The following is a 57,671-nucleotide window of genomic DNA, read 5'->3' on the forward strand; positions in this document are numbered from 1 at the left end:
GGATCCGCGCAGCCGACGCGAAACCCGAGGCGACCGTATGCTTTCCATCCGGTTCCCAGCAGACGGTTCGACGCGACAACCTGTCGAACCGATCCCGACCACCCGAACCAGCGGATCCGCGCAGCCGACGCGAAACCCGAGGCGACCGTATGCTTTCCATCCGGTTCCCAGCAGACGGTTCGACGCGACAACCTGTCGAACCGATCCCCACTACCCGAGCCAGTAGATCCGCGCAGCCAGCGCGAAACCCGAGGCGACCGTACGCTTTCCATCCGGTTCACAGCAGACGGTTCGACGCGACAACCTGTCGAACCGATCCCCACTACCCGAACCAGCGGATCCGCGCAGCCAGCGCGAAACCTGCTGCGACCGTGAGCTTTCCGTTCGTTTCGCGGCGGCAGGATGCGATGGCGATATGACATGGTCGCGGGATATCGGGCGGGATCCGGACACCACCGTCGATTTCGTAGCGCATATTGGTGACCTTCCAGGACCGGGCCTCGGGGTCGTCCGGGGTGCTCGGCGGTTGGTCGGGCCGCACGACGGCCATGACTTCGGTGACGCCGATGGGCCAGGTGAAAACCAGTAGCCCCGCCTGTTCGGCCAGTCCGGTCACGGTCGGAATGCCACTCGGCGACGGATCGTCCTGCGGTTGTTCCCGTCTGCCTTGCGGCTGCACGGCCGGGCCGGTATCAGATCGGGTGATCTCGGAGTATCTGCCCGCGACAGCGGCGGCCACCGCGTACACCGGCTGCCCGACGGCGGGGGCGCCACCGTCCTCGAGTTCGGTCGCCTGTGTGCGGCCGACCACGCGCCACGACCCGTCCGGCTGCAACCTGGTCACCCGGTAGGCGACGTTATCGGTCGGCGTCGGCGACCACACCACGAGAACCGACCCGTTCGCCAATCGGGTGGCCTCGACGCGCTGCGGAGCCTCGATCGGCGACTCCGCGAGCGCAGCGGCCGCACCCGCGTGATCGGCGCATACCTCGACCGCGGCGAGCAGCCCGCGCATCCTTGCATCGGCCGGTCCCGCTTGTGCCTCGGCGACGAGCCGGTCCGCCTCGGCAATGGCCTCTCGGGCCTCGGCGAGCAACTGGTCGATACTCGGCACCTGATTCGGTGGCAGCAGATCGGATGCGGTGCGGCGGACCTGTTCCAGATGCGGCAGCGCCTCGACATACCGCTTTGCCGCACACGCGACCGTGGCAGCACGCCAGTGGCCCTGTGCCTCGTTCAGCACCCGGTCGACCTCATCGGATACCGAACGGATCGGAGTGAGCCCTTCCCCGTCGGGCCCGACCAGCCGGTTCGCCTCCTCGACATGCCGCGCGGCTTCTTGTGGGCGACCCCCGCGTAGCGCTGCCCGGGCGGCCTTGAGCGGTGCTTCCCATAGTCTGGGCGCAGGCGGTTTCGACATGGGTTGCGGCGGCGCGGGAAGCGGCGAATTCGCTACTCGTGCACCGAGTTCCGCAGCGATCTCGGTGAGCACCCGGGTGGCGTCGGCCCGCTCGAGACCCAACCGCATCGCCTCGTCGAGCAGATACTGGAAGTCGTCGCCGACGAGTTCGTCCTCGACCAGGACCGCTGCCCTGACCTTCGGCCGCAATTCCTTGGCGACATCCTCGGCCACCGCCCGCAGATACTCCCGCAGCGCCGCCTCGCCCGATTCGAGCAGGTCGTGGATGTGAATCAGCAACTCGTCCAACACCACTCGGATGCGACCGGGCGGCAACTCCCGGGACCGCGCACGCAATGCCTCGGCGCGCAGTCGAATCTCCTGGGCCTGACCGGCCTTCGCCGGATCCACCCGGAGCAGCGCGAACAACGTCGGCGTCGGTTCACCGTCGATGAGCCGATCCCATTCGCTGAGCAACTGCCGAATCTGTTGTCTGCGTTGGTCGGTGAGCACACCGGCGGGCGCGGGGGCGTTGTCGATGACGCGATGCCTGCGCAGTCGAGTCGCGACCTCGGCGGCACTGAGCCCGCCCATCGCACCGATCTCCTCCAGCCCGGGGACCTTCCCGGCCGGAACTCCACCGTGACGCTGCACCAATCGCGAGATCGCCGCGTCGAGCATCTCGTAGCGGTCCGCATCCCGGCGCTCGCGCATCTCCCGGATCCGCGCCGCTTCCGCGCGGCGGATCGCCGAATCCAGCAGTACGCGGGACAGCTTCGGATGCGCGTCGACCAACAGCCCCACCAGCACCCGGTATTTCGGATGGTCGCGCTGGCGCTGCCAGAAACCCCAGACCTCCTCCACCCGGGCGGCGATCTCGGCATCGCTCAGCGACTCCGCTTCGTCCAGCGGAATGTCGTAGAGCTCGAACGGATCCGACTCCTCGAGCCCGCCGCGGCGCTCGACATCGGCGAGCACCCGCTTGCGGTAGTCGTTCGGATCGAACGCCTGCATGGTCACGGCTCAGCTGTCGCGGCGGCGGGTGCGCTGGACCTGATCGAGTTCGCGCGCCACATCCGCTTGCGACAGGGTCGCGCCGGTCTGCGCGGTCAGGACCAATGGAATATCGGCGTCGACGTGATGGCAGGTGACGCGCAGGACGCCGTCGAAGCCCATCTCGAATGTCACCCGCACTTCGCTGCCCTCGGGATAGCCCGCGGGGATGCCGCGAATACGCCCTTCCACCAGCACCTTCGTATCCTCGGGGCGCGCCGATGCCGCCTGGCCCTGCTGTTCCACGATGGTCAGCGCGATTTCGTCCTGATCCGCCCGCACGGTGCCGAAGGAACGACGTACCTTCACCGGCAGCGTCGAATTGCGATGCACCAACCAGGTCGCCGCCAGCCCGTACTGGTAGTCGAGCGCGAGCACACCGAAACCGCGCGAAACAACAGTATCGACCTGAATTTCGAGCATCCGGCGCACCAGCCCGACCGGTTGCCCGAAGGAGGCGGCGACGCGGGCGATCGATTGGTCCAGATCGGCCGGTGCGGCGTCCTCGATATTCGCGCCGTCGCGCAGTCGGCCACGTGTGGTGAGGTCGGCGAGGACGAGACGTTCCATCTCCAGCTTTTCGCCGTAGAGCGCCGCGCCGCGCGCCACCGAGAGGTCAGGATCGCGCAGTTCGCCGGCGAGGCCGAGTTCCTTGCGCAGTTCGCGCTCGACCATCGGCATGCGCGAGGAGCCGCCGACGAGCAGCAGGCGGTCGACGGATGTGACACCGCGCTTGCCTGCCGCAGTCAGGCAAGCGCGGGTCAGGTCGATGGTGCGGCGCATGAGCGAGGCGGTCATCGCGTCGACTTCGGCGCGCGTCAGCGGAACAACCGCGCGGGCGCCGTCGTGCGCGATCACCACATCGGTGCGCTCGGCATCGGTCAGCTCGCACTTGGCGCGTTCGGCGGCCAGCACGAGCATCTGCGAACCCGCCGAATCGTCCAGCGGGTCTTCGGCATCCGGATTCGCCTCGCAGAACTTCTGCGAAAGGTACAGCGCGATGCGCTCATCCCAGTCGGCGCCGCCGAGTTGGTGATCGCCCTCGACCGCGAGCACCGAAATACGGCGGTCGGCGAGTTCGATGACGGTGGCGTCGAAGGTGCCGCCGCCCAGGTCGTAGACGAGAACCGTCTCGCGCGGGCCCGGCTTGCCGACGTCGGTGCTGGATTCCCGGTGGCCTCCGTCACGCTGCGCTATCGCCTCCGGGTCCATCGCTCGCACCGCAGGGCTGCCGTCGAGTCTGCCGAAACCGTAGGACAATGCCGCGGCGATCGGCTCGGAGAGAACGCCCGCCACATCGAAGCCCGCATACGTGCCCGCCTGGATGGTCGCACGACGCTCCTCGTCACCGAAGTAGGCGGGCACGGTGATGACCGCACGCTTCACCGGTTCGCCACCGCTGAACTCGGCGTCTGCGGCAAGGCTTTTCAGGATCAGCGCCGAAACCGCGGGCGCGGACCAGGTTTGCCCATGCGCGGCGAAACGCCAGTCCGTATCGCCCATCCGCCGCTTCACCAGCGCGCACACATGCTCGGGATCGAGCCGAGCCTGCCGCCGCGCGCCTTCGCCCACCAGATGATCGAACGCCGAAGCGAACAAAACGACCGATGGCACCGTCGCCTCGCCGTTCATACCGATCATGACTTCGGGCCGACCATCGGCGTCTATCCGCGCGATCGCCGAATTCGTCGTACCAAGGTCGATGCCGTAGACCCCCATGAGACGCGATGGTAGCAGCCGCATCCGACACCAGCCCAGTTCCCGACAGTGGATCCCGATGCCGCCCAAAACAATCGATGCACCCCCGCGAACTCGCGTTAAAGTGCGAACATGACCGACCCCGCCGCGCCGCAGGTAGAGGCCCTCACCAACCCAACTGCGCCACACACCGGTCGCCCCATCGGCCCACACACACCACCGCTCGAAAACCTCACCAGCTCCACTACACCGCAGGCGGGTACCCCCGCCAAACCCCTTACGCCGTGGGCCGAGGCGACGACCGGCCAAGCAGCGTCACGGCCCGGTCACCTCACCGACCCAGCCGCACCACAGGGTGCTCACCCCACCAACCCCGTTACGCCACCGGCCGAGACCCGCACCGACCCCGCAGCATCGGCCAATCACACCGCCGATCCCCTTACGCCGCAGGTCAAGTCCCCGACCGCGCCGCAGACCCACTACCCCGCCGACTGCCCCACGCCACAGCTCGAACCCACCGACTCGCTTGCCCACCTAGCGGAAAGCATCGAAGACCTCACCCGAGTCATCGCTCGCCAAGCCACCACCATCGACCGCTTGGCCGACGAGGCCAAGGCCCGCGACCGACGCGACCGCAGCGGCGCCGATCTCCCCCTCGTCCTGGAACTCTTCGCCCTCCACACCGACACCACCGCCTGCGCCGTCACCGCCGAATCCGCACGCGAGCGAGCAGCATTCGAAGCCGTCGCCAGCCGAATCGAACGCCTCATCGTCGGCCGCGGCGGCACACTCGTCACCCCGCGTCCCGATGACGCCTTCGACTCGCTCACCATGGAAGCGGCGGATGTCGCGCAGACACACGATCCCGCATTGGACCGCACCGTGGAATCGGTCGTCCAAGTCGGCTTGACGGTCTCCGGCCGCTCGGTGCGTCCGGCAGGAGTGGTCGTCCGCCGACACCACTGACGACCCGCCGCACGCCGCACACGAACTCACCCAGCAGGTGTGGTTGTCCGCCGACACCACCGACGACCCGTTACCCGCCGCAAATAAGTTCGCCAGGCAGGAGTGGTCGGTGCGCCGACACCACTGACACCTGCCGCCCGGCGAGCACGGGTTCGCTCGGCGAAACATGCGCGGGATGCGAAACCGTGCGCGGCGCACCGGTTAAGCACTGACGCGGGGTACCTCGGTACCGATTTGCGCCCAGCGGCCGGATTCTGCGCGCCAGACTACGGCGATGAGACGTAGGAGCATGAAGGCTACGAGGCCGGTCCAGATGCCTGCTATGCCCCAGTTGAAGATGAGGGAGAGCCAGATGGCGGGGAGGAAGCCGAGGAGGGCGGCGCCGAGGGTGGTGTTTCGGAGGTAGGCGGCGTCGCCCGCACCGAGGAGGACGCCGTCGAGGGCGAAGACGATGCCTGCGATCGGGATGATGGCGACGAAGAACCACCAGGCGACGTGGGTGCGGTCGAGGACGGCCGGGTCGTCGGTGAAGAGTTCGGGGATGACGGTCGCGCCGGCCGCGAAGGCCGCCGCAAGGACCAGCGCGAATCCACCCGACCAGCGGGTGATGCGGCGCGCCAGGCCGCGCGCTCCGGTGGCGTCGCTCGCGCCGAGTGCCGCACCGACCAGGGTTTGGGCGGCGATGGCGAGCGAATCCAGGGTCAGGGCAAGGAAATTCCAGAGCTGCAGGACCAGTTGGTGTGCGGCCACCGATGCCGCACCGAATCGGGAGGCGACGGCCGCCGCCGACACGAAACTGGCTTGGAAGGCGAGGCTGCGGGCGATCAGATCACGACCGAGTACCAGCTGTGCCCGCATCACCGACCAGTGCGGCGCCAGCGGAACACGTGCGCGCACCAGCGCGGTCAGGAACAGCACGGCAGTCACGGACTGGCCCGCCGCATTCGCGACCGCCGAACCCGCCAACTCCAACCGCGGCGCACCGAGCAACCCGTGCACCAGCGTGGGGCACAGCACCCCCGAAACCAGTAGTCCCGCAACAACGAACAGCAGTGGCCTGCGCGTCTCCTGCACCCCGCGCAACCACCCGTTACCAGCCATGGCGATCAGAATCAGCGGCACCCCGAACAACGCGATCCGCACCCAGACCAATGCCTCCCCCGCGATATCCCCACCACCCGCGATCACATTCGTCAGCGGAACCGCAATCGCCTGCCCCACAACAAGAACCAGCGTCCCGACGATCACGGCGACCCAGGTCGCCTGCACCCCTTCCCCGATCGCACCGCGCTGATCCCCAGCCCCATGCCGCCGCGCCGCCCGCGCCGTCGTCCCATACGACAGGAACGTCAGCTGCGAACTGACCTGCGCCAGAATCATTCCGCCGACCGCAAGCCCGGCCAATGCCAACGCCCCCAGCCGCCCCACCACAGCCAGGTCGAAGAGCAGATAGATGGGCTCGGCCACCAGCACACCCAAGGTCGGCAAGGCGAGTCCGAGAATCCGTCGCGGCCCCACCGCGCCGATCGGATTCGACGCAACCCCGCCGACTTCCGAACTCACCCGAGTTCGGCCAACAGCGCCGCGACGACCGATTCGGACGTGCCGTAAGTGGTGTATCCGGCCGCGAACCGATGCCCCCCACCGCCCAAAGACGTTGCGACAGTGGCCACATCGACACCGTCCTGCGCCCCCGGCGCACTGTCACGCGACCGCAGCGACACCGTCCACCGATCCGGAATCGTGCGCGATTCCTTGAACACCGCGGCAACCCCGGCCTCGGAGGTGGTGCGGACGATATCGACCACACTCTCCACCTCTTCCGAGCGCACACCATCGACATCTTCGCGGCGCACGATGGCATACACCAGTCCGGTCCCACCACCGGCCTGCGGCTCCAACCGAGCCGAGCCGAGCACCCGCGACAGCATCGGCAACCAGCCGAACGGATGCGTATCCATCAGCGAGCGCGTGATTTCGGCACCGTCGATACCGGTGGCCAGTAGCCGCTCGGCCAGGTGATGGGTGCCGGGCCGCACCCAGCGGAACGATCCGGTATCGGTGACCAGTCCGGCGTAAAGACAATGTGCCACTTCGGCATCGATCGGCACCTGCCAGGTATCGAGCAGCCGCGCGATCAGACTCGTCGTCGATTCCGCACTCGCATCGATCACATTGATCGACCCGAACCGGGTATTGGAGCGGTGATGATCGAACACCAAAGTCGTTCGGGCCCCGGCCAATCGATCGGCGAGCGCACCCAGCCGACCGGCACTGCCGCAATCTACGGAAACCAGCAGATCCACCTCGGCCGGTACATCGGCGGGCGGCACCAGATGCTGTACACCGGGCAGCGTCCGCATCGTCGCGGGCAGTTCGGCGGGCTCGGCGAACGATACCCACACCGGGACACCGCGCCGGTGCAACACCACTGCCAAAGCGAGCCCGCTGCCGATGGTGTCGGCATCGGGCTGCACATGACACAGGATGGTGACCGAACGCGCCGCGTTCAATGCGGCAAGGGCCGGTCCGAAATCGACCGCATCGACAGCGACCCCGCTACCCGGGTCGACGGGCATCGTCGTCATGGTCTACCGCACGTCACTCGTCGGATTCGCGTTCGACCTTGTACGGGTCGGCATCGCCGGCATGGGTGGCGTTGGCCGCCACCTTCGCGACCGCGTCATCGGCGGCCCGCGCCCTGGCCAGTAGCTCTTCCATATCCCGTGCCGCGTCGGGCACCTTGTCGAGCACGAACGCCAGCGTCGGGGTGAATTTCACGCCGGTGCCCGCGCCCACCTTCGAGCGCAGCACACCCTTCGCCTTCTCCAGACCCGCGGCCGCGGCCGCGTAATCCGGTTCCACGTCGAGGGTTTCGCCCATCACCGTGTAGTACACCGTCGCCTCGCGCAGATCGCCGGTGACCTTCGCATCGGTCACGGTCACGAAATTCAGACGCGGATCCTTCACCTCGTATTCGATCGCGGTCGCCACGATCGCGGAAATCCGCTTGGCGAGTCGGCGTGCCCTGGCTTGATCCACCATGGCTGAACCCTCCTCACTACTGCTGTGTTCATTTTGCGGCGGGACCGGGACCTTGCGTGGTTGCGCAAGCTACCGCCTCCGGGCCCGTCGTTCCCGCCGCGGGTCAGTCTTCGGGTCCGAAGATCCTGCGGCGCACTGCCAGCAACTCTAACTCCGGACGAGCCGCGACGTGACGCTCACATTTGTCGAGTACCTCGGTCAGGTGATCCATACCGGAACTGACCATGGCGACTCCGAGCAGTGAGCGACGGTGGCGGTCTTGTTCCCCACCCTCGGCGGCACTCACACCGAAGCGCTGCAATTCGGCCAGCACAGGCCGGATCACCGAACGCTTCTGCTTCAGCGAATGCACATCTCCGAGCAGGATGTCGAACTCCAGTGCACCCAGGTACACCCAAGCCTCCTGTATCGGCACCTACGAAAAGATTGTCTCGGTGGTCCGGTCCAGCGTTGACGGCCGGACCGGACCACCGACGAACAAATCAGTCGCGCGGCTTCTCGCGCAGCTCGTAGGCCTCGATCACATCGCCTTCCTTGATGTCGTTGTAGGTCAACGTCATACCGCATTCGAAGCCCTCGCGGACCTCGGTGACGTCGTCCTTCTCCCGCTTCAAGGTGGAGATCGTGACCGTCTCGGCGACCACCACGTTGTCGCGGAGCAGGCGCGCCTTGGCGTTGCGCTTGACCGAACCCGAGGTGACCATGCAACCGGCGATATTGCCGACCTTCGACGAACGGAAGATCGCGCGGATCTCCGCCCGGCCCAGCTCGACCTCTTCGTAGATCGGCTTGAGCATGCCCTTGAGGGCCTTCTCGATTTCGTCGATGGCCTGGTAGATCACCGAGTAGTACCGGATGTCCACACCCTCGCGGTTGGCCAGCTCGGTCGCCTTGCCCTCGGCCCGGACGTTGAACCCGATGATGATCGCGTTCGACGCCGACGCCAGGTTGACGTTGGTCTCGGTGACGCCACCGACACCGCGGTCGATGACTCGCAGGCGCACCTCGTCGTCGATCTCGATACCGAGCAGCGCCTCCTCGAGGGCCTCGACGGTACCGGAGTTGTCGCCCTTGAGGATCAGGTTGAGCTCCGAAGTCTCCTTCAGCGCGGCATCCAGATCTTCCAGGCTGATCCGCTTGCGGCTGCGCGCGGCCAGCGCGTTGCGCTTGCGCGCATTGCGACGGTCGGCGATCTGGCGAGCGATCCGGTCCTCGTCGACGACGAGCAGGTTGTCACCGGCGCCCGGCACCGACGTGAAGCCGATGACCTGGACCGGCCGCGACGGCAGCGCCGCGACGACATCGTCGCCGTGCTCGTCGACCATGCGGCGGACGCGACCGTAGGCGTCGCCCGCCACGATCGAATCACCGACGCGCAGCGTGCCGCGCTGGATGAGCACGGTCGCCACCGGACCTCGGCCGCGGTCGAGGTGCGCCTCGATGGCGACACCCTGTGCGTCCATGTCCGGGTTGGCCCGCAGATCCAGCGCTGCGTCCGCGGTCAGCAGGACCGCCTCGAGCAGTTGCTCGATGTTGGTCCCCTGCTTGGCGGAGATGTCGACGAACATGGTGTCGCCACCGTATTCCTCGGCAACCAGGTTGTATTCGGTCAGCTGCTGCCGGATCTTGTCCGGGTTCGCGCCTTCCTTGTCGATCTTGTTGACCGCGACCACGATCGGCACATCGGCCGCCTGCGCGTGGTTGATGGCCTCCACCGTCTGCGGCATGACACCGTCGTCGGCGGCGACCACCAGGATCGCGATATCGGTGGCCTTGGCACCACGGGCACGCATGGCGGTGAACGCCTCGTGACCCGGGGTATCGATGAAGGTGATGAGCCGGTCGTTATCGCCCAGATGGGTGAGCACCTGGTAGGCGCCGATGTGCTGGGTGATGCCACCGGCCTCGCCCTCACGGACGTTGGCCTTACGGATGGTGTCGAGCAGTCGGGTTTTACCGTGGTCGACGTGACCCATGACGGTCACCACCGGCGGACGCTGTTCGAGGTCTTCCTCGCCGCCCTCGTCCTCACCATAGGTCAGGTCGAACGATTCCAGCAGCTCACGGTCCTCGTCCTCGGGGCTGACCACGTGCACGACGTAGTTCATCTCGCTGCCGAGCAGCTCGAGGGTCTCGTCGTTAACCGACTGGGTCGCGGTGACCATCTCACCGAGGTTGAACAGGGCCTGCACCAAGGCGGCCGGGTTCGCGTCGATCTTCTCCGCGAAGTCCGACAGCGAGGCACCGCGGGCGAGACGGATGATCTCGCCGTTACCGCGCGGCAGCCGCACGCCACCGATGGCGGGGGCTTGCATGCTTTCGTACTCGGCGCGCTTCGCCCGCTTCGACTTACGGCCACGACGCGGGGCGCCACCGGGACGACCGAACGCACCGGCTGCACCGCCACGGCCACCGGGACCACCCGGACGACCGCCGCCACCGCCACCGGGACGACCACGGAAACCACCGGCCGCGGGAGCACCGGCACCTGCACCGGGCGCACCCGTGCCACCGCCGCCACCACCGCCGCCGCGGTAGCCACCGCCACCGCCGCCGCCACCGGGACGACCGCCGCCGCCACCCGGGCCACCGCCCGGACGACCCGGACGACCTGCACCGGCGCCGCCGCCCGGACCTGGACGGGCCGAACGCGCGGGCATGGCACCCGGATTCGGCCGCGGCGGCATCGAGCCGGGGCTCGGACGCGGCCCACCGGGACGCGGACCACCCTGGCCGGGAGACGGACGCCGCTCACCTTGGGTACCACCCGGACGGGGACCACCCTGAGCCGGACCCGGACGCGGCCCCTGGCCGGGACCCGGACGCGGTCCACCCTGGCTGGGGGCCGGACGCGGCGCGGGACGCTCACGATCGGGTGCGGACGAGAAGGGGTTGTTGCCGACGCGCGGAGTCTTCGGACCCGGCTTGGGGCCGGCTCCCGGACCACCGGGACGCGGACCACCGTGCGCCGGAGCACCGGGACGCTGCTGCTGACCGGGACGTGCGCCACCCGGGGTCGGGCGCGGTCCGCTCTGCGCCGGAGTGCTCGGCGCCGGGGTGGCCTTCGCGGCCGGAGCCGCCGGGGTCTCCTGGACCGGAGCGGTTTCCCGGGCGGCGGGCTTGGCCGGACCGGGACGTGCGGCCGGACCGGGACGCACAGCATCGGACGGACGCGCGGCCGGAGCCGCCGTCTCACGGGCGGCCGGAGCCGCCGGGGTCGCTGCCTGCGCGGGCGCAGGAGCCGGGGTACGTGGACCCGGACGCGGACCGCCACCTGCGGCGGGCTTCGCGGACGGGGCGCTCGATGCGGGACCGGGCCGGGACCCGGACTTGGCTGTGCCGTTGGTCGGCGCGGACTTCCCCGCCACCGACTCGCGCAGACGACGTGCGACGGGTGCTTCCACCGTCGAGGACGCCGACTTCACGAACTCGCCTTGCTCCTTGAGCGTTGCGAGTAGTTCTTTGCTCGTGACACCGAGTTCTTTGGCCAACTCGTGCACGCGGGCCTTGCCTGCCACTGCTCTCCTCACTGAGAGGTCGAGCAGTGCCTCCGCCTAGGGAAGGCGGGCCCGCACGACCTCGGGTTATCTCCGATGGACGTTCATCGTTGGTGCTTCACGGTGTGCTCATGAGTGCTCGTGCCTGTTCTCGAGGTACTTCTCCAGGGCTGAGATATCCAGATTTCCGGACACTCGTAGTGCTCTGCCGAATGCTCGGCGTCGTTCCGCGGTGCGCAAACAAACCGAAACGGGGTGCAGCCAGGCACCCCGTCCGGGAAGTCTGCGCCGCGGATCGGGAACTATCGCAACAACCTCGGAACCGTCACCGGTTTCACAGTCCTGCGCCACGATCCGCAACAGATCGACGGCCAACTCGCGCTTTCGGCACCCGATGCACGTCCGCACCGGAGCCGCTCGACGACGGTGCGCCGGGGCCAGCTCGGTGGTGCGTTCGGACAAAGAAACCGAAGGCTCGCGTTGAACCTGAGACCACTCTACCGCTGTCCCGCTCGGAACACCGAACCCCGCCCCTTCGGAAGTTACGAACATGTCATCCGGCGGGCTCGATTCGCGGGAATCGATCAACTCCGATGCGCCTCCGTCCGCACACTGCCGCTGCCCGCATCCGGGGTCGCATCGCTGCGGATATCGATCCGCCAACCGGTCAGGCGGGCCGCCAACCTGGCGTTCTGCCCCTCCTTGCCGATGGCGAGCGAGAGCTGGAAGTCGGGGACGACCACGCGTGCGGCGCGGGCTTCGGGATCCACGATCGTGACCGAGACAACTTTCGACGGCGACAGCGCATTCCCGACGAAGGTCGCCGGATCATCGGCGTAATCGATGATGTCGATCTTCTCCCCCGCCAGTTCGCTCATCACATTGCGCACGCGCTGACCCATCGGACCGATACACGCGCCCTTGGCATTGACGCCGGGAACGGTGGTGCGCACCGCGATCTTGGAGCGGTGTCCGGCCTCGCGGGCGACCGCGACGATCTCCACCGAACCGTCGGCGATCTCGGGCACCTCGAGTGCGAACAGTCGGCGCACGAGATTCGGATGGGTGCGCGAGAGGGTGATCTGCGGGCCGCGCGGGCCGCGGGAGACACCTACGACGTAGCACTTGATCCGGTCGCCGTGCTCATAGCTCTCGCCGGGCACCTGCTCGGCGGGCGGGATCAGGCCCTCGGTGCCGTGCAGTTCGCTACCGATACGCACCACGACGGTGCCGCGGGCATTGGCGCGGGCATCGCGCTGCACCACGCCGCCGACGATGTCGCCCTCATGGGTGGAGAATTCGCCGAAGGACTTCTCGTTCTCGGCATCTCGCAGCCGCTGCAGCACCACCTGGCGCGCGGTGGTCGCCGCAATCCGGCCGAAACCCTCTGGGGTGTCGTCCCATTCGGAGATCACATTGCCGTCGGCGTCGAGTTCGCGCGCCATCACCCGGACCACGCCGGTCTTCTGGTTGATATCGATGCGCGCGGTGGGCTGGTGCCCCTCGGTATGACGGTAGGCCGTGAGCAATGCCGACTCGATCGCGGAGATCACGGTCTCGATCGAGATCCCTTTATCGGCGACAATCGCGCGCAGGGCTTCGATTTCGATGTTCATTCCACGATCCCTTCGGTCGGCGAATCGGACGCTTCTACAGATTCGGTTGGTACATCGGTTGTTCCTCGGACATCGGCGGCGGGGTCCACCGCTTCCTCTTGCCCCGGCCGCGGACGACCGGGCGCGACTCCGCCCGCGAGTTCCAGTTCCCGCGCGCCGGGCGGGTTGAATTCCACCTGGACGACGGCCTCGGCGATATCGGCCAGCGGAATCGTCACCCGGTGCGGCTTGTTCTTCCCGCCGAGCACCAGCGCCACCGTGTCATCGATGAGAACACCGACCCTGGCCTCGAACTTGTCCGATGACTTCGGATCCGGCGACGGAGCGCCGGTGCGTAGCTTGATCCGCACCTTGCGCCCCTGGGCGCGGCGCCAGTGGCGGTCGGCGGTGAGCGGGCGGTCGATGCCGGGGCTGGTCACCTCGAGCAGATAGGGCGTCTCGCCGAAATCGCCCGCATTGTCGAGGGCCTCGGAGAGTTCCGTACTCAGTCCGGCAATGGCATCGAGATCGGAAGCGGCATCGCTGTCGACGACGACCTTCACCCGAGCCTGGGCATCCACATGCTTGCCCGCCGTCGAGATCTCGACACCCTCGAGGTCGAATCCTCGGCGCTCGACGAGCCCAGCAACGAGCTGGCTCACCCTTTCCTCGGTCGGCATGGGCATGTGGGGCGGCTCCTGGTTCAGTTGTCAGACGGCGGGAAAATTCTCTACCGAAGATCTAGCGTAACGCGCCTCGAGAGTGTAAAGGACCAGCGGCCTCGAGCAAGTTTCCTGGCCACGCGCCCGCAATACCGCGCGCCGGGCCTCGCACCGACCGCACGGTAGACGCTCGGTCGGCCGTGCCACGCGAATCTGGCACGATGGTGCCGTGCCAATCCGCCTCCCCGCCCCGCCGCGCGCCGGGTGCACTTCCGGCATCCCCATCGACCGGCATCGAACCCAGCACGGCAGCGCCGGCATCGGTCGCACCGGCATCGTCGACCGCCGCACCGCATTACGGCTGGCCGGCAGCACGACCGTGGGTGTGCTAGCCGTCGGCGCGGTGGCTGGATGTACGGACAAGACGGTGTATCAGCCCGATCCGCTTGCCGCACAAGAGAACCTGGCGCGCGCCGACGCAGCGGCCGCGACGGCGGCGATCGCGGTGACGCCGCAGCGGCACGCCGCATTGACCGCGATCGCGGACGAACGCACCGCACACGCGGATGCGCTGCGTGCCGAAATCAACCGTGTGATCGGCGTTTACGGTGACGGCACCACTCCGACGCACCGCACCCGCGAAGTCACCCCGCCCGCTTCCGGCACTTCCCCCGCGGCATCGGGCGCATCCGGATCCCCCACCACGCCGCCGAGCATCGACGAGTTGCGCACCCGGCTGGCCAAGTCGCAGCAGTCCGCGGGTGATCTCGCCCGCACCCAATCCGGTTATCGCGCAGGGTTATTGGCCTCGATCAGCGCATCGTGCGCGGCGCAGGCGGGGGTGTTGCTGGCATGAGTCGTGCCGCCTCGACCTACCTCGCACGCAATACCGTGCGCACCGCTCGACTCGTCCGGACAGGGATGCGTACATGACCGAAGCCGAACGCCAAGCCCTGCTCGACGCGTTGCGCGCCGAATACGCGGCGGTGTACGCCTACGGCGTGATAGCGGCCTACGCCGCCGCCGAGCGAGTCCGCTTGATCGCGCAGGACACCGCCGCCCACCGCGCCCGCCGCGATACCACCATCGATGCGTTGAAGTCAGCCGGAGTCGCGGTGCCACCGCCGGACGCCGCCTACACCACGCCGTTTCCGGTGAACGATCCGATTCCGGCGGCGAATTTGGCCGTCACGGTGGAAACCGACACCGCCGTAGCCTGGCGCGCGGTTGTCGAGAACGGCAGCTCCGAATCCATCCGCCGGACGGGTGTCGACGCCCTCACCGAATGCGCGCTGCGCCTGGCCACCTGGCAAGCCATCCTGGGCGCCAACCCACCGACGGTCGCCTTTCCCGGCAAGGTCTGACCGCGCGCCGCGCACGCATTCGTCAGCGAATTCGTGCGCGGCGGATGCGAGTGACTACGGGCGCATTTCGTAGGTGCCGTCGTAGGCGGCGACTTCGGCCCAGACGCGGTCGAAGCGGGGACGGTCGGTGACCGGCGGGCGCAGGGCGGAGGCGGCCCAGGCCTGCTGGTCGGGGGTGGCGGAGGGCTTGCCGTAGAGAGTGGTCGCGTGGCTGTTGAAGTCGCGGATCTGGAAGTCGAAGATCTGCTCGATGATGTCGCGGTCCAGGCCGGTGACGGCGGCCTGCTCCAGGATCAGCTGGCCGTAGACCACCAGGGAGAACAGGTGGCCGATGGTCAGCATGAAATCCAGATCCTTCTGCTGATCGGCATCGGGAGCTGCGGTGGTCAACAGCGTGCGCAGGGCCTGGGCCTGTTCGTAGAAGCGCGCGACATTCGGCAGATCGGCGTGCTTTTCGTATACCGGTGTCCAGTCGGCGAATTGCACCTTGCCCGCGCCACGAGCCGGACCCTGCCGGAAGAAGAACTCGTCGTCGGCCGCATCGACACGAGTGCCGATCTCCGGGTAGTCCTTCGGGTTGAACAGGTAGTTCGGCATGAACTTCAGGATCTGGCCGACATTGACGTGCACCGTGCCCTCGAGCCGGGGCAACGTCCCGATATAGCGGGCGACCTGCGCGAAGTAGGTGTTCTTCTCGAATCCCTTGGCGGCGAGCACATCCAGCAGCAGCGTCATGACGGTCTCGCCCTCGGAAGTCACCTTGGACTTGGTCATCGGGTTGAACAGCAGGTAGCGGCGGTCCTCGAGGCCGGCGCTGCGGAAGTAGTCGACGGCGCGGTCGCTGAACAGCTTCATTGCGACGATGCGCGCGTACGCATCCACGAAATTCGTTCGCACATGCGGGAATTCGGTGACGGCCTGGCCGTAGAGGATGCGGTTGTTGGAGTGCGTGATGGCTTCGTAGAACGAGTGCTCGACCATACCGATGCTGCCGTGGCACAGGTTGAACTTGCCGACATTGACGGTGTTGAGCGCGGCGGAGAAGGCCTCGGGACCGGTGGACAGGATGTCGGCGGCGGTCACGGGGTAGTCGTGCAGCGCGAAGGTGCTCACATACAGCTGACCGTGGATGACGTTGTCGATGAGCTCGTAGTTGTCGTGGCGGCTGTCCGCGGCGAACCACACGTAGCCGTCCGCGCCCTCGATATCGGCGCGGCGGGAGAACACCGACACCATCGAGGCGACATTGCCATTGCCGATGTAGTACTTGACGCCATCGGCGCGGAAAAGGATGCCGGCCTCGGCATCCGCGCTGCCCGGCTCGGTCGGCGTCAGGATCAGGTCGGTGTTGTAGATGTCGGCACCGTGATCGCGCTCGGACAGACCGAATGCCATCACCTGGCCGTCGGCGAGGTCGGCGGCCGCACGCTTCTTGGCGTCCTCGTTATCGCTCTGCCAGATCGGGCCGAGGCCGAGGATGGTGACCTGCTCGGCGTACCAGTACGCGAGACCGTAGAAGCCGAAGATCTCCGACAGCGCCGCATTGCGCGCACCGTCCCATCGCCGGTTCGCGTCACCGTCGGCATAGGCGGCCGGGGTCAGGAAGGTCGCGAACAGGCGCTCCTTCTTGACGAACTCGAGGAAGTCCGACACCCAGACCGCATCCGCGTCATCTGCCAGCAGCTGCCGCTTGCCCCGCGACTCGAACCACTCGATGGTGGCCTTCAGCAGCCGCCGCGTCTCGGCGTCGAACTGCTTCGGGTCATAGCTGGTGGGGTTGAACAACAACGCGTCGATGCTCGTCATGCCGCTAACTTACCAGCGGGTAACAGCAGCCAGGAGCGGGTCCGCGATTACCGCCCGCCCCGAATCTTGCCTACGGAACCGTAGGTCCGAACGAATGCGAGAAGCCCGGCCGACCGGGCTCGGTCGGCCGGGCTTTCCTACCGGTTGCCGGAGGCCGGCCTACCGCCCGCCGCGGACCTGCGCGAGCACCGATTCGACTACCGAATCTGCCGCGACCTCGGTGGATTCGCCGGTGAAGCGGTCGCGGATCTCGACCTTGCCCTCGGCCCAGCCGCGGCCGACGACCACGACCAGCGGAACGCCGATCAGCTCGGAATCCTTGAACTTCACACCGGGCGAGGCTTTGCGGTCGTCCAGGACGACGTCGAGTCCGGCCGTATCCAGCAGCGCCGCAACCTGTTCGCCGCCCTCGCGTGAGGAGTCGTCCTTGTTCGCGATCACCACGTGCACGTCGAACGGCGCGACCTCGCGCGGCCAGCGCAGACCCTTCTCGTCGTGCTGCTGTTCGGCGATCACCGCGACCATGCGGGAGACGCCGACGCCGTAGGAGCCCATGGTGAGCCGCACCGGCTTGCCGTTCTCGCCGAGCACATCGACCTCGAACGCATCGGTGTATTTGTTGCCGAGCTGGAAGATGTGGCCGATCTCGATGCCGCGGGCGGATACCAGGACGCCGCGCCCGTCGGGTGAGGGATCACCGTCGCGCACCTCGGCGGCCTCGATGGTTCCGTCGGGGGTGAAATCGCGGCCCGCGACCAGGCCGACGACGTGCTTGCCCGGCTCGTCGGCGCCGGTGATCCAGCTGGTTCCAGTGCCGATGCGCGGGTCGACGAGGTAGCGAACACCGTTGGCCTGCAATGCCTTCGGGCCGATATAGCCCTTGACCAAGAACGGGTTGGCGGCGAAATCGGCCTCGGTGAGCAGTTCCACCTCGGCGGGTTCGACCGCGGCGCCGAGGCGCTTGGCGTCGACCTCGCGGTCGCCCGGAATGCCGATGCCGAGCAGTTCGGTCTTACCGTCCGGATGGCGCAGCTTGACCATGATGTTCTTCAGAGTGTCAGCCGCGGTGACAGGTCGCGCGGAGACGCCGGCACCGTTCGCCCAATCCACCAGCGTCGCGATGGTCGGGGTGTTCGGAGTGTCGTGTACGACGGCCGCGGGCAGGCCCTCGATGGGTCGCGGTTCGGCAGCGGGCGTGACCACCGCTTCCACATTCGCGGCGTAGCCGGACTCCCGGCACACCACGTAGGTGTCCTCGCCGACCGGGCTGTCCGCCAAGAACTCCTCCGACGCGCTGCCGCCCATCGCACCCGAGGTGGCCGCGACGATGACGTACTCGACCTCGAGCCGGTTGAAGATGCGTTTGTAGGCCTCGCGATGCGCGTTGTAACTGGCCTTCAGTCCGTCCTCGTCGAGATCGAAGGAATAGGAGTCCTTCATGATGAATTCGCGGCCGCGCAGAATGCCCGCGCGAGGCCGCTCCTCGTCGCGGTACTTGGTCTGGATCTGGTACAGCGTGACCGGCAGATCCTTGTACGAGCTGTATTCACCCTTCACGGTGAGCGCGAACAGCTCCTCGTGCGTGGGCCCCAGCAGGTAGTCCGCACCCTTGCGGTCCTGCAGCCGGAACAGGCCGTCGCCGTATTCGGTCCACCGGTTGGTGGTCTCGTACGGCTCACGCGGCAGCAGCGCCGGCAGCGAGATCTCCTGCGCGCCGATGGCGTTCATCTCCTCCCGCACGACCTGCTCGACCCGCCGCAACACCCGCAGGCCCAGCGGCAGCCACGAGTACACGCCCGGGGCGATGCGCCGCACATAGCCGGCGCGGACGAGGAGTTTGTGACTGGGCACCTCGGCGTCGGCGGGATCGTCGCGCAGGGTACGCAGGAACAGGTGGGAGAGGCGGGTGATCACGGAACGACAGGGTAGTCGCTGGCCCGACGATGTCTGCAACGCATTACCCTATCCGCTCGTGCTGGTGCTGCTGCCCCCTTCCGAAACCAAGTCCGATGGCGGAACCGATGTGCCGCTGGAGCTGGAGTCGCTGGCGATGCCGCAGCTCACGGCGGTGCGCGACCGGCTCATCGACGAGGTCGTCAAGCTGGCCGCCGACCCGGACGCTTCGCGTGCGGTACTCGGCCTCGGCAAGGGGGCTGATGCCGAGATCACGCGCAATGCGATGCTGCGCACGTCAGCTACCCGGCCCTCGTTGGAGCGCTACACCGGCGTGCTCTACGACGCCCTCGATGCCCGCTCCTTCACCAAGGTCCAACGCGCCAAGGCCTATGCCCGCCTCGGCATCGGCTCAGCCCTGTTCGGCGCCGTCCGCGCCGATGATCTCATCCCCGCCTACCGGCTCTCCGGCGGTTCCAAACTTCCCGGCCTCCCGACCCTTTCCGCCATCTGGCGCGATGTCCTGCCCGACGCGCTGGTCGCCGAGGCCGCCGGTGAACTCGTCATCGACCTGCGCTCGGGCACCTACCAGCAGCTCGGCCGCATCCCCGACGCCATCACCGCCAATGTCCTGACCGAACACTCCGACGGCTCCCGAACCGTGGTGAGCCACTTCAACAAACACCACAAGGGCCTACTCGCCCGCGCCCTCGTCCTCACCCGTGCCGACCCCACCGATATCCGCGCCGTAGCCCGCATAGCCACCAAATCCGGCCTCCGCGCCGAAATAGCCTCCCCCACCGAACTCCTCATCATCACCAGCTGAGGTACGGCTGGCGAAGGACCAGCGCACCGCTCACATAGGTTGCAACTTATTTGCAGCGCCCACTGGCTCTGTGCGAGCACCTCACTCGCTTACCCACACTCACCGGCGCAAGGGTGACTTCCGCAAGCTCTGGATTGCCCGCATCAACGACATCACCTACAACCGACGTACCGGCACATGACCAGTGCACGTCTCACAGAGGTCGCAACTTTTGCGCGGCGCGCACTGGGTCTGTGCGAGCACTTCGCTCGCGGAAGGCGGTTGGTTGCGGCGGGCTATTCGCGCTCGGTGGGGCGCCAGGTGCCGGCTCGGTGGATGCGGTGAGCGAAGGCAGCGGCTCGGGCCAGTCGGGCCAGCCAGCGGTCCGGGGTGTCCAGGTCAGGCCAGGTCCAGCGGACAACGGCCCAACCCAGGGCGCGCAGGGCGTCCTCACGGAGCTTTTCGGCGATCACGGTGGATTCGGGTGAGCCGTGGCGGGAGTTGTTGCGGTACTTGATCATGCCATCGAATTCGCCGATAACGCCCAGCGTCGGAAACAGGAAATCGACTCGGGCGACGAATCCGCCGTTGATATCCAGGACGGTCGGCTGGAGTTCCGGTGCGGGCAGTCCGGCAGTGCACAAGACAACCCGGCTCCGCGATTCGCCGGGGCGCTCGGCGCGGCCGTCGAGGAAGTCGATGACGCGGCGCGCGGCCGGGCAGCCCGGCCGGCCGTTCGCCCGCAGTAGTTGTTCCGCCAGTTCGGCACTGCTGGTACGCCCGAGGCGCAGTGCCGCATCACCCACCACGACAGCTTGTTCGAACGGCACGGTTCTGGCCAGGTCGACGACCGTGCGCGCCACGGTCGTCACCCGCAGATCGCCGATCTGCACCACCTCGTCCGACTCGATGGACGCGGCGTGCATCATGACTCGCTTACCCGTACGCGCCCCGGTTCTTCGATTGCGCGTCAAATGAACCCGTGCCAACGGAATCGACCACACCGGCAGACCGTGCACGACAGCCGCGGAGATATGACTGACGACGGCAGCTGAACTGGAGCCCGCGGCGACAGCACCGGTCAGCACCAGATGCCTTTGTTCAGTAGTCATTTCGCCGATATCGACCGCGCTCAGGTACTGCCCCCGGCACACCCGCTGCCAAGGTCGCCTGCTCAGCTCGCGTCCGGTGAATCCGGCTTCCAGCGCATTCCGCCGGGAAATAGTTCGAGGTACGTCCACTCCCCGATGTTCTCGACCGACCCCACCCAGCCGAAAGCCCCAATCCACGGATTGTGGATAACTCGCCCCCTGTGCACAACTCCACACCAGACACGCCACGCCTGACCACCGAGCCACCCCCTGCGGCCGACCAGGCTCCAATGACCGCGCCGATCTTCTCGTGCAGCGACACAGCGCGGACAAGTCCGCGCGCAGACGCCACCACGAGTGCCGCCGCCGCACCCTGCAGCAAGCATCCGGCAACGAGCCAGCCCACCGCGGGCGCGAGGCCGTGACCGGCAGGTGTCGCATACCCAGTGAACGCCGCGCAAGAGTTGCAACCTATGCGCGGCGTTCACTGGGTATGCGACACCGCAGGTAGTGTGCTCAGGCCTCGCGGGGCGGCGAGGTCGGCACGGCGCTGTCCTGCGCGCGGTCAGCGCTGTGCGGCGGCCAACGCGGCTCGGATCTTGTCAGCAGCAGCGGGGGCAGCGGGGTGCTCCCAGAACGGAAGATCCGCGGCGTAGGGGTCGCCATAGGCGGGGGTGTTGGGCTGGGAGCGCCAGCTCTCGTGCAACGAGCCGACGTCGACTGTGTCGTAGCCGAGGGTGTCGAGTAGTTCGGCGGCGGCCTTTTTCGCATCGGCGTCATCGCCTGCGATGGGGAGGGCCGAGCGGTCGGGGGCACCGGAGGGGCGGGGGAGGGCGGCCAAGTGGGGATAGAAGATGTTATTGAAGGCCTTGACGACCTTCGAGGTCGGCAGGTGGCGTTGCAGCAGTTCACTGCTGGTGGTGGTGCCGTCCTCGAGTTCGGGGAAGGTGCCGTCGCGGTCCGGGTAGTAGTTGTTGGTGTCGATGACGACCTTGCCCGCCAGCGGCTCCACCGGGACCTGCCGGTAGTTCTTCAACGGCACTGTGACCACGACGATGTCACCGGCCGCGGCCGCCTCCGCGGCGGTGGCGGCACGCGCCCGCGGCCCGAGCTCGGCCACCAGCTCCGCCAGCGTTTCCGGGCCACGTGAATTACTGACCACGACATCGAGTCCGGCCGCGACGGCCAATCGTGCCAATGTGCCGCCGATATTCCCGCTGCCGATCAATCCAAGCGTTGTCATGCCCGGTCCCAACCGAGTGGGAACCACGATTGTTCCCACACACGCGCTGAACCCGAGCGCAGGTTATGCCCTCAGGTTCCCGTGCGTTGGAACAGGAATGGTCAGAGCGCGTACTCGTCGGCGAGCGTCAGTACCTGGTCGAGAATGTCCAGACCTTCCTTGGCCTCAGCCTCGTCGATGATGCACGGCGGAACCACGTGCAGCCGGTTGAAGTTGACGAACAGCAGCAGGCCCGCGGCCTTGGCCGCGGCAACCGTTTCGGTCATGGCCGCGCTGGTCCCGCCGTACGGGGCGAGCGGTTCGCGAGTTCGCTTGTCCCGCACCAGTTCCAGTGCCCAGAACACACCCGCCCCGCGCACATCACCGATGCTGGGGTGGCGTTCGGTGAGTTCGCGCAGGCCGGGTCCGAGGACGCGGGTACCGATATCGGCGGCGTTCTCCACGATGCGCTCGTCCCGCATCGCGTTGATGGTCGCGACCGCGGCGGCCGTCGCCAGCGGATGGCCTGAATAGGTCAGCCCGCCCGGGTACGGACGATCATCGAAGGTTGCCGCGATGGCGGGACCGATCGCGACACCGCCGAGCGGCACATAACCGGAGTTCACCCCTTTGGCGAAGGTCAGCAGGTCGGGGACGACACGCTCGAAATGCTCTATGGCGAACCACTTTCCGGTGCGCCCGAACCCCGACATCACTTCATCGGCGATGAAGACGATCCCGTATTTGTCGCACATCGCCCGGACACCCGTCATATACCCGGGCGGCGGAACCATGATTCCCGCTGTGCCGGGGATGGATTCGAGCACGATGGCGGCAATCGTGTCCGGACCCTCGAAAACGATGGTCTGCTCGAGATGCGCCAAAGCCCGTTCGGCTTCCTCGATTTCGGTGCTCGCATGGAATTGCGAGCGGTACAGGAACGGACCGAAGAAATGGACGACGCCGCTATTGCCGTGGTCGTTGGGCCAGCGCCGGGGATCGCCGGTCAGGTTGATCGCGGTCTCGGTGCCGCCGTGATAGGAGCGGTAGCGCGAAAGCACCTTGTAGCGGCCGGTATGCAGGCGCGCCAGCCGAACCGCGTGTTCGACGGCACCGGCGCCGCCATTGGTGAAGAAGATCTTGTCGAGTTCGCCCGGGGTCCGCTCGGCGATCAGCCGGGCGGCCTCGGAGCGAGCATCGTTGACGTGCTGCGGTGCGACGGTGCACAGCTTTGCGGCCTGCTCCTGCACCGCGGCAACGACTTTCGGATGTTGGTGACCGATATTGGTGTTCACCAGCTGTGAGGAGAAATCGAGCAGACGATTGCCGTCGCCGTCCCATACGTAGCAGCCCTGGGCGGCCGTAATGGCCATCGGCGTGCGGTGCGCCTGCGCCGACCACGAGTGGAATACGTGGCGGCGGTCGAGCTCGTAGGCGCGAGCGGCGGCCTGCCGGGCGAGTTCGGGTGCCGATCCATTCGGGAGGGTCATCGAATTCTCCTGCGTAGCTACTTGTTCTGGGGGAATCCGAGTTCGAGACCGCCGTGGCTCGGATCGAGCCAACGCGTCGTGACGGCCTTACCGCGGGTGAAGAAATGCACGCCCTCGATGCCGTGCGCATGCGAATCGCCGAATAGCGAATTCTTCCAGCCGCCGAAGCTGTAGTAGGCCATCGGAACCGGGATCGGCACATTGATGCCGACCATGCCGACCTCCACCTCGTTGTGGAAGCGCCGGGCCGCGCCACCGTCATTGGTGAAGATGGCGGTCCCGTTGCCATAGGGATTGTCGTTGACCAGTTCCAGCGCCTCGTCGTAGCCGTCGACGCGCACGACCGACAGGACCGGACCGAAGATTTCGTCGGTATAGACGCTCATCTCGGTGCCCACATGATCGAGAATCGTTGGGCCGAGCCAGAATCCATCCGCATCGCCATCGGCCTGGACGCCGCGACCGTCGAGAACGACACTGGCACCGGCGGATTCGCCCGCATCGATATACGCGGCGACGCGATCACGGTGCTCGCGGGTCACCAGCGGACCCATATCGGTATCGCGGGTGCCGTCACCGGTCTTGATGGTCTTCGCGCGCTCGGCGATCTTGGCGACCAGTTCGTCGCCGACCGCACCGACCGCCAGCACCACACTGATCGCCATGCAGCGCTCCCCCGCGGACCCGAATCCGGCATTCACCGCGGCATCGGCAGCCAGATCCAGATCGGCATCGGGCAGCACCACCATGTGGTTCTTGGCGCCGCCCAGCGCCTGCACGCGCTTACCGCCGGCGGTGCCACGCTGGTAGACGTACTTCGCGATGGGCGTGGAGCCGACGAACGAGACGGCCTTGATATGCGGATTGTCGAGCAGTTCGTCGACCGCGACCTTATCGCCCTGCAGCACATTGAAAACCCCTGCGGGCAAACCGGCTTCGTGCCACAGCTCGGCCAGCCACAGCGATGATGACGGATCCTTCTCGCTCGGCTTGAGCACTACGGTATTCCCGGCGGCGATCGCGATCGGGAAGAACCACATCGGCACCATCGCCGGAAAGTTGAACGGTGATATCACCGCGACCGGGCCGAGCGGCTGGCGGATCGAGAAGATATCCACCTTCGTCGAGGCGTTCTCGGTGAAGCCGCCCTTGATCAGATGCGGTACACCGCAGGCGAATTCGACCACCTCTAGGCCGCGGTTCACTTCGCCGAGCGCGTCGGAGTGCACCTTGCCGTGTTCGGCGGTGATCAGCTTGGCGAGTTCTTCCTTGCGCTCGTTGAGCAGTTCGCGGAACCGGAACAGGATCTGTGTGCGCCGCGCCAGCGAGGTGTCGCGCCATTCCGGGAACGCTGCCTTTGCCGATGCGATCACCGCCCTCGCATCCTCGACACCGGCCAGTGCGACCTGCCCGGTCACTACCCCCGTCGCCGGATTCGTCACCGGCGCGGTCGCCGAGCTCGTGCCCGCGAAGGGTTTGCCGTCGAGCCAGTGCGCGATTGTCTGCATATCTCCTCGATTCGATCCTGAGCGCCGGATGGTGTCGTGGTGACGACTCTGCACCATCGATGCCCGATTTCTGCCCGACGTTCTGTATGCGATTTCGGATTTCCTATTACGATTTGTCGGATGCTGCTCTCTGTCGCCGATGTGCTGGCCATGCCGATTGTGCGCGCGGGCGAGCCGGAGGTCGTCGGTGCGGCGGCGCTGGATCGGCCGGTGCGGTGGGTGCACGTGAGCGACCTGCCGGATGTCGCCGAATTGCTGGTCGGCGGGGAGCTGATGCTGACTACGGGCTTGGCATTGACCGGCAGCGACGAGTCGACGGTCGCGTATCTGAATTCGCTGGCCGCGGCAGGGGTGGCCGGGTTGGTCATCGAGCTCGGCGACGCCGTGCCGCGGTTATCGCCGATCGTCGCCGAAACCGCCGACGCACTCGAACTCCCGGTCATCGCGCTGCATCGTGTCACCCGCTTCGTGGAAATCACCGAGGCCGTGCACCGCGTGATCGTGGCCGACCAGTACGCCGAACTCGAATTCGCGCGCACCGTGCACGAGACCTTCACCGAGCTCAGCGTGCGCCGCGCCGCGCTGGCCGAAATCGTCGAGACGGCCGCCGACATGCTCGATTCCTCGGTCGTACTGGAAGATCTGGCGCACCGCGTACTGGCGCTGACCGCCCGGCATACCAGCACCTCGACGATTCTGGAGAACTGGGAGACCACCTCGCGACTGCTGCCCGAGGGCTGGGATGTGGTGCAGGTCGGCCCGCATACTCAACGCTGGGGTCGGCTGATCCTGCGTTCGAGTGGGCTGGCCACACCGCGCGCCCGCATGGTGCTCGAGCGGGCCGCACAGACGCTGACACTGCATCGGATGATCGATAAGGATCGCTTCGGCCTGCATCGCCAAGCGCAGACCGGACTCATCGACGATATGGTCAACGGCCGCGTCCTCGACGAACGCGATGCACAGGCCAGGGCGGCCGCGTTGGGCCTGTTGACCCGACGCACGCGCTACGTTCCGCTCGCGATAGACGTTGCCGCCCTTGCCGAATCCGATCAGGTCGCAAGGCAGCGCCGCAGCGCGGGCGTGCTGGATGCGGTCACCCACGGTCTCGGACTGTCGAAGGCCTCCGCATTGACCGCGGCCGAGCACGGCGACCGCGTCGGCATGGTGCTCGCGATCCCGCGCAGCGCCGATCTCGATGACACGCTCCACACCGTGTGCTCGGCGATCATCGCTGAGGTGCGGCGGGTGGAGGGGGTGCGGCGGGTGGTCATAGGGGTTGGCGCGGAAGCGGATTCGCTGCTGGACACCGCGCGCGAATTGGCGCATGCGGCGCATGTCGCCGAGGTCGCGTTGTCGTTGGACTCGGCGTCCGATCGGCCGCGCTCCCGGGACGCTACGTGGTCACGCTCCGCTGCCGCCTCCGCGTCCGTCGCTCGCGCGGGGGTGCCGCGAGCGTTCTACCGCAGCGGCGATATCCGGCTGCGCGGACTGCTCTCGCTGATCCGCAATGAACCCGGCGTGCAGAGCTTCGCCGAAACGGAGCTGAGTGCGTTGCTGCGCTACGACATTCGGCATGCGGCCGACCTGACCCGCACATTGCGACAGTTCCTCGACGTCGCGGGAAATAAGACCGAACTCGCCAAGCGGCTCAATATCAGCAGACCGACCCTCTACGACCGGCTCGCCCGCATCGAGCGCATTCTCGATGTCGACCTCGAGGACGGTGAATCCCGGACCTCACTGCATACCGCACTGCTCATTCGCGATCTGACCGCCGACTCGAACTCCAGGACCGACAGGTGATTTCGACCGGAGCGGGAATGTTCTCGAGTCGGCAATCGTTTCATCGACGCATGACAGCTGTGCTCTCCGAGGAATTGAAGAAGTACCTGGACGAGTCGAAGGTCTTCGCGACCGCGGCGACGATCGGACCGAACGGACAACCCCATTTGACCGTCATCTGGCTCGAGCGCGATGGCGACGATCTGCTGTTCTCCACGACGGTGGATCGGCAGCAGGGCAAGAATCTCGCCCGTGATCCGCGGATCACGGTGATGATCAATCCGCCGGATAATCCGTACGTGTACGCGGAGATTCGCGGCACGGTCACGATCACCCCCGATCCCGACAAGACGCTGCCTGACAAGCTGTCACACCACTACACCGGGCTGCCGTACGCCGAATTCAACCCCGCCTCCGTCAATGACGGACCCCGCGTAATCGTGCGGGTCACCCCGCGCAAGGTCGCGGGCCGCCTGTGAACTCACGGCCGGGCGGGGATCAGCCCTGCCCAGCCTCTTCCCGCGCATGCTGCGCCTGACCGACCTCGGCCGCCGTGTAGCGCAGTGTCAGTGCCACCAGTCCCACCAGCAGTGCACCGATGGCGGTGACGAAAAGCACCAGCGTGTAACCACTTCCGAGCGCATCCAACTCCGCGAGTGTCATACCGGCGGGCTTACCCGTTCGCCCGCCGACCGACAGCGTGCGGGATGCGGCGACCGGCGCGAGCAGACCGATCGCGACGGGTGTACCGAGGTTCATGAACATCTGGCCGACCGCGGAGAGCGGGCCGATATTCTTCGGCGCGACACCGACCAATACGCACAGCGGGACGATCACCACGGCCACACCGATGCCGAATCCGATCATGATGAACAGCCCCACCAGGGTCGGCCAGTACGGCACGCCCCGCTCGAGCGTCGAGCCGAACAGCAGTCCGACGACGAGAATCGCCGCGGCACCGCTCAACAGCCAGCGCGGCGCGACCGTCATCGCCAGCTGCGAAGCCGTGGCGGTACCCATACCAGCGCCGATGGTGAACGGGATGAACGCGACCCCGGCGGCCAGCGGGCTGTAGCCGACGACATTCTGCACGAACAATCCCGCGAAATAGGTTGTCGCGGCCAGCACTCCGCTGGCCAGGAAGATAGCGCCGAAGGTGGCGACCCGATCGCGGTTATCGAATAGCGACCAGGGCAGCAGCGGGTTGTCCACCCACCGTTCGGCGAGCACGAAGACGATCAACAACACCAGACCGGCGACAATCGAACCGATGATGACCGGACTGTCCCAGCCGAACTCGGGCGCTTCGGTCGCGCCGAATACCAGGGACGCACACGCGAGGGTGCCGAGTACGGCCCCGCGCACGTCCAGGGGTAGTCGCTGGTGGGTAGTGTCGCGCAGTCGCAGCGCCGCGCCCACGAGGATCAACGCACCGATCGGCACATTGATCAGGAAGATCCAGCGCCAGCTCACCTCGGTGAGCGCGCCGCCGATCACCAGTCCGCCGACCGAGCCGACCGCCATCATGGAGCCGAAGATCGCGATCGCCTGATTGCGCACCCGGCCGGGCGCGAAAGTGGTCGCCACCAGGGCAAGTGCGGTCGGAGCGGCGAGCGCGGCACCGGTGCCCTGGATCGCGCGGGCCGCGATCAGCATGCCGTCGTTCTGCGCGAGTCCGCACAGCAGCGAGGCCAGTGTGAACAGTGCGACGCCGACGATGAACATGCGTTTGCGGCCGAATGAGTCGCCGATCCGGCCGCCGAGCAACATCAGACCCGCGAACGGCAGACCGTAGGCGGTGACCATCCAGGCGCTACCGGAACTGGATAGACCCAGTTCGTCCTGTAGTCGGGGCAGGGCGAGAATCACCACCGTGCCGTCGAGCACGACCATCAATTGCAGCCCGCTCAGCACCAGGATCGCCAGGCCGAAGGCCCGCCGCGTCACCGGGTACGGCGTCGTAGCGGGATTGTCTGGCACAGTCAGCCACTGTAGTCAGAGCGACGGATGACAGGTAGCGGCCCGGTCCGCGGCACCACCGGCATTGAGCCGGTCCGCTGCGATTCCTCTTGCGCGTGCTGTGCCTCGGCCAGTTGTCTCGGCGTATAACGCAATGTCAGCGCGACGAAGCCGGCCAGCACCGCGACCAGCGAACAGACCGCGAGCACCAGTGTGTATCCGCTGCCGAGCGCGAAGATCTCGGCCTCGGTCATATCCGCCGCCTTACCGGTGCGCCCGCCCATCGCCATGGTGCGCGATGCCGCGATGGGAGTGAGCAGACCGATGAATACCGGCGTCGCCAGGTTCATGAACATCTGCCCCACCGCGGACAGCGGGCCGATATCGGACGCGGGCACCCCGACGAGCACGCACAGCGGTGCGAGCACCATCGCCACGCCGACACCGAAGCCGATCACGATCAACAGCGGGAGCAGGGTGGTCAGGTAATTCACGCCGCCGTCGAGCTGCGAGCCGACCAGCAGTCCGGCGGCGAGCACGAAGGCCGCGCCGCACACCAACCAGCGCGGTGCGACGAACAGCGCCGCCTTGGAGGCCACCGCGCCGCCGATGCCGATGCCGATGGTGAACGGGATCGATGCGATACCCGCGACCAGCGGTCCGTAGCCGAGCACATTCTGCAGGAACTGCGCGACGAAGAAGGTCATCGCCCCGAGTACGCCGCCGGCCAGGAAGATCAGCATGAAGGTGGTGACCCGATCGCGGCTGTCGAACAGCGACCACGGCAGCAGCGGATCATCGACGGTGCGCTCGACGACCACGAATACGATCAGCAGCACCGCACCCGCCACCAGCGCGCCGATAACGGCCGGACTCCCCCAACCCAACTCGGGTCCCTCGGTCGCGCCGAACACGATCGACGCGCAGGCCACGGTGCCGAGCACCGCGCCGCGGATATCGAGTGACGACCGGTGATGTTCGGTATCCGCCAACTGGGACAGCGCACCGAGAATGATCAATACGCCGATGGGCACATTGATCAGGAAGATCCACCGCCAGGACAGCTGGGTCAGCGCACCGCCGACCACCAGACCGCCGACCGAGCCGATACCGACCATCGAGCCGACGATCGCGATCGCCTGATTGCGCGCCTTTCCCGGCGCGAAAGTGGTCGCCACCAGTGCGAATGCCGTCGGCGCCGCAATCGCCGCGCCCGCGCCCTGCACGGCTCGGGCCGCGATCAACATGGCCTGGCTCTGCGCCAACCCGCACAGCAGCGAGGCGATCGTGAACATCCCGACGCCCAGGATCAGCATGCGTTTGCGACCGAACGCATCACCGAGTCGCCCGCCGAGCAGCATCAGCCCCGCGAAGGTCAGACCGTAGGAGGTCACCGTCCACGCGCCGCCCGCGCTGGACATGCCCATCTCTTCCTGCAGTCGGGGCAGCGCGAAGATCACCACGGTGCCGTCGAGCACAACCATCAGCTGCAGCCCGCTCAGCACGAGAATGGCGAGCCCGAAGGCCCGCTGCGTCACCGGGTACTGCATCTTCGCAGGGGGATTATCGAGCACGGTGAGCCACTGTAATTGATCCGGAACCCAGGTCTCCGCTCCCGCGGGTGCGATTCATCCAGTCATAGCGAAAGTCACTGGGCGGTTGTGACACCTTCCAGTTGCGGGAGCCCAGCGGTTGTGCAGCATCACCCGGCAGAGGACTCGGCTCGCGGTGCGGCGGATTCGACGGAGAAGCCCGCTGTGGGGCCGATCACAACGATCGCGGGCGGGCGGATGGCTTCGTCGCGAACGCGGGCGGCGACAGTGCCGAGGTCCGCGCGCAGGACGCGTTGGGTGCGGAGGGTGCCCTCCTGGATCACTGTGGCCGGGGTGTCGGCGGGCCGGCCGCCCTCGATGAGAGCCGTGGCGAATTGTTCGATGCGCTCGACCGCCATCATGAGCACGATGGTGCCGCGCAGTCGGGCCAGGGCGGGCCAGTCGACGAGGGAATCCGGATGGTCGGGTGCGACGTGGCCGCTGACCACCACGAATTCATGGGTGACGCCACGATGGGTCACCGGAATGCCCGCGGCGGCGGGGACGGAGATGGGGCTGGTGATGCCGGGGACCACGGTCACCGGAATGCCTGCCTCGACGCAGGCTTCGAGTTCCTCGTAGCCGCGCCCGAACACATACGGGTCACCGCCCTTGAGCCGCACCACGAACTTGCCCGCCTTGGCGCCCTCGATCAGCGCGGAATTGATCGCCTCCTGCGCCATCGCCCGCCCGTACGGAATCTTGGCCGCGTCGATCACCTCGACGTCCGGGCCGAGTTCGGCGAGCAGCTCCGGCGGTGCGAGCCGGTCGGCGACAACGAGATTCGCGCGGGCCAGCAGGCGGCGGCCGCGCACCGTGATCAGATCCGGATCGCCGGGACCGCCGCCGACCAGCGCGACACCCGGGGTGATCGGCGTCGAATCGTCGGTCACCACACCTGATTGCAGCGCCTCGAGCAATGCGTTGCGCACCGCGGCGGACCGCCGGTGCTGGCCACCGGCGAGCACGCCGAGCGTGAGGCCGTCGTGCCGAGCCGTCGCCGGAGTTACCGCGGTGCCCAGCCGCGCCACGTCGGCGCGCACACAGAAGATCCGTCGCCGCGTGGCCTCCGCGACGACCGCCGCATTGGTTTCGGGTTCGTCGGTGCATGCGATCGCATACCAGGCACCGTCGAGATCGCCGTCGGCGTAGGCCCGCAATGTCAGCGTGAGTTGCCCCGACGTAGCCATTCCCTCCACTGCCGGGGTGACTTCACGACTGATGGCGTGCACGTCCGCCCCGGAGGCGATCAATAGGCCGAGCCTGCGCTGCGCCACCGTCCCGCCACCGACCACGACGACGCGCCGCCCGTTGAGATCGAGCCCGACCAGGTAGTTCGGATCATTCGCGGGACGGTCGGCCGGGTTGTTTTCCGGCTGGTCATCGGTAGGTACTGACGTGTTCGGCACAGTGTTCGAGCCTACGTCCTGCGTGCGCGTGCCCGGCAATCACCCGCCGCGAGGGCGCAATAACGGGCGCCATGCCGGTCGTGGATCGAACGGACGGCCTCCCTATACTTCTGCGCATGAATCGCTGGGGTCGGGCGGCGGTATCGGCAGCGTTGATCGGGTGGCTCGCGTCGGGCGGTGTCGCACAGGCGGATCCGGGGCTCTATGCACCCTCCGCGGGGACCGAGGCGACCTATTTCCAGGCGGGACCGCAGGCGGTCACGGAGGAGATCGGTTTCGGCTGCTGTGATTCGACCGGGGCGAAGTACGACCTCTGGTACCCGACTGATCTGGGCGCTGCACCACATCCGATCGTGGTGTGGGGCGACGGTACCGATGCCGTGCCGAGCCGATACGCCTATCTGCTGCGGCATTTGGCGTCGTGGGGTTTCGTGGTGGTAGCCACGGAGAACCAGCAGACCGGGTCCGGAGACGAGATTCTGTCTTCGCTGACCTATCTGCTCGATCGGGCGCAGGATCCGTCGAGCATCTTCTTCGGCAAGCTCGATACGACGGCGGTCGGCGCTTTGGGTCATTCACAAGGCGCGACAGGCGTTCTCAACGCGATGATCAAATCGGGCGGGGCGATCAAGACCGCGATTCCATTCGAATTGCCCGCGCAGCACTGGTGTTCGACCGAGCCGACCTGCACCGACACGCGCAGGATCAAAGCGGGTTCGGTGTTCTTCGTAAACGGCTCCGCGGATGTGCTCGCCGCGCCGTCGGACCAGCTGCTGCCGTGGCAGTCGGCCGGCCTGCAGTCGGTTCGCGCGTATTACGAAGCGACGACCGTGCCGAAGGTGTGGGGCACGCTGAACGGGCCGAACCACAACGACATTCAGGGCCGACCCGGCTGCGCACAAGCCTCCTTCCCGTGCACTGCCGGAGTGTACGGCTACCTCGGCTATCCGACGGCCTGGTTGCTCGCCGAACTCCGCGGCGATACCACCGCCCGCAGCGCATTCGCCACGGGCACCGGCGCATTTCTTTCCCCGTCGCCGAACTGGAGCAACCAGACCAGCAGGTTGGAGCCATGACACAGGCAGAGCAACTGTTGGAGGTGGCTTACCAGGAGGCACTGCGCGGCCGGGCCGAAGGCGGGATTCCGATCGGCGCGGCCCTGTTCGCGGCGGATGGCACTCTGCTCGGACGCGGGCACAACCGGCGGGTGCAGTCCGGCGATCCCAGCATGCACGCCGAAACCGATGCGTTCCGCAACGCGGGCCGCCGCCGCGACTACGGCTCGACCATCATGGTGACCACCCTGTCACCGTGCTGGTATTGCAGCGGGCTGGTGCGCCAGTTCGGGATCGGCGCGGTGATCATCGGGGAAGCACAGACCTTCCACGGCGGGCATGACTGGCTGGCCGAGCACGGCGTCGCGGTGACCGTGCTCGAGGACCAGCGCTGCATCGACCTGATGACCGAATTCATCGCCGACCAACCGCTGCTCTGGCACGAGGACATCGGGGTAGCTGGGGATTGATGTCGGACAAACGATTTCAGCGGAAGTACGGATAGTCCTGCACCCAGTTGAACCCACGGCCGCGCAGCGGGAAGCTGTTCAGATCGACCTGCTGCAAGGTCATGGTCACCGGCCGACCGTTCAACTGCCCGTTGAGCATCAGACGGTCGGACGCGGGCTGTTCGAAGGTGAAGTCGGCGATCTGGGTGGGTTGTACGTCCGGCTGCTCCGGCGGCGCGGACACCGAGATCTTGTGGGCGGCGGTATCGACAGCGGGGACGGCGGGCACCAGGGCGCCGTCCATCTTCTGGTAGGTCATCGCCTGCACATCGAAAACAACTCGCTGCCAACGTGTCTCGTCGGTGGTCAGCGGCGGTAACGACACACCGTCCTGGGTGAATTCCGAGACCGCCCAGATTCCGTACAGCGGCGGCTTCGGGCTGCCACCGCCGCCTTCGTTCCAGTACTTCAGGCCGGTGTGCACGAAACCCGCTGCCATCCACAGGCCCATGGCGACCTGCAGCGCGATCGCAATCCGGCGAGTTCGGTTGCCGCGGAACGGATCCGGCTGCGTGGTGGGTTCGGACGACCGGTTCAGCACCAGCACATTCGCCAGCCGCCGCGCCTGCGGTGCGAGCAGCACCAAGCTCAGCAGCATGAGGTGGAAGGCCAGGATCTTGACCGGGACGTCGAAGGTCATATTGAGCACGAACACCTGCGCCAAGCTCACCAGGCTCAGCATTGCGCCGAGCGTTGCCGTCCTCGGCAGGAAGAGCAGCAGTCCGCCCAGCACTTCGGCACAGCCGAGCAGGATCTCGTAGGTGGGTGAACTCCCGACCTGATTCCACAACACCGAGGCCGGGCTGAACTCGCCGTAGGGTTGCAGCAGTTTCGCCAGCGTCGGCTCGGGCATCTGCGTCGGAATCGCCTTGGCGAACCCGTAGAGCAGCATCTGACCGCCCAGGCACATACGGATGAAGAGCAGGAACCAGGCCTGTAGCTGCCGATAGTTCGGCCTGTGCCGGTCCAGCGCGGTCCAGACGAAGGTCGCCACCGCGGCGGCGATCAGCACACAGAAGACGAATGTCCAGATGAAGTATTGATCGCCGCTGCCCGAATCCTCGCGCAGCACGACATCGGTATCGAAGAACAGTCGTCCGGCCGGCTCGATGACCGGGCGCAAAGCGCGAAATTCCCAGAGCACCGCGCTGTCCGACAGCGATCCGGCGAGCAGCCCGGCGAAGGCGAACGGAATCTGGGTGAACAGCAGGCAGAACAGTCCGAAATAGCCGAAGGAGAACCGAAACGCGATCCTGGTCAGCGGATTCCACCGCACGGGCTGCTCGGGCGGTATGACGCTTTCTGCCCGATCGAGAACCTCTGCACCGACCGCACTCACACCGATCCCTCCCTTTCACAACTCCACGTCAGCCGACGGTATCGGCGACGGAGCCCCGACCACTTCCAGGAAAACCCCGACTTCCACCCCCATCCATCGGCGTACGCGACTCCGCCGGAAGTATGACCTCCACCTGGCGCAGTGGATTGTCAATACCGAATATCACCCAGTGAGGGTCGCTCGATTTCTTCGAATTTCTGCGGTAAGCACCGACTAGAACGCGTTACAGTTTCCGCAGGCACATGCGTCAGGAGGACAAAGAATGGCCGACGATCCCGATCCCACCGCGCGACGGCAGTTGACCGTCAGCGCGCGGGACCTCGACACCCTCGCCGAGGACCTGTCCCGGTGGCTGGACGGCAAGGTCCTCGCGGATCACCCGCCCAAGATTTCGGCGCTGTCGCGGCCGCAGGGCGCGGGGATGTCGAGTCCGACGGTGCTGTTCGACGCCGAATGGAGTGTGGACGGGCGTGCGGACGGCGGTTCGTTCGTGGCCAGGATGACACCGGAGGCCGACTCGTTCCCGGTCTTCGAAAACTACGACCTGGAGCTGCAATACCAGATCATGGCCGGGGTCGCGGCTGCCTCGGCGGTGCCGGTCCCCGAGCTGTGCTGGCTGGAGACCGACGAGAAGCCGCTCGGCACAAAGTTTTTCGTGATGCGGCGCGTCGATGGGCGGGTGCCATCGGACAACCCGCCGTATGTGTTCATCGGCTGGCTCTTCGATGCCAGTCCCGAGGAACGGGCGGAATTGACCGCGAAGACCGTCGAGGTCATTGCGAAGGTGCACGAAATCCCCGATCCGGCCACGCGATTCCCGATGCTGGACGGTCCTGGTCAGGCGCTGCGCCGACATGTCGAATGGCACCGCAACTGGTACCGCTGGGCATTGGCCGATGACGGCTACCCGATTCCGCTGATCGAGCGAACCTTCGACTGGCTCGACGCGCACTGGCCGGCCGATCCCGGTCCGGACGTACTGAGCTGGGGCGATTCGCGACCGGGCAACATTCTGTACGACGGCTTCACCCCGGTCGGTGTACTCGATTGGGAGATGGCCGGACTCGGCCCGCGCGAACTGGATATCGCCTGGGTCATCTTCATCCACCGCTTCTTCCAGGACCTTGCCACCCGCTTCGATCAGCCAGGACTGCCGGACTTCCTGCGGCGCGCGGATGTCGTCGCGAAATACGAGGAGACCACCGGATATACGGTTCGGGATCTCGACTTCTACATCGTGTACGCCGCGCTGCGGCACGCGATCGTGATGGCAAGGGTCAAGCGCCGGATGATCCACTTCGGCGAGGACACCGACACCCCCGATCGCGACGACTACGTGATGCACCGAGCAAGCCTGGAGGCGCTGCTCGACGGAACCTACGAATGGGATTAGAGGAAATCATGGCTGTATCTGATGGTCGCTCCGCAGGCTCCGCTCCCTCGCCCCTCGACGAATACCCCATCCATCAGACCCACCTGTCCATGTCCCGAGTCGCCAGCAGCGACCGGAACTTCTACGACAGAAGCTATTTCAACGGTCACGACCGCGACGGCGGCACCTTCTTCGTCACCGGCGGCGGGGTGTATCCGAACCTCGGGGTGATCGACGCGTACGCCTGCGTCCGCCGTGGCGACATCCAGCGCACGGTCCGCTTCTCCGACGCGCTCGGTGATCGCGGCGTCGACCTGCGCGTCGGCGGCTACCGCATCGAGGTGCAGGAACCGCTGCAGCGGATCCGGGTGATCTGCGAGCACGACGACCTCGGCTTCGACCTCACCTGGCACGGATCCTTCCCCACCGTCGAGGAACAACCGCATCTGATCCTCAACGGCAACCGCCCGATCATCCAGGCCACCCGGTTCGCACAGGTCGGCTCGTGGGCGGGAACGCTGCACGTCGACGGCACGGATCTCACCGTCGACCCGGCCGTCTGGATGGGCACCCGGGACCGCTCCTGGGGCATCCGCCCGGTCGGCGAACCCGAGCCGCCCGGCCGGGCCGCCGCCGAACCTTCCGGCGGATTCTGGTGGATGTACGTGCCGCTGCGCTTCGACGATTTCGCCATCGTGCTGATCCTGCAGGAGGAACCGGACGGCAAGCGCACCCTCAACGACGCCGTCCGCATCTTCCCGGACGGTCGCACCGAACAGCTGGGGTGGCCGCGCTACCACATCGAATACCGTTCCGGCACCAGGCATCCCATCGGCGCACGGCTGGAGATGACCACCCCGGACGGTAAGCCGCTCGACGTCGAAGTCCGCACCGTCACCAATATCCCGCTGCACATCGGCTGCGGATACGGTGGGGATCCGGACTGGTTGCACGGTCGATGGATGGGTCGTGACTGGTCCTCGAGCAGCAGTTACGACCTCACCGATCCGGCCATCGCGGGGCGCATCCCGTTCGGGGTCATCGATCATGTCGCGCACGCGCGCTGCGGGGATTCCGAGGGGTGGGGCCTGTTCGAACACGGAAGTCTCGGGCGACACGATCCGACCGGGTTCGCCGACTGGGGTTCGGTCGCGCCGTAGGCTTTTCGGTGGGCACGTACTCGTGCGTGCCCACCGAATTCAGCTCGTCGGCCGTGCCAACTCGGGACGCTTGCGGTAGTCGGTCAGCCCGATCACATTTCCCCACGGATCGGAAACCTCTACGCTCCAACCGGTTCCGACCTCGAACGGCGCACTGACCACCGGTACGCCGAGCCCTTCGAGTTCGGCCGCGGCCGCCAACGCATCCGGTACCTCCAGCCACAGCCGCATCCCGGACAATCCGGCTTCACCCGCACGCGGATCCACCCGAGCCATGACCCCGGCCACCTCACCGCCGACATCGAATACCGCAATCCCCTGCTCCGGCAGCGTGAACTTCACCGCCAACCCCAGCACGCCACCGTAGAACGACACCGCGGCATCCAGGTCACCGACCGGAACCAGCACATTGTCGATGCCTCGGATATCCATCACCCCACTAAACCACGTTGGTCTATGGGATCGATGCCGAATCGATGGCCTTCCCGCGACTGAGAACTGTCATGCCGACGGGCGCGGCGCATGCCTGGCACGATACGGCTCTACCGGCGAAACATCTTGCTGAACAAGGTGATTCGGCGGAAGCTTGGTCTGGTTGCGTAAGCGACCGATCGTCCATACCCGTGCCAACGGGTCGGCACCGCCCGAGGGGTCATCATGACAAGTCTTCCCGCATTCCCCGCCGCCGACGAAAGCCCGCTCGACACCTGCATCCGGCTACAGCAGACCGCGCCCGTGGTCGAAGTGGAATTCCCGGGCGGCGTGCCCGCCTATTTGGCCTTGACGCACAACGCCGTTGCGGAAGTCCTCGCAGGCGACAACAAGACCTTCGCCAGGGACCCGAAGCATTGGCCCGCGCTATACGACGGATCCATCCCGGAGGACTGGCCGCTACGGGCCATCGTCCAAGGCGACCACTTGTCGACGAAGGATGGCGAGGATCACCGTCGGCTGCGTGGTCTGGTCGGGAAGGGATTTACACCTCGACGGGTGCAGGCGATGGAACCGCGCATCCAAGAGCTCATCGACGGTCTGTTGGACGAGGTGATCGCCGCAGGTGACGGCGTGGATCTGGTACCAGCCTTCACCGACGCACTGCCGATGGCGGTCATCGCCGAATTGTTCGGTGTGCCCGATGCGGACCGGCCACGGCTGCGGAATTGGACCTCCACTCTGTTGGCGCACACCACCCCGCCGGAGGTGGCGTTCGCGACCCAGAACGAACTCGGGGCTTTCCTGCACGAATTGGTGCAGCGCAAGCAGCAGGAACCCGGCGACGACCTGACGTCGGATCTGGTGCAGGCCCGCGATGCGGGTGATCAGCTCACCACCGACGAATTGGTCGGCGTGCTCTGGCTGATGCTGATCGCCGGCCACGAGACCACAGTGCATCTGCTCGGCCATGCCGTCGTCGCACTGCATCGGAACCCCGACCAGCTCGCAGTGGCCAAGGCCGAAGACCGTTGGGCGGATGTTGTCGAGGAGACATTGAGATACCGCCACTCGGTGATGATGACCAGCTACCGGTTCACGCTGACCGATGTGACCATCGCCGGGGTGACCATTCCCAAGGGGAATGCGGTCGGTGTGGTCTATCAGGCGACCGGGGTCGATCCGGAGAAGTACGGCGCGACCGCGAACCAGTTCGATCTCACCCGCGAACAGACCGGACATCTCGGGTTCGGACACGGACCGCGCTACTGCATCGGCGCACCGCTCGCCCGATTGGAGAGCCGGCTCGCCCTCGCCTCGCTCTACCGGCGGCTGCCCGACCTGCGGCTCAGCATCGATCCGGACGACATCCCGTACTCGCCGTCGTTCTTCACCGTCGGCCCGTTGTCCCTGCCGATCGAATTGGGAAAGGTGTCCTGACTCTCGTTATGTCAGTGCCGATTTCGGGGTGCGCGCGGCCGCGATCACTATTCCGTCGACGGTCTGCTTGGGAATAACGAGCGGACCGTCGGCGGCCAGTAGCGCGGCCGCCTCGGCGACGCTGGCGGTGCCGACTGCGTCACCGGTGCGTGCCGAGGGATTCGGTACCTCGACCTGGGCGAGCTCGGCCGCGGTGAAGCTGCGGACCGAGACGCCCAAACCTGCGGCGGCAGCACGAAGTTCCCCGGCGCGTCGATCGATGGTCGCGAGGCAGGCAATAGGCTTGTCGTCCAGCACTTCTCGCAGCGCATCGAGAATCCGTTCGCTCGACGTGCCCGGCCGAAAACCGAGTCCGACGCACATCGGTTCGGCGGTTGGGGACGCCGAGTTGTCAGACGGCGGCACGGATGCGGGCGTAGTCGACGGCCGCCGCGACGAAACGGCTTGTGGCTCTAGGGTTTCCGGCGGGGTGGGTGTGGAGGTAGGAGGCGTGGACACGGTGGATGAGAGCGCCCTCGCGGATGCGGTCGCCTGCGGTGTGCCAGCCCCAGGCGGGGGTATCGGTGCCGGTGGCGACCAGGCGGGTGCGGTGGAATTCGTGGCCGCGCACCCGTTCTCCCGCGCGCCATAGGGCGGAATCGGCCAGCGCCACGGCATCTCGATAGCCGAGGGTCAGGCGGGGGCCGAATTCGGCCGCCGCATCGACCACACCTGCCATCGGATGGCCATCGAGCGAGCGGCCGAGATAGAGCAATCCGGCACATTCGGCATGCACTGGAAGGCCCGCCTCGGCCTGCGCCGCGACCTGCGCCAACAGCCGATCATTGGCAGCCAACGCCGCCGCATGCTCCTCCGGAAACCCGCCGGGCAACACCAAACCTGCTGTCCCCGTGGGAAGTTCATCCCGCATCGGATCGAAGACCACAACCCGCGCTCCTGCGGCCTGCAACAACTCCCGGTGCTCCGCATACCCGAACGTGAATGCCGGCCCGCCAGCCATCGCAATCACGGGATCGAGCCCGGCCCTTGTGAACGTCGGCGTCGCACGATTCGCGCGTTCCGCGGCTGCACGCGCTCCCTCGGCGGGAGCCGCGATGGCAGTGTTGTTGCGACCCTCGGCATTCGAATGACTCGCGGTACCCGCAAACGCGCTGGTCACGTCTGCGGCGATCGCTTCGTCGACGCTCGGCGCGGCCGCGGTGTTCGAGTCTTCGGATTCGCGGACCGCGGTTATCGGATCCCAGGCTGGGGCGGTGATGGTCGAGCGGGCGAGGCGGGCGATGGTAGGGAGGTCGACGTGGGCGGCGACGAGGTCGGTCATTGCTTCGACGGCGGCGGTGGCAGCGTGGCCGTGTTCGACGGCGGGGATGAGGCCGAGGTGGCGGGAGGGAACCTCGAGTTCGGCCATGCGCGGTAGTGATCCGAGGACCGGGAGGCCGACTCGGTCGCAGGCGGCGCGCAGTACCTGGTCGTGGCGCTCGCTGCCGACGCGGTTCAGGATGACGCCGCCCAAGCTGATGGCGGTATCGAAGGTGGCGAAGCCGTGCAGGAGAGCGGCGAGGCTCTGACTGTGGCCGCGGGCATCGACGACCAAAATCACTGGGGCGCCGAGTAATCCGGCGACCTGCGCGGTGGAACCCTCGGCGATCGGTGCGGCGTGGTTCTCGTCGATGCGGCCGTCGAACAGGCCCATTACGCCCTCGACCACCGCCAAATCGCACCCGTGGGCACCGTGGCGGTACAGCGGAACAACACGTTCCGCACCGACCAGCACCGGATCGAGATTGCGACCGGGCCGCCCGGCCGCCAGGCCGTGATACCCCGGATCGATATAGTCCGGCCCCACCTTGAATGGCGCCACCCGATGCCCGGCCCGGCGCAGCGCCCCGATCAGACCGGTCGCCAATGTCGTCTTCCCACTGCCCGAAGCGGGCGCGGCGATCACGACCGCCGGAACCTGCCCTGTGGTCACGGTCGCTGCGCGCTTTCTCGAACTTCGCCCTCCTTGGGTGTACCCACGGGCACGGATCTCGACACGGAGTGCCAACTATGCGATGCCCGGTACCAGCCCGCACTCCAAGGAGTCGACCGATCACATTGCACTCCGGCACCCGAATGCGGAGAACCGCCCCGCGGCAGCTTCCGGTAGGTCGAGTGATCACCATGCACTAGTGCAGGCAAACGTCGAGCGCGGCCCTCCACAAATGCATTCTCGAGCGGTGAGGTCACCATTCGATGCCTCGTTGGCCTTTGCGGCCTGCGTCCATGGGGTGTTTGAGCTTGGTCATTTCGGTGACGAGGTCGGCGGCATCCAAAAGGGCTGGGGGGGCATCACGGCCGGTGATGACCACATGCTGGTTACCCGGGCGGTTGCGCAGAGTTTCGACTACCTCGTCGAGATCGACCCAGCCCCATTTGAGCGGGTAGGTGAATTCGTCGAGGACGTAGAAGCGGTGCTGCTCAGCCTGAAGCCTGCGCGCGATCTCGCGCCACCCGGCCAGCGCGGCGGCGGCGTGGTCCTCATCGGTGCCCTGCTTGCGAGTCCACGACCACCCCTCACCCATCTTGTGCCATTCGACCGGCCCACCGACACCGGTCTCCTCGTGCACGCTGCCGAGAGTGCGAAAAGCCGCCTCCTCCCCCACCTTCCACTTGGCACTCTTGACGAACTGGAATACCGCGATATCGAACCCCTGATTCCAGGCCCGCAACGCCATCCCGAACGCGGCCGTCGACTTCCCCTTCCCCGGCCCCGTATGCACCACGAGCACCGGCAAATTCCGCCGCTGCCGCGTCGTTAGCCCATCATCCGGAACGGCCTCCGGCACACCCTTAGGCATCGAAACTCCTTGATAGCCCATTGATCAGAACAGCCACATCGGCCTGTTGCGCCACGATCAGGCGGCTCGTGTCACGCCGGGGCGGCCGGATCCGGCGCGGACGATGTCGGCGACCGAGTCGCCGGTCAGTTCGCCGAGTTGGAGGTAGCCTGCGCGGAGGGTGCGGGCCAGGTCGGCGGCGAGGCCGAGGCGGACCATGCCGCGTTCGCAGTCCACGACGATCGAGGTGATCGCCTCGGCGGCAAGCAGATTCGCGGCGGCGCGGGCGCGGGGCACCGGATCGATGCCACCGGTGGCGCGGCCGTCGGTGAGCAGGACCAGCATCGGGCGGCGGCGCGGATCGCGGACGCGTTCGCGGTGCACGACCTCGCGTGCCTTCAAAAGCCCTGCGGCAAGCGGAGTTTTGCCGCCGGTGCGAATGCCGGACAGGCGGCGCACCGCGATATCAACCGAGGAGGTCGGCGGCAGGACGAGTTCGGCTTCCAGGCCACGCACGGTGATCACGGCGACCTTGTCCCGCCGCTGGTAGGCGTCGCGCAGCAGCGCGACGACCGCGCCGGTAACCGCCGAGAGACGGTCGCGCGCCGCCATGGATCCGGAGGCATCGACCACGAATACCACCAGATTGCCTTCGCGCCCTTCGCGATACGCACCGCGCAGATCATCGGCGACCAGCTTCAACGGTCCGTCGGCTCGGCCGCGGGAGTGCTGGTGCGGTGCCGCGGCGAATACCGTGCCGAGCAGATGCAGACCGCCGGAGGTATCGGTACTGGACCGCACCGTGCGCCCCTGCCTGGTCTGTGCGCGCGAACGGCGACCTGCCGCGCCCTCGCCGACGCCGGGCACCTCCCATCGTGGCGGTGTCACAACGGATGTCGCGGGCGCGCCGATACGACCCTCGCGCGCGGACGGTGACTGCCCGCCGCCCGGCGAATCCGGACCGCCATCCGGGCCGGGAGCGCCCGGACCGCCGTTGCCGGGCCCGCCATCCGGATCATCGTCCGGGCCTTGACCATCCGGGCCACCGTTACTGGAACCACGGTCGTCCGCATTGTTCAACGCGCTATCCGAACCTACGTCATCGACATCGCTGAGGCGCCCGTCCGGACCACCACGCGAACCCCCATCGTTCGACCGGCCGTCGTCGAGATCATCCCCCGCAAGATCCTCAGTCCCGCCCTGCTCCAATTCCGCACGCTCGCCGGACTTTTCCGCCTCTTCCCCTGCCGCACGCATCGCCTCGTCCAGCTGCTCTTCGCTGATCCCGGGCTCATCGAACGGATCCCGCCGCCGTCGATGCGGCAATGCCAACTCGGCCGCAACCCGCACATCCGCCTCGGCCACCGCGGCCGCCCCACGCCAGGCCGCATGCGCGGTAGCGGTCCTGGCAACCACGAGGTCCGCCCGCATCCCGTCCACATCGAACGACGCACACAGCGCGGCGATCCGCCGCAGCTCCACATCATCGAGCACGACGGATGCGACCCGCTCGCGGGCGGTGAGAATCCGCTCGGCCACCTCTCGGTCGGCCGCGGCATAGCGCGCGGCGAATCCGGCCGGATCCGCCTCGTAGTCCAGCCGACGCCGCACCACCGACATCCGCATGTCGACATTCCGCGAGGCCGCGACATCGACGGTGAGCCCGAACCGGTCCAGCAGCTGCGGCCGCAGCTCACCTTCCTCCGGATTCATGGTGCCGACCAGCACGAACCGTGCCGGATGCGAATGCGAGACCCCATCGCGCTCGATATGCACCCGGCCCATCGCTGCGGCATCGAGCAGCACGTCCACCAGGTGGTCGTGCAGCAGATTCACCTCATCGACGTAGAGCACGCCGTGATGGGCGGCGGCCAACAGGCCGGGCCGGAACGCCTGCTCGCCATCGCGCAGCACTCGCTCCAGATCCAGAGAACCGACCACCCGGTCTTCTGTGGCCCCCACCGGCAACTCGACCAGCCGAGCGGGCCGCGCACCCGTCTCATCGACAATGGGCGGCAGCAGTTGCGCAAGCGCCCGCACCACAGTCGATTTCGCGGTCCCCTTCTCCCCGCGCACCAAGACGCCGCCGATCCCGGGATGCACCGCACACAGGATCAACGCCAGCTGCAACCGCTGCTGCCCCACCACCGCCGAGAACGGAAAGCCCGCATCACCATCAGGACCGGGATGCGCACCGGTCAGCGAAGGGGCATGCGGCGCGGTTTCGGTACGGGGCAATGACACGCCCCAACTCTATTCGCGCCACAATGCCCGCCCGGCAGCACCCTCCGCGTGGGATCTACCCCTTGCGCATGGGCAGATGCATGATGCCGTCTTCTTCGAACTCGTCGCCGTCGGGCTTGAAGCCGAACTTGGCGTACAAGTCGACCAGATAAGTCTGGGCGCTCAGCCGCACGGTCGCCGAACCCGCCTCGGCGAGCGCGGCCTGCACCAGCCGGGTGGTGTACCCGTGCCCGCGCGCCGGAACCGAGGTGCACACCCGGCCGATGCGGAACGATTTCACGCCGTTCTCGTGCTCCTCGGTCAACCGCAGCGTCGAAATGATCTCGCCCTCGTCATCGAGCCAGAAATGGCGTGTCTCCGGCAGCAGGTCGAATCCGTCCAGCTCCGGGTACGCGCATTTCTGCTCGACGACAAAGACTTCGACGCGAAGCTTCAACAGCTGATACAGGGTGGCGGTGTCGAGATCGAGCGCCCAGGACCGTTTGAGTGCAACCGTTGACATCATCGCGTCTTGCTATCACAACTACGCGATCGGCGCGACCGCTGTATCCAATTTGCGATGTTCGCGGGGCCCTCCGTGGTTACGCAAGCTGCCGCCTCCGAGCCCGTCGCTCACACCGCGGTGTGCTTTGGCGTGTTGTCCGACACACCGTTCAGGTTCAGGGTTTTGGTCGACCAATCCCAGACTTCCTGGAACAGCGCCTGGTTCTCCGAGAGCTTCACGCCCAGCGAGGGCACCATTTCCTTCAGCTTCGGCGACCAGTCGTCGTATTCGCGCGGGAAGCACCGCTGCAGCACGTCGATCATGGCGCTCACGCCGGTCGACGCGCCGGGTGACGCACCGAGCAGACCCGCAATCGTGCCGTCTTCGGCGGCGATGACCGCCGTGCCGAACTCGAGCACACCGCCCGCACCCTTGCGCCGGATGACCTGCACGCGCTGCCCCGCCGTGATCAGTTCCCAGTCGTGACCGTCCGCGCGCGGAATGAACTCCTCCAGCGTGGCCACCTTGCCCGCCTCTGACTTGAGCAGCTCGCTGATCAGGTATTTGGTCAGGCCGAGTTCGGTGACGCCGACGCCGAGCAGCGAGAAGATGTTGTTCGGCTGGACCGACTTGAACAGATCGGTGTTCTTGCCGTCTTTGAGGAACTTCGGCGTCCACCCGGCGTACGGGCCGAACAGCAGGCCGGGACGGCCCTTGATGATGCGAGTGTCCAAGTGCGGCACCGACATCGGCGGAGCGCCGACGGCGGCCTTGCCGTAGACCTTGGCCTTGTGCTTGTAGATCAGGTCCGGGTTGGTGCAGCGGATGAACTGACCGCTGATCGGGAAGCCGCCGAAACCCTTGGCCTCCTTGATACCCGACTTCTGCAGCAGCGGCAGCGCACCACCACCGGCGCCGACGAAGACGAATTTGCTGATCAGCGTCCGGGTTCGGCGAGTACGCAGGTTGCGCACCTTGACCAGCCAGGAACCGTCGGACTGTTTGGCGAGGTCGCGCACCTCGTGACCGAAAGCCAGATCGACACCGGAGCGGCCGAGGTAGGCCAGCAGTTCGCTGGTGAGCGAACCGAAGTCGATATCGGTGCCCTCATCGGTCCAGTTGAGCGCGATCGGATCGGAAAAATCGCGGCCCTTGGCCATCAACGGCAGACGCTTGGCGAATTCGTCGGGGCTGTCGATGTATTCCATCGTCGAGAACAGCGGATGCCGCGACAGCGCCTCGTACCGCTTGCGTAGGTAGTCCACATTGTCCGCGCCGTGCACGAAGCTGACGTGCGGGATGGGGTTGATGAAGGCGGAAGGATCGCCGAGGATCCCGTTCTCCACACCGTAGGACCAGAACTGGCGCGAGACCTGGAAGCGCTCATTGATGTCGATGGCCTTGCTGATATCGACCGAGCCGTCCGGATTCTGCGGGCTGTAGTTCAGTTCGCACAGTGCGGAGTGCCCGGTGCCCGCGTTGTTCCACGGATCGCTGCTCTCGGCGGCGGCCGCGTCCAGCCGCTCGAATAGGGAGATCGACCATTCCGGCTGCAACTGCCGAAGCAGTGCGCCGAGAGTGGCACTCATGATGCCGGCACCGATGAGTACTACATCGGTCTTTTCAGTCATGGCAGCGTTCGGCACGGGTAGATCGACTTCCTTGTCCTTCTGCGCACGCCCACCCCCACGGTGGGCCTGCTGGGCACGGGCGCTATGTGGTTGTTGCGAGTCCTGCGTGACTCGGCGAGGTGTAGGTTACCCGCCGTTCACCTAGCCCAATTGTGCACCTCACCTGTTCGAAGTCCGGCAACGAACCTACTCGATGTGACATAGATTCCTTCCTGGGCTCGACCTTCGAAACCGCCCTGACGTCGCCTAGATTGATCCTTGTGACGAATGAAGCCTCGCTCAGCGTGTCCGATATCACCGCCCCGGCAGCCGAGCGATGGCAGCCCGATGTCCTCGGTGCGGGCTACGAGCAGCGCACTCTGCCGCTCGGTCCGGACCCCGATGGTGAGGGCGAGGCCGTCGCGACCCTCGTTCGCTACACCCCCGACACCGAGGCCGCGGCCACCGAACCCGCGGTGCTCTACGTGCACGGTTTCACCGACTACTTCTTCCAACAGCATCTCGCCGAACACTTCACCGGGCGCGGGCACCGGTTCTACGCGCTGGATCTGCGCAAGTGCGGTCGCTCGCTGCGCGACGGCCAGACGCCGCACTATGTGACCGATCTGGCGCTCTACGACGCCGAGCTGAACGAGTCGCTGCGCATAGTCCAGGAAGAGGCGGGCGATAACGTGCTGCTGGTCGCGCATTCGACCGGCGGACTCATCGTGCCGCTCTGGCTGGACCGGCTCAACAAGGCGAAGGGCACCGCCAAGTCCGGCATCGTCGGCCTGGTGCTCAACAGCCCCTGGTTCGATCTGCAGGGCCCCTCGTACTACCGGACCATCGGCACCCCGGTGATCAAGATGCTCGGCCGGTTCCGGTCGATGGTCGAACTACCCGGCGGCAAGATCAGCTCCTACGGCGACAGCCTGCACCACAGTGTGGCGGGCGAGTGGGATTACAACCTGGATTGGAAGCCGCTGGCGGGCTTCCCGGTCCGGCTCGGCTGGCTGCGTGCGATCCGCAACGGGCACGCCAGGTTGCAGGCGGGGCTGTCGGTCGGCGTGCCCGCGTTGATTCTGCGTTCGCGCATCACGAAATTCGCGCGCACGTACGGTCCGGCCGTCGATGTGGCGGATGCGGTGCTCGATGTGCGCCAGATTCAGCGCTGGTCGGGCTGCCTGGGCGATCGGACCAATATCGTCCCGATCGACGGCGCCCGCCACGATGTCTTCCTGTCCTCGGCCGAACCGCTGGCCAAGGCCTTCGCCGAACTCGACAGCTGGTTGGACTGGCTGGCGGTCTTCCGCAGGAAGACCGCCGGATCACCAGAGGCTGGTGCGTAGCACGATCTCGGTGGCCAATTCGTGGTCCGCCTCGGTCGCCACATTGTCGACGTCGATCTCCACGACCCGGAATTCGCCGTAGACGTAGCGTCCGGAGGCATCCGCGACCGAACGCGGCAGATTCTTGGTGACCAGCACGGTGGCGGCGACCTCCACCGGCCGACACGTGGGGTCCGCGACGGTGCCGTCGGCAGCCGGAATCGCGGGATGGCCGCGATCGGCGACGACAAGGCTGATGAACCGGCCGAAACCGCCCGCGCAGACCTGCCAGCCCAGCTGCGCACCCGCACCGCGTCCGGCGACATTCACCCAGGGGATGCCGAGTTCGTCGAGGATGGCGTGCACGCCCGCCGGATCCAGGTCCGCTATCGATTCCACCGCAATGGTGCGCAGGTCCGAGGTGTGCAGCCGCGCGCACACCTGGTCGTAGACGTCGACCGGATCACCGGCATCGGGCAACAGCAGCACGCTGTGCCGAGACTCCGGGCCGTCGACCCGTACGGTCCATGCCCGGTCACCGACCGTGATCCGCCGAGATTTCATGCCGGAGTACGGTACACGCCCGACTTGAACGGAACCGCGTGTCAGTTACCCGCGAGTCAGGAACACAAACATTTCGGTGGCTGTACGGGCTGGTCAGAGTGGTGTGCTGCCGACTCCGAAACCGGAGACAAGGGTGGGGAGATCGGCAGGTGCGCCGTCGGTGAGCAGGCGTTCGATATGGGTGATGTCGAGGTGCTGTTCGATCAGGTCGGCGAGCAGGTCGAGTTGGGACGAGCGAATCGTGGCAACCGAGGTATTTTCGGCGACGACGAAACCGTGCCGCCCCGCGTGGGCGGCGACCTCGTGAAGCCACGAGCGACGGAAATCGTCCGATTCCAGCAGGCCGTGCAGGTGGGTGCCCCAGATCGCGTCGCGCGCAGTGCCCTCTGCGGTCGGCGAGCTGTCCAGCTCCAGCCAGGCCGGATCACCGCTGCGCTCGACGCGACCGTGGTGAATCTCGTAGCCGTGCACGGGAATTCCGTTACCCCGCCCGGTGCTGCGCCGCAGCACCTTCGGGTCGGCGAATTCGATCTCCAGATCGAGCAGACCCAAACCCGAGACCGTCCCCGCATCCGATTCGACCCGGTCGACGATGCGACTTCCGAGCATCTGATATCCGCCGCAAATGCCGAGGATCGGCCGACCCGCTGCGGCTCTGGCCTGTAGCACATCGGCAATTCCGGTGCGCCGCAACCACTCCAGATCCGATACGGTCGCCTTACTGCCCGGCAGCACCACCAGATCGGCATCGGCCAGCCGGGACGGGTCGCTGACCCAGCGCACCGCCACACCGGGCTCACAGGCCAGCGCTTCGACATCGGTGGAATTGGAGATGCGCGGCAGACGGATCGCGGCGACCGTGAGCCATTCGGCGCCGACCGGCGGGCTGGGGCGGCCGACCGGTGCGTCGGCGACCGTGCCGAGCGAGTCCTCAGCGTCGATCCACAGCTCGTCCGCGTAGGGAATGACACCGAGTGTGCGACGTCCGGTCAGCTCGGTGAGCCGGTCGAGTCCGGGACGCAGCAACTCGACATCGCCGCGGAACTTGTTGATGATGAAGCCGGAGATCAGTTGCTGGTCTTCGGGCTCGAGGACAGCCACGGTGCCGAACAGGTGCGCGAGCACGCCGCCGCGGTCGATATCGCCGACCACGAGCACCGGTAGTCGCGCCGCTTGGGCGAGCCCCATATTCGCCAGATCGGTGGCGCGCAGGTTGATTTCGGCGGGCGAACCGGCGCCCTCGCAGATCACCACATCGAATTCGGCGCGCAGCGAATCCAGTTCGGCGGCAACGACTTCGCGCAGATCCTGGCGATGCTGGAAATAGTCACGCGCACCCACGGTGCCGATTGCCTTGCCGCGCACCACGAGTTGGGAGCGTCGGTCACTGCCGGGTTTGAGCAGGACCGGATTGAACCGGACACTCGGCTCGAGCCCGCACGCCGCGGCCTGCAGGGCCTGGGCGCGACCGATCTCGCCGCCGTCCAGGGTGACGACCGAGTTGTTGGACATGTTCTGCGCCTTGAACGGCGCGACTCGAACGCCGCGCCGGGCGAGCATGCGGCAAAGTCCGGCCACCACAACGCTTTTCCCGGCATCGGAGGTTGTTCCGGCGATCAGCAGCGCGCCTTTCGATGCGCTGGTCACTGCGCGAGCCTGCGCGGTCCACACCTCACGGCAAGGTGAGAATCTCGGCGCCCGTGTCGGTTACGACCCAACAGCGCGAGCTTCGAACTGCACGGTCCACACCTCACGGCAAGGTCAGAAGCTCGGCGCCCGTGTCGGTTACGACCCAACAGCGCGAGCTTCGAACTGCACGGCCCACACCTCACGGCAAGGTGAGAATCTCGGCGCCTGTGTCGGTTACGACCAGCGTGTGTTCGAACTGCGCCGTCCACTTGCGGTCCTTGGTGACCACGGTCCAGCCGTCGTCCCAGATCTCGTAGTCGATGCCGCCGAGGTTGATCATCGGCTCGATGGTGAAGGTCATGCCTGGCTCGATGACCGATTCGATGGCGGGCTGGTCGTAGTGCAGGATGACCAGGCCGCTGTGGAAGGTGGGACCGACGCCGTGCCCGGTGAAATCGCGCACCACGCCATAGCCGAAGCGGTTGGCGTAGGACTCGATGACGCGCCCGATCACATTGAGCGCCCGGCCCGGCCGAACCGCCTTGATCGCCCGCATGGTCGCCTCGTGCGTGCGCTCGACCAGCAGTCGCACCTCCTCGTCGACATCACCGGCCAGGAAGGTCTTATTGGTGTCGCCGTGCACGCCGTCGATGTAGGCGGTCACGTCGATATTGACGATGTCGCCGTCCTCGATCACCGTCGAATCCGGAATGCCGTGGCAGATCACCTCGTTCAGCGAGGTGCAGCACGACTTCGGAAAACCCTTGTAGCCCAGGGTCGATGGATACGCGCCGTGATCGCACATGTATTCGTGCGCGATCCGGTCCAGTTCATCGGTGGTGACACCGGGCGCGACCGCCTTGCCCGCCTCCTCGAGCGCCTGCGCCGCGATCTTGCCCGCGATCCGCATCTTCTCGATGGTCTCGGCCGTCTGCACCCAGGGTTCGCGGCCCTCGTTCACGGTCTTCTTCCACGCATACTCCGGACGCTCGATCGAGCGCGGAACCTCACGGGTGGGCGAGAGCGTGCCGGGAACAAGCGGCTGGCGGGTACGCACTGACATGGAACAAGACTATCCGCACCGGTCATCGCGCACTGTCCGTGCCCGCGCCGCGAACACGGGGTCAACCGAAGGAATAGCTGCGGACCACGGTCCGTTTAGGCTAGTGGTTGACGTAGAAACTTCACACGAACAGGACTCGAGCTGTGGAACTGGGACTCACGACTTTCGCGGAGCTGTACCCGGTCGGCGACCGACCGGCGCCCACCGCGGCCGAACGGCTGCGCGAGGTGGTGGACGAGGCGGTCGCCACCGAGCGCGCCGGACTCGACGTCTATGGCGTCGGCGAACATCACCGCAAGGATTTCGCGGCTTCCGCGCCCGCGGTCGTACTGGCCGCGATCTCGGCACGAACCGAGCGCATTCGGCTGACCAGCGCGGTGAGCGTGCTGAGCTCGGATGATCCGGTACGGGTGTACCAGGACTTCGCCACGCTGGACGGACTCTCGAACGGCCGCGCCGAGCTGATGGCCGGACGCGGTTCGTTCACCGAGAGCTTTCCCTTGTTCGGTTACGACCTGAGCGACTACGACGAGCTCTTCGAGGAGAAGCTGGCGCTGCTGCTGCACATTCGTGCGGACGAGCCGGTGACCTGGAACGGCAAATTCCGTGCCCCGCTGCGCGATGCGGTGATCTACCCGCGCACCGACAACCGGCCGCTGCCGGTCTGGATCGCGGTAGGCGGCAGCCCGGAATCCGTGGTCCGCGCCGGACTGCTCGGCTTACCGCTGGCGATCGCGATCATCGGCGGCCAGCCCGCACGGTTCAAGCCGCTGGTGGATCTGTACCACCGGGCACTCGAAGAGGGCGGCCACGAGAAGCAGCCGGTGGCGGTACACGCGCACGGCTATATCGCCGATACCGACGAACAGGCCGTCGCCGACTTCTACGCGCCGTACGCCGGGGCGATGAGCACCATTGGGCGCGAACGCGGTTGGGGCCCGATGACCCGTGCACAGTTCGATGCCATGCGCTCCCAAAGCGGTTCCCTCTTCGTCGGCACCCCGGACTACGTCGCGGAAAAGATCACCGACATCCGCGACACCCTCGGCCTGGACCGCTTCATGCTGCACACCAGCGTCGGCACCCTGCCGCACGAAAAGGTGCTGCACAATATCGAATTGCTCGGCGCCAAGGTCGCACCGCAGGTGCGCTGAGCTAGCAGCAACGCCGCCTCGCCAAGAGTGATACCACAGCGGTATCACCGCACGGTGGCCATGACTCTGCGACTAAATGATGACGACGACAAGATGCTCACTGAACGAGCGAAGCTGGAAGGTCGATCGAAGCAGGAGATCGCCCAGGAAGCGATCCACCTGCATTTGACGAGGCACCAAGAGGTGTTCACCGCACTCGTACGGGAGTCGATGAATAAGCATGCCGAGCTCATGAAACGGCTCGGATGATCTATCTGGACGTTTCCGAACTTCTATTGATCGCCGAAACCGTGAATGGCAGCAAGCACTGCGTGCGGGATTGGGGATTGCTGCAATCGTCGGCAGAGCGTCCGAAAACAACTGTGTTCGGCATGGACGCATATCCGACATTGCTCGATAAGCTGGCCGCTCTACTGCACGCGATCGCACGCAATCGTGCGTTGGTCGACGGCAACAAACGGACCGCGTGGATCGCGGTGGACATCATGTTGTCGCTGAATACCGGCCACGGATTACAGGTAGACGTGGATGCGCAAGAGCAGTTCATGAACGATGTCGCCCAGGGCCTGTTGGAGGTGCCAGACATCGCGCTTCGCTTGAAAGAATGGATGTGAAGCCGCTCCGATCATGCGGCTACCTATCGAGTTGCGCTTCGAAGGCGATGCGGTCGCCCCGGTAGAGCGCGCGGACGCGTTCGACGGGCGAACCCTGTTGGTCCACGCTGCGCCGGTGCAGGAGTAGCAGCGGCAGGGCCGTGGTGCACTCGAGCAGGGCGGCCTCGCGCGGGGAGGCCAGGACGGTTTCGATGCGTTCGATGGCCTTGCCGAGGACCACGCCCGAGGCGCGCACCGCGGCGTAGAGCGATGTCGTCGGATCGTAGGTATCCCGTAGGTGACCGAACCGGTCGAGGGGCATGAAGGTGCTCTCCAGCCCGATGCGTTCGCCGTCGGCGAGGAGTACGCGTTCCAGGTGCATGACCGGGGTACCCAGGGTGAGCCCGAGGTCACGGGCGGTATCGGCATCGGCGGGGACGTCGTCCCAGCCGACCAGCAGTCGGCCCGGCACGCGGCCGTGGCTGATGGCCCCCTCGGTGTAGGAACGCAGTGACAGCGGCTGCACCATCTTCGGCCGGGACACCACCGTCCCCCGGCCCTGGCGGCGGATCCGGCCCTCCACCAATAGATCTCGCAACGCCTGCCGGACGGTTTCGCGGGCGACCTCGAATCGAACGGCGAGGTCGCGCTCCGAGGGGACCGGGTCGCCCTCCTCCAGATCGGTCAGCAGTTGCTCGAGTTCGGTGCGCACCAGGTACGACTTCGGCAGCCGCGGCGCCGAATCGATACGCCCGCCGCGCATTTCATCGGCCTCGGCTCCCGTCGCGCCTGATGTGTTCATACCGACAGCCTACCCCGGATTGGTCTATACCAATTGTTAACCCAGCGTTCGCGCGCGCAACACTCCTTGGTCTAGACCATTGCGCATTATGTATTCATGCGATTGGTCATCATCGGCGGCGGAATCCTCGGCACGGCGCACGCCCTGGCCGCCATCGGCCGTGGTCACGAGGTCGTGCAGCTGGAGCGGGAGCCCGAGGCGCGCGGCGCCACGGTGCGTAATTTCGGCCTGGTGTGGGTTTCCGGGCGCTCGGCCACCGAACTGGACTTCACGCTGCGTTCCCGGCAACTGTGGGAGGAAATCGGCGGCAAGGTGCCCGGTGTCGGATTCCGGCCCGCCGGATCGATCACGCTGGTGCGCACCCACACCGAACTCGCGGTCGCCGAGGCCGCCGCGGCGAGCCCGCATGCCGACGCCCGCGGCTTCGAACTGCTCGAAACCGAACAGGTACGCGCGCTCAATCCGGCCCTGCGCGGCAAATTCCTTGCCGGACTGCACTGTTCGACCGATGCAGCGGTGGAATCCCGGCAGGCACTGCCCGCGCTGCGCGCCCATATGACCGCATCGGACCGCTACACCTTCCATGCGAGCACCGAGGCGCGCGGGGTCACCGATACCGGTTCCGGCGCAACAGTTCTCGACGATCATGGCCGCATCTTCGAAGCAGATCTGGTGTTGGTCTGTCCGGGCGCCGCGCACACCGGCCTGACCCGCGAACTCGTCGGCACCATCCCGGTGCGCCGAGTCCGGCTGCAGATGATGCAGACCGCGCCGCTCGGCGAACCGCTGACCACCGCGATCGCCGACGGCGACAGCTTCCGCTACTACCCCGGCTTCGCCGGTCCGGAGTCGGACGTGCTGAACGCGGAGCAATCGCAGACCGCGATCGCCGCCGAGCACAGGATGCAGCTGCTGTGCGTACAGCGCTTGAACGGCGGCCTCACCATCGGCGACACCCACGAATACGAGGAGCCCTTCGCCTTCGATGTGGACGAGGCGCCGTACGAACACCTCACCGCCGTCACCGAGGAACTGCTGGGACGCAAACTCCCACAGGTGGTGCGGCGCTGGGCGGGCGTCTACAGCCAGAGCATCGATCCGGCCACGATCGTGACCCGCACGAAGGCCGATGCGCACATCTGGGTCATCACCGGTCCGGGCGGGCGCGGCATGACCCTCGGCCCCGCGATCGGCGCGGAAACCGCCGACCTGCTGAATCTCTGAGGAGCACCGTGTCGGATAAGAACATCACCCTGGCCGTCCTGGATATGGCGGGCACCACGGTCGCCGACGGCGGACTGGTACTGCGCGCCTTCGATACCGCTGCGACCAGTGCCGGTATCGAAACCGCAGGGCCGCAACGTGATAGGGCCCGCCAGTATGTGCTCGACACCATGGGCCAGTCGAAGATCGCGGTCTTCCGCGCCCTGCTCGCCGACGAGGAGCGCGCGCAGGCCGCCAACCTCGCCTTCGAGACCGCCTACGACGCACTGATCGACGAGGTCGATATCACACCGATTCCCGGTGCGGCCGAGGCGATTTCCGCGCTGCGTGCGGCAGGAGTCAAGGTCGCGCTCACCACGGGCTTCAGCCGCAGTACCCAGGATCGGCTGCTGAATGCGTTGGGCTGGAACGAGATCGCCGATCTGACGCTGGCCCCCTCGGATGCCGGACGCGGCCGCCCGTACCCGGACATGGTCCTGACCGCGCTGCTGCGGCTCGGCGTCGATGCCGTGGATCAGGTTGCGGTACTCGGTGATACCACCAGCGATATCGCCAGCGGTCTGGCCGCCGGTGCGCGAATCGTCGCAGGGACGCTGACCGGCGCACATGACGCAGCACAGTTGCGTGCGGCTGGAGCCACCCATGTGGTGGCCTCGGTCACCGAATTCGCGGACTTGATCCTCGACCGAACCTGATCGCCCCGAATCCCCCGTCCCTTCGATTCCACACCCGATACGAACCGAAAGTTGCAGTCATCGTGCGTACTTCGAACACGCAGGGCCGTCTGGCACGCACCATTTCCCGGACCGCGCTGGCCGTCACCACCGTCACCGCCGTCGCGCTCACCGCGGCCTGTGGGGGCACCGGCGCCGACAGCGGCGGCAGCAAGACCATCACCGTGTACTCCGCCGACGGCGTCGGCAGCTGGTACACGACCCAATTCGACGAATTCAAGAAAAAGACGGGCATCTCGGTGAACCTGGTCGAGGCCGGTTCGGGTGAGGTGGTCAACCGGGTGGACAAGGAGCAGTCCAATCCGCAGGCCGATGTGTTGGTGACGCTGCCGCCGTTCATACAGAAGGCCAAGAGCTCCGGGTTGTTGCAGGACAGCGGAATCGACACCAGCTTCGTCGCGGCCGGCGATAAGGATGCCGACGGCGCGTACGTCACGCTGGCGGGCAACTACCTGTCCTTCATTGCCAATCCGTCGGTCGACACCACCAATCTCACCTGGGACGACCTGCTGAAGCCGGAGTTCAAGGGCAAGCTGCAGTATTCGACACCGGGTCAGGCCGGTGACGGCACCGCGGTGCTGATCCTGCTGCAGAATCTGCTCGGCAAGCAGGGCGCACTGGATTACCTGGCCAAGTTGCAGGCCAATAACGTCGGACCGTCCTCGTCCACCGGCAAGCTGCAGGCAAAGGTCGACAAGGGTGAGCTGGTTGTCGCCAATGGCGATGTCCAGATGAACCTCACCACCGTCAAGGACAAGGGCTCGAAGTTCAATATCTTCTTCCCGGCCGCCGCCGATGGTAAGCGCTCCACCGTGGCCGTGCCCTACGTAATGGGCCTGGCCAAGGGCGCTCCGCACCAGAGCGAGGCGAAGCAGCTCATGGAGTTCCTGCTTTCGGCCGACGCGCAGAAGTCGCTGCCCGACACCTTCGCGGTGCCCGCCCGCAAGGAACTGCGTGATGCCCCGGCGACCGGTTCCGGTCCGTCGGCCAGCACCGTGCTCAAAGGGGTCGAAGTCGTGAATGTCGATTGGACCAAAGCGCTTTCGGACCTGGACGCCGATGTGGCGGCTTACAACAAGGCCACCGGGCAGTAAATCCACTAAACCGAGGAGCCGCAATCATGTCTGTCGGTGACGCGCATCCCAGGTCGGTCTTCGCAGCCGAAATAACCACCACCGCAATCGAACCCGCGATTGTGTTCGACCGGGTGGGGGTCAGCTATGGCCGCGGCCGCAAGTCCACGGTCGCACTGACCGATTTCAATCTGCGCGTTACCGCCGGCGAGACAGTGGCGCTTCTCGGACCGAGCGGCTCGGGCAAGTCGACCGCGCTCGGGGCACTGGCCGGATTCGTCCGGCCGACCACGGGTGCGGTGCGGCTGGCCGGGCGCGATGTCACCGACCTGTCGCCCGCCAAGCGCGGGATCGGTGTGGTCGTGCAGTCGTATGCGCTGTTTCCGCATATGCGGGCGCACGACAATGTGGCTTTCGGATTGAAGGCGCATCGGGTGCCGCGCAAGGAGATCGACGGGCGCGTGGCCGAGGCGCTGGCGATGGTCGGCATGGCGGCCTATGCGAAGCGGCTGCCGCGCGAACTGTCCGGTGGTCAGCAGCAGCGGGTCGCGATCGCCCGTGCACTGGCCATCCGGCCGAAGGTGCTGCTGCTCGACGAACCGCTGGCGGCGCTGGATGCCCAGTTGCGGCAGTCGATGCTCGGTGAGTTGCAGGAGTTGCGAAGGGCATTGCCGGATACGGCAATGCTGTATGTCACCCATGATCAGGCCGAGGCGCTGGCCTTGGCGGATCGGATCGCGGTGATGCGCGATGCCCGGCTGGTCGATATCGACACCGCCGAGAATCTGTGGCGGCGACCGCCGAGCGACTTCACGGCGGCATTCCTCGGCGGCGCAAACCTATTGCCCTGCACCGTGAATCGGGTATCCGGCACCGCAGCGCTGGTTACCGTCGGGACTTCTACGCTGCGGGCCGAGGCACCGGATATCCCCGGCGGTTGGGGCGTGGACGCACCCGGATTGCTTTGTGTGCGTCCGCATACCGTGCAGATCGGTGCCACCTCCGACCGGAATGCGATGCGCGGCACCGTCGTATCGACTGTGTGGCGTGGAGCTTCGACGCGATTGCGGCTGACGGTCGACGGATTGGGTGACGAGATCACCGCCGATGTGCCCGGCCATCTCGATATCGAGGTCGGTGCGATCGTCGGCGTGCGGTTCCCGGACCCGGCGGGAGTTCTGATACCGCCGACTATCGGCGCCGA

General features: G+C 66.6%; 50 protein-coding genes and 1 pseudogene (1 of these 51 only partly in view). 20 read left to right on the top strand and 31 right to left on the bottom strand.

Annotation, left to right across the window (positions count from 1 at the left end; translation table 11 throughout):
* Positions 1–322: 322 nt before the first annotated feature.
* Together ACIBW7_RS13825 and ACIBW7_RS13830 are read right to left on the bottom strand one after the other, a co-directional pair.
* Positions 323–2,413 carry an Ig-like domain repeat protein gene (locus tag ACIBW7_RS13825; RefSeq protein WP_397047060.1) on the bottom strand — a complete coding sequence of 697 codons (2,091 nt, stop codon included), beginning with the start codon at positions 2,411–2,413 and terminating at the stop codon, positions 323–325.
* A gap of 9 nt (positions 2,414–2,422) precedes the next feature.
* A complete protein-coding gene (locus ACIBW7_RS13830; protein ID WP_397046602.1) occupies positions 2,423–4,171 on the bottom strand; it encodes an Hsp70 family protein in 1,749 nt (582 codons plus the stop codon).
* A 111-nt stretch (positions 4,172–4,282) separates the two neighbouring features.
* On the opposite strand from ACIBW7_RS13830, the gene ACIBW7_RS13835 reads away from it, so the two are divergent.
* The gene (locus tag ACIBW7_RS13835; RefSeq protein ID WP_397046603.1) at positions 4,283–5,116 is read left to right on the top strand and encodes a hypothetical protein; all 834 of its coding nucleotides are present in this window, start codon (positions 4,283–4,285) and stop codon (positions 5,114–5,116) included.
* Positions 5,117–5,317: 201 nt separating this feature from the next.
* Here ACIBW7_RS13835 and ACIBW7_RS13840 read toward each other — a convergent pair whose 3' ends face one another.
* From ACIBW7_RS13840 to rimP, 8 genes are all read right to left on the bottom strand, one after another.
* The gene (locus ACIBW7_RS13840; protein ID WP_397046604.1) at positions 5,318–6,679 is read right to left on the bottom strand and encodes an MATE family efflux transporter; all 1,362 of its coding nucleotides are present in this window, start codon (positions 6,677–6,679) and stop codon (positions 5,318–5,320) included.
* Complete coding sequence (locus ACIBW7_RS13845) at positions 6,676–7,695, bottom strand: bifunctional oligoribonuclease/PAP phosphatase NrnA (RefSeq protein ID WP_397046605.1); 1,020 nt, start codon at positions 7,693–7,695, stop codon at positions 6,676–6,678. Before ACIBW7_RS13845 ends, ACIBW7_RS13840 begins: the two co-directional genes overlap by 4 nt.
* A gap of 22 nt (positions 7,696–7,717) precedes the next feature.
* A complete protein-coding gene (gene rbfA / locus ACIBW7_RS13850; protein ID WP_397046606.1) occupies positions 7,718–8,161 on the bottom strand; it encodes a 30S ribosome-binding factor RbfA in 444 nt (147 codons plus the stop codon).
* A 103-nt stretch (positions 8,162–8,264) separates the two neighbouring features.
* Positions 8,265–8,555, bottom strand: a complete 291-nt coding sequence (locus ACIBW7_RS13855; protein WP_040693064.1) for a DUF503 domain-containing protein — start codon at positions 8,553–8,555, stop codon at positions 8,265–8,267.
* A gap of 88 nt (positions 8,556–8,643) precedes the next feature.
* Positions 8,644–11,679 carry a translation initiation factor IF-2 gene (infB, locus tag ACIBW7_RS13860; RefSeq protein ID WP_397046607.1) on the bottom strand — a complete coding sequence of 1,012 codons (3,036 nt, stop codon included), beginning with the start codon at positions 11,677–11,679 and terminating at the stop codon, positions 8,644–8,646.
* Positions 11,680–11,787: 108 nt separating this feature from the next.
* Complete coding sequence (locus ACIBW7_RS13865) at positions 11,788–12,099, bottom strand: YlxR family protein (RefSeq protein ID WP_397047061.1); 312 nt, start codon at positions 12,097–12,099, stop codon at positions 11,788–11,790.
* Positions 12,100–12,242: 143 nt separating this feature from the next.
* Positions 12,243–13,274 (bottom strand): transcription termination factor NusA, encoded by a 1,032-nt coding sequence (gene nusA, locus ACIBW7_RS13870; protein ID WP_397046608.1) that lies wholly within the window; start codon positions 13,272–13,274, stop codon positions 12,243–12,245.
* Positions 13,271–13,939, bottom strand: a complete 669-nt coding sequence (rimP, locus tag ACIBW7_RS13875; protein ID WP_397046609.1) for a ribosome maturation factor RimP — start codon at positions 13,937–13,939, stop codon at positions 13,271–13,273. The genes nusA and rimP overlap by 4 nt, the downstream gene beginning before the upstream one ends.
* A 205-nt stretch (positions 13,940–14,144) precedes the next feature.
* Here rimP and ACIBW7_RS13880 point away from each other — a divergent pair, with 205 nt between their 5' ends.
* Complete coding sequence (locus ACIBW7_RS13880) at positions 14,145–14,771, top strand: hypothetical protein (RefSeq protein ID WP_397046610.1); 627 nt, start codon at positions 14,145–14,147, stop codon at positions 14,769–14,771.
* A gap of 73 nt (positions 14,772–14,844) precedes the next feature.
* A complete protein-coding gene (locus ACIBW7_RS13885) occupies positions 14,845–15,279 on the top strand; it encodes a ferritin-like domain-containing protein (protein ID WP_397046611.1) in 435 nt (144 codons plus the stop codon).
* 54 nt (positions 15,280–15,333) lie between these two features.
* Here ACIBW7_RS13885 and ACIBW7_RS13890 read toward each other — a convergent pair whose 3' ends face one another.
* Entirely contained in the window at positions 15,334–17,085 is a 1,752-nt protein-coding gene (locus ACIBW7_RS13890; RefSeq protein ID WP_397046612.1) for an acyl-CoA dehydrogenase family protein, read from the bottom strand.
* Positions 17,086–17,244: 159 nt separating this feature from the next.
* Positions 17,245–18,999: a proline--tRNA ligase gene (locus ACIBW7_RS13895; protein WP_397046613.1), complete on the bottom strand. Its 1,755-nt coding sequence runs from the start codon at positions 18,997–18,999 to the stop codon at positions 17,245–17,247.
* Positions 19,000–19,057: 58 nt separating this feature from the next.
* Between ACIBW7_RS13895 and yaaA the strand changes: the two genes are divergently transcribed.
* The gene (gene yaaA, locus ACIBW7_RS13900) at positions 19,058–19,804 is read left to right on the top strand and encodes a peroxide stress protein YaaA (protein ID WP_397047062.1); all 747 of its coding nucleotides are present in this window, start codon (positions 19,058–19,060) and stop codon (positions 19,802–19,804) included.
* An 82-nt stretch (positions 19,805–19,886) separates the two neighbouring features.
* Positions 19,887–19,970, top strand: a pseudogene (locus tag ACIBW7_RS13905) (50S ribosomal protein L20); the annotation flags it as partial.
* A gap of 109 nt (positions 19,971–20,079) precedes the next feature.
* Here ACIBW7_RS13905 and ACIBW7_RS13910 read toward each other — a convergent pair.
* The 4 genes from ACIBW7_RS13910 to ACIBW7_RS13925 all read right to left on the bottom strand — a co-directional run bounded on the left by ACIBW7_RS13910 (position 20,080) and on the right by ACIBW7_RS13925 (position 25,094).
* Positions 20,080–21,024: a hypothetical protein gene (locus ACIBW7_RS13910; protein WP_397046614.1), complete on the bottom strand. Its 945-nt coding sequence runs from the start codon at positions 21,022–21,024 to the stop codon at positions 20,080–20,082.
* A 415-nt stretch (positions 21,025–21,439) separates the two neighbouring features.
* The gene (locus tag ACIBW7_RS13915; protein ID WP_397046615.1) at positions 21,440–22,117 is read right to left on the bottom strand and encodes an NADPH-dependent F420 reductase; all 678 of its coding nucleotides are present in this window, start codon (positions 22,115–22,117) and stop codon (positions 21,440–21,442) included.
* Positions 22,118–22,218: 101 nt separating this feature from the next.
* The gene (locus tag ACIBW7_RS13920) at positions 22,219–23,586 is read right to left on the bottom strand and encodes an aspartate aminotransferase family protein (protein ID WP_397046616.1); all 1,368 of its coding nucleotides are present in this window, start codon (positions 23,584–23,586) and stop codon (positions 22,219–22,221) included.
* Positions 23,587–23,603: 17 nt separating this feature from the next.
* The gene (locus ACIBW7_RS13925; RefSeq protein ID WP_397046617.1) at positions 23,604–25,094 is read right to left on the bottom strand and encodes a CoA-acylating methylmalonate-semialdehyde dehydrogenase; all 1,491 of its coding nucleotides are present in this window, start codon (positions 25,092–25,094) and stop codon (positions 23,604–23,606) included.
* A 120-nt stretch (positions 25,095–25,214) separates the two neighbouring features.
* On the opposite strand from ACIBW7_RS13925, the gene ACIBW7_RS13930 reads away from it, so the two are divergent.
* Entirely contained in the window at positions 25,215–26,900 is a 1,686-nt protein-coding gene (locus ACIBW7_RS13930; RefSeq protein ID WP_397046618.1) for a PucR family transcriptional regulator, read from the top strand.
* 50 nt (positions 26,901–26,950) lie between these two features.
* On the top strand, positions 26,951–27,358 hold the full coding sequence (locus tag ACIBW7_RS13935) for a PPOX class F420-dependent oxidoreductase (RefSeq protein WP_397046619.1): 408 nt from the start codon (positions 26,951–26,953) through the stop codon (positions 27,356–27,358).
* 19 nt (positions 27,359–27,377) lie between these two features.
* On the opposite strand, the gene ACIBW7_RS13940 is transcribed toward ACIBW7_RS13935, so the two are convergent.
* The 3 genes from ACIBW7_RS13940 to cobA all read right to left on the bottom strand — a co-directional run bounded on the left by ACIBW7_RS13940 (position 27,378) and on the right by cobA (position 31,761).
* Positions 27,378–28,859 (bottom strand): MFS transporter, encoded by a 1,482-nt coding sequence (locus tag ACIBW7_RS13940; protein ID WP_397046620.1) that lies wholly within the window; start codon positions 28,857–28,859, stop codon positions 27,378–27,380.
* A gap of 2 nt (positions 28,860–28,861) precedes the next feature.
* Positions 28,862–30,388: an MFS transporter gene (locus ACIBW7_RS13945; RefSeq protein ID WP_397047063.1), complete on the bottom strand. Its 1,527-nt coding sequence runs from the start codon at positions 30,386–30,388 to the stop codon at positions 28,862–28,864.
* Between the two features lie 152 nt (positions 30,389–30,540).
* Positions 30,541–31,761: a uroporphyrinogen-III C-methyltransferase gene (gene cobA / locus ACIBW7_RS13950; protein ID WP_397047064.1), complete on the bottom strand. Its 1,221-nt coding sequence runs from the start codon at positions 31,759–31,761 to the stop codon at positions 30,541–30,543.
* A 194-nt stretch (positions 31,762–31,955) separates the two neighbouring features.
* Between cobA and ACIBW7_RS13955 the strand changes: the two genes are divergently transcribed.
* Positions 31,956–32,915, top strand: a complete 960-nt coding sequence (locus tag ACIBW7_RS13955) for a hypothetical protein (RefSeq protein WP_397046621.1) — start codon at positions 31,956–31,958, stop codon at positions 32,913–32,915.
* A complete protein-coding gene (locus ACIBW7_RS13960) occupies positions 32,912–33,364 on the top strand; it encodes a nucleoside deaminase (protein WP_397046622.1) in 453 nt (150 codons plus the stop codon). Before ACIBW7_RS13955 ends, ACIBW7_RS13960 begins: the two co-directional genes overlap by 4 nt.
* A gap of 16 nt (positions 33,365–33,380) precedes the next feature.
* Here ACIBW7_RS13960 and ACIBW7_RS13965 read toward each other — a convergent pair whose 3' ends face one another.
* Positions 33,381–34,697, bottom strand: coding sequence for a DoxX family protein (locus ACIBW7_RS13965; RefSeq protein ID WP_397047065.1), 1,317 nt, complete (start codon positions 34,695–34,697; stop codon positions 33,381–33,383).
* A gap of 307 nt (positions 34,698–35,004) precedes the next feature.
* Between ACIBW7_RS13965 and ACIBW7_RS13970 the strand changes: the two genes are divergently transcribed.
* Together ACIBW7_RS13970 and ACIBW7_RS13975 are read left to right on the top strand one after the other, a co-directional pair.
* Positions 35,005–36,135, top strand: a complete 1,131-nt coding sequence (locus tag ACIBW7_RS13970) for a phosphotransferase family protein (RefSeq protein WP_397046623.1) — start codon at positions 35,005–35,007, stop codon at positions 36,133–36,135.
* 8 nt (positions 36,136–36,143) lie between these two features.
* Positions 36,144–37,274 carry a hypothetical protein gene (locus ACIBW7_RS13975; RefSeq protein WP_397046624.1) on the top strand — a complete coding sequence of 377 codons (1,131 nt, stop codon included), beginning with the start codon at positions 36,144–36,146 and terminating at the stop codon, positions 37,272–37,274.
* 39 nt (positions 37,275–37,313) lie between these two features.
* Here the strand turns inward: ACIBW7_RS13975 and ACIBW7_RS13980 are convergent, their stop codons facing one another.
* Positions 37,314–37,706: a VOC family protein gene (locus ACIBW7_RS13980; RefSeq protein ID WP_397046625.1), complete on the bottom strand. Its 393-nt coding sequence runs from the start codon at positions 37,704–37,706 to the stop codon at positions 37,314–37,316.
* Between the two features lie 225 nt (positions 37,707–37,931).
* Between ACIBW7_RS13980 and ACIBW7_RS13985 the strand changes: the two genes are divergently transcribed.
* Positions 37,932–39,146 carry a cytochrome P450 gene (locus ACIBW7_RS13985; protein ID WP_397046626.1) on the top strand — a complete coding sequence of 405 codons (1,215 nt, stop codon included), beginning with the start codon at positions 37,932–37,934 and terminating at the stop codon, positions 39,144–39,146.
* Between the two features lie 6 nt (positions 39,147–39,152).
* Here the strand turns inward: ACIBW7_RS13985 and ACIBW7_RS13990 are convergent, their stop codons facing one another.
* The 6 genes from ACIBW7_RS13990 to mqo all read right to left on the bottom strand — a co-directional run bounded on the left by ACIBW7_RS13990 (position 39,153) and on the right by mqo (position 46,324).
* Positions 39,153–39,551, bottom strand: a complete 399-nt coding sequence (locus tag ACIBW7_RS13990) for a cobalamin biosynthesis protein (RefSeq protein ID WP_397046627.1) — start codon at positions 39,549–39,551, stop codon at positions 39,153–39,155.
* Entirely contained in the window at positions 39,538–41,118 is a 1,581-nt protein-coding gene (locus tag ACIBW7_RS13995) for a cobyrinate a,c-diamide synthase (protein ID WP_397046628.1), read from the bottom strand. The genes ACIBW7_RS13990 and ACIBW7_RS13995 overlap by 14 nt, the downstream gene beginning before the upstream one ends.
* A gap of 253 nt (positions 41,119–41,371) precedes the next feature.
* On the bottom strand, positions 41,372–41,986 hold the full coding sequence (gene cobO / locus ACIBW7_RS14000; RefSeq protein WP_397046629.1) for a cob(I)yrinic acid a,c-diamide adenosyltransferase: 615 nt from the start codon (positions 41,984–41,986) through the stop codon (positions 41,372–41,374).
* Positions 41,987–42,043: 57 nt separating this feature from the next.
* Positions 42,044–44,167, bottom strand: a complete 2,124-nt coding sequence (locus ACIBW7_RS14005) for a VWA domain-containing protein (protein WP_397047066.1) — start codon at positions 44,165–44,167, stop codon at positions 42,044–42,046.
* 97 nt (positions 44,168–44,264) lie between these two features.
* A complete protein-coding gene (locus ACIBW7_RS14010; RefSeq protein WP_063045533.1) occupies positions 44,265–44,714 on the bottom strand; it encodes a GNAT family N-acetyltransferase in 450 nt (149 codons plus the stop codon).
* 107 nt (positions 44,715–44,821) lie between these two features.
* A complete protein-coding gene (gene mqo, locus ACIBW7_RS14015) occupies positions 44,822–46,324 on the bottom strand; it encodes a malate dehydrogenase (quinone) (RefSeq protein WP_397046630.1) in 1,503 nt (500 codons plus the stop codon).
* A 260-nt stretch (positions 46,325–46,584) separates the two neighbouring features.
* On the opposite strand from mqo, the gene ACIBW7_RS14020 reads away from it, so the two are divergent.
* The gene (locus ACIBW7_RS14020; RefSeq protein WP_397046631.1) at positions 46,585–47,652 is read left to right on the top strand and encodes an alpha/beta hydrolase; all 1,068 of its coding nucleotides are present in this window, start codon (positions 46,585–46,587) and stop codon (positions 47,650–47,652) included.
* Here the strand turns inward: ACIBW7_RS14020 and ACIBW7_RS14025 are convergent.
* From ACIBW7_RS14025 to map, 3 genes are all read right to left on the bottom strand, one after another.
* Positions 47,632–48,195 carry an alpha/beta hydrolase gene (locus tag ACIBW7_RS14025; RefSeq protein WP_397046632.1) on the bottom strand — a complete coding sequence of 188 codons (564 nt, stop codon included), beginning with the start codon at positions 48,193–48,195 and terminating at the stop codon, positions 47,632–47,634. The two genes, ACIBW7_RS14020 and ACIBW7_RS14025, sit on opposite strands and share 21 nt — an antisense overlap.
* A gap of 93 nt (positions 48,196–48,288) precedes the next feature.
* Positions 48,289–49,842, bottom strand: coding sequence for a cobyric acid synthase (locus tag ACIBW7_RS14030; RefSeq protein ID WP_397046633.1), 1,554 nt, complete (start codon positions 49,840–49,842; stop codon positions 48,289–48,291).
* 181 nt (positions 49,843–50,023) lie between these two features.
* Complete coding sequence (gene map / locus ACIBW7_RS14035; RefSeq protein WP_397046634.1) at positions 50,024–50,887, bottom strand: type I methionyl aminopeptidase; 864 nt, start codon at positions 50,885–50,887, stop codon at positions 50,024–50,026.
* Between the two features lie 143 nt (positions 50,888–51,030).
* On the opposite strand from map, the gene ACIBW7_RS14040 reads away from it, so the two are divergent.
* Genes ACIBW7_RS14040 through ACIBW7_RS14050 form a run of 3 tightly spaced genes read left to right on the top strand, consistent with a single transcriptional unit; the run spans position 51,031 to position 52,655 of the window.
* Positions 51,031–52,041, top strand: a complete 1,011-nt coding sequence (locus tag ACIBW7_RS14040) for an LLM class flavin-dependent oxidoreductase (protein WP_397046635.1) — start codon at positions 51,031–51,033, stop codon at positions 52,039–52,041.
* A gap of 60 nt (positions 52,042–52,101) precedes the next feature.
* Complete coding sequence (locus ACIBW7_RS14045; RefSeq protein ID WP_397046636.1) at positions 52,102–52,290, top strand: CopG family transcriptional regulator; 189 nt, start codon at positions 52,102–52,104, stop codon at positions 52,288–52,290.
* Complete coding sequence (locus tag ACIBW7_RS14050) at positions 52,287–52,655, top strand: type II toxin-antitoxin system death-on-curing family toxin (RefSeq protein ID WP_397046637.1); 369 nt, start codon at positions 52,287–52,289, stop codon at positions 52,653–52,655. The genes ACIBW7_RS14045 and ACIBW7_RS14050 overlap by 4 nt, the downstream gene beginning before the upstream one ends.
* Before the next feature lie 19 nt (positions 52,656–52,674).
* Here the strand turns inward: ACIBW7_RS14050 and ACIBW7_RS14055 are convergent, their stop codons facing one another.
* Positions 52,675–53,397 (bottom strand): GntR family transcriptional regulator, encoded by a 723-nt coding sequence (locus ACIBW7_RS14055; RefSeq protein ID WP_397047067.1) that lies wholly within the window; start codon positions 53,395–53,397, stop codon positions 52,675–52,677.
* A 135-nt stretch (positions 53,398–53,532) separates the two neighbouring features.
* Between ACIBW7_RS14055 and ACIBW7_RS14060 the strand changes: the two genes are divergently transcribed.
* From ACIBW7_RS14060 to ACIBW7_RS14075, 4 genes are all read left to right on the top strand, one after another.
* Positions 53,533–54,660: a TIGR03364 family FAD-dependent oxidoreductase gene (locus tag ACIBW7_RS14060; protein WP_397046638.1), complete on the top strand. Its 1,128-nt coding sequence runs from the start codon at positions 53,533–53,535 to the stop codon at positions 54,658–54,660.
* Positions 54,661–54,668: 8 nt separating this feature from the next.
* Positions 54,669–55,355 (top strand): phosphonatase-like hydrolase, encoded by a 687-nt coding sequence (locus tag ACIBW7_RS14065; RefSeq protein ID WP_397046639.1) that lies wholly within the window; start codon positions 54,669–54,671, stop codon positions 55,353–55,355.
* A gap of 62 nt (positions 55,356–55,417) precedes the next feature.
* Positions 55,418–56,488 (top strand): 2-aminoethylphosphonate ABC transporter substrate-binding protein, encoded by a 1,071-nt coding sequence (locus ACIBW7_RS14070; protein ID WP_397046640.1) that lies wholly within the window; start codon positions 55,418–55,420, stop codon positions 56,486–56,488.
* 26 nt (positions 56,489–56,514) lie between these two features.
* Positions 56,515–57,671, top strand: partial view of an ABC transporter ATP-binding protein gene (locus ACIBW7_RS14075; protein ID WP_397046641.1) — the 5' portion only. It continues 55 nt past the right edge of the window; the window shows 1,157 of its 1,212 coding nt (coding positions 1–1,157); it begins with the start codon at positions 56,515–56,517; its stop codon lies beyond the right edge, outside the window.

Source organism: Nocardia sp. NPDC049526 (genome assembly GCF_044465765.1).
In the GTDB taxonomy this organism is placed as follows: domain Bacteria; phylum Actinomycetota; class Actinomycetes; order Mycobacteriales; family Mycobacteriaceae; genus Nocardia.

Bases quoted from the DNA above. Each gene is read 5' to 3' on its own strand.
- ACIBW7_RS13825 (WP_397047060.1), bottom strand. From the start codon at position 2,413: ATGCAGGCGTTCGATCCGAACGACTACCGCAAGCGGGTGCTCGCCGAT.
- ACIBW7_RS13830 (WP_397046602.1), bottom strand. From the start codon at position 4,171: ATGGGGGTCTACGGCATCGACCTTGGTACGACGAATTCGGCGATCGCG.
- ACIBW7_RS13835 (WP_397046603.1), top strand. From the start codon at position 4,283: ATGACCGACCCCGCCGCGCCGCAGGTAGAGGCCCTCACCAACCCAACT.
- ACIBW7_RS13845 (WP_397046605.1), bottom strand. From the start codon at position 7,695: ATGCCCGTCGACCCGGGTAGCGGGGTCGCTGTCGATGCGGTCGATTTC.
- rbfA (WP_397046606.1), bottom strand. From the start codon at position 8,161: ATGGTGGATCAAGCCAGGGCACGCCGACTCGCCAAGCGGATTTCCGCG.
- nusA (WP_397046608.1), bottom strand. From the start codon at position 13,274: ATGAACATCGAAATCGAAGCCCTGCGCGCGATTGTCGCCGATAAAGGG.
- rimP (WP_397046609.1), bottom strand. From the start codon at position 13,939: ATGCCCATGCCGACCGAGGAAAGGGTGAGCCAGCTCGTTGCTGGGCTC.
- ACIBW7_RS13885 (WP_397046611.1), top strand. From the start codon at position 14,845: ATGACCGAAGCCGAACGCCAAGCCCTGCTCGACGCGTTGCGCGCCGAA.
- ACIBW7_RS13890 (WP_397046612.1), bottom strand. From the start codon at position 17,085: ATGACGAGCATCGACGCGTTGTTGTTCAACCCCACCAGCTATGACCCG.
- ACIBW7_RS13915 (WP_397046615.1), bottom strand. From the start codon at position 22,117: ATGACAACGCTTGGATTGATCGGCAGCGGGAATATCGGCGGCACATTG.
- ACIBW7_RS13920 (WP_397046616.1), bottom strand. From the start codon at position 23,586: ATGACCCTCCCGAATGGATCGGCACCCGAACTCGCCCGGCAGGCCGCC.
- ACIBW7_RS13925 (WP_397046617.1), bottom strand. From the start codon at position 25,094: ATGCAGACAATCGCGCACTGGCTCGACGGCAAACCCTTCGCGGGCACG.
- ACIBW7_RS13930 (WP_397046618.1), top strand. From the start codon at position 25,215: ATGCTGCTCTCTGTCGCCGATGTGCTGGCCATGCCGATTGTGCGCGCG.
- ACIBW7_RS13935 (WP_397046619.1), top strand. From the start codon at position 26,951: ATGACAGCTGTGCTCTCCGAGGAATTGAAGAAGTACCTGGACGAGTCG.
- ACIBW7_RS13945 (WP_397047063.1), bottom strand. From the start codon at position 30,388: ATGCAGTACCCGGTGACGCAGCGGGCCTTCGGGCTCGCCATTCTCGTG.
- ACIBW7_RS13955 (WP_397046621.1), top strand. From the start codon at position 31,956: ATGAATCGCTGGGGTCGGGCGGCGGTATCGGCAGCGTTGATCGGGTGG.
- ACIBW7_RS13960 (WP_397046622.1), top strand. From the start codon at position 32,912: ATGACACAGGCAGAGCAACTGTTGGAGGTGGCTTACCAGGAGGCACTG.
- ACIBW7_RS13970 (WP_397046623.1), top strand. From the start codon at position 35,005: ATGGCCGACGATCCCGATCCCACCGCGCGACGGCAGTTGACCGTCAGC.
- ACIBW7_RS13975 (WP_397046624.1), top strand. From the start codon at position 36,144: ATGGCTGTATCTGATGGTCGCTCCGCAGGCTCCGCTCCCTCGCCCCTC.
- ACIBW7_RS13980 (WP_397046625.1), bottom strand. From the start codon at position 37,706: ATGGATATCCGAGGCATCGACAATGTGCTGGTTCCGGTCGGTGACCTG.
- ACIBW7_RS13985 (WP_397046626.1), top strand. From the start codon at position 37,932: ATGACAAGTCTTCCCGCATTCCCCGCCGCCGACGAAAGCCCGCTCGAC.
- cobO (WP_397046629.1), bottom strand. From the start codon at position 41,986: ATGCCTAAGGGTGTGCCGGAGGCCGTTCCGGATGATGGGCTAACGACG.
- ACIBW7_RS14010 (WP_063045533.1), bottom strand. From the start codon at position 44,714: ATGATGTCAACGGTTGCACTCAAACGGTCCTGGGCGCTCGATCTCGAC.
- mqo (WP_397046630.1), bottom strand. From the start codon at position 46,324: ATGACTGAAAAGACCGATGTAGTACTCATCGGTGCCGGCATCATGAGT.
- ACIBW7_RS14025 (WP_397046632.1), bottom strand. From the start codon at position 48,195: ATGAAATCTCGGCGGATCACGGTCGGTGACCGGGCATGGACCGTACGG.
- map (WP_397046634.1), bottom strand. From the start codon at position 50,887: ATGTCAGTGCGTACCCGCCAGCCGCTTGTTCCCGGCACGCTCTCGCCC.
- ACIBW7_RS14045 (WP_397046636.1), top strand. From the start codon at position 52,102: ATGACTCTGCGACTAAATGATGACGACGACAAGATGCTCACTGAACGA.
- ACIBW7_RS14050 (WP_397046637.1), top strand. From the start codon at position 52,287: ATGATCTATCTGGACGTTTCCGAACTTCTATTGATCGCCGAAACCGTG.
- ACIBW7_RS14055 (WP_397047067.1), bottom strand. From the start codon at position 53,397: ATGCGCGGCGGGCGTATCGATTCGGCGCCGCGGCTGCCGAAGTCGTAC.
- ACIBW7_RS14060 (WP_397046638.1), top strand. From the start codon at position 53,533: ATGCGATTGGTCATCATCGGCGGCGGAATCCTCGGCACGGCGCACGCC.